Origin of the sequence: Stenotrophomonas sp. MH181796 (assembly GCF_009659995.1) — a bacterium.
Lineage (GTDB): Bacteria > Pseudomonadota > Gammaproteobacteria > Xanthomonadales > Xanthomonadaceae > Stenotrophomonas > Stenotrophomonas riyadhensis.
The window spans coordinates 111,597-167,934 of record NZ_RAHU01000007.1 but is presented as its reverse complement, the minus strand read 5'-3'; the positions used below and the strand labels follow the sequence as shown (position 1 = coordinate 167,934).

The window sequence follows — 56,338 nt, the reverse complement described above, 5'->3', positions numbered from 1 at the left end:
CCAGCTCGGCCGGGCGGCCGGCGCGGTCGTAGATGCGGCGCACCAGCGAGTAGCCGTTGGAATGCGGGCCGGACGAAGCGATGCCGATCAGCACGTCGCCGGCAGCCACGCTGGCGCCATCCTTCAGCTCGCTCTTCTCGACGGCGGCGACGGTGAAGCCGGCCAGGTCGTACTCGCCCGGGGCATACATGTCGGGCATTTCAGCGGTTTCGCCGCCGATCAGCGCGCAGCCGGCCTCGGTGCAGCCGTTGGCGATGCCGCCCACGACCGCCGCGGCGGTGTCTATGTCCAGCTTGCCGGTGGCGAAGTAGTCCAAGAAGAACAGCGGTTCGGCACCCTGCACCAGCACGTCGTTCACGCACATGGCGACCAGATCGATGCCGATCGTATCGTGGCGGTTCAGCTGGTGGGCCAGCTTCAGCTTGGTGCCCACGCCGTCGGTGCCCGACACCAGCACCGGCTCGCGGTACTTGTTGGACAGGTCGAACAGGGCGCCGAAGCCGCCCAGGCCGCCCATCACTTCCGGGCGGAAGCTGCGCTTGACCAGGGGCTTGATCCGCTCGACCAGTTCGTTGCCGGCGTCGATGTCGACACCCGCGTCACGGTAGGTGAGGGGGGAGGGGGCGGAAGACGGGGTGTTGGTCACGGGCGTCGGCGCTGGCAGGGGTTGAACGGGCGATTTTAACAGGCCGCATTGGCGCAAAGGCCGTATTCGGGCAACAATTCCCCCGGATACGTCGAGCCAATGGATGTCCTGATGCGCCGCAGCCTGATTCTGACCCTGCTCCTTGCGCTGAGCCTGCCGGTGGCCACGATGGCCCAGAGCGGCCTGCGCACCGAGGGTGATGTTGCCACCGCCACTGGCGCGTACGAGGCCGAAGTGCCCGTCAACAGCCAGGCCGAAGCCGACCGCAACGGCGCCCTGGCCCGCGCCTTGAGCGTTGTACTGGGCAAGTTGTCCGGCGATCGCAGCGTGATGTCGCGCCCTGGCGTGGCCCAGGCGCTGCGCAATGCCAAGGATTACGTGGCCAGCTACGACTACAAGCAGGACCAGAGCGTGAGCGCCAGTGGCGCCCCCAGCTTCCGTACCCTGCTGGTGGCCCGCTTCCGCGAGGACGATGTTGATTCGCTGGTGTCGGCGCTGGGCCTGCCGCTGTGGCCGCAGCCGCGACCGAAGCCGGTGCTGTGGCTGGCCGTCGATGACGGCAGCGGTCCGCGCCTGGTCAGCGTGCAGCAGGCCAACGCCGCCCGCCCGTTGCTGAACCGCGCCATCGAGCGCGGCTACAAGCTGGGCCTGCCCAGCGGTGGTGCCGCCGAACAGGCGCTGGCCGGTGCCATCTGGCGCCAGGACAGTGCCGCCGTGGCCCGTGCCTCTTCGCGCTACGCGCCGCCGATGCAGCTGATCGGCAAGCTGTACCGCGCCAACGGCGGCTGGCAGGCGGACTGGGTGTTCGTCGACAACGGCCGTGAGCTGAACAAGTGGACCAGCAAGGACGCCAACGCCATGCGCGCGATGGCCGCCGGTGCCGATGGTGCCGCCGATGCGCTGGTCAAGCGCTATGCCAAGGCCGGCGCGGCCGTCGGCCAGGCCGGCACCTATCGGGTGGTGGTCACCGGCATCAACAGTGCCGACGACTACCTGCGCCTGGCTGCCGGCCTGCGTGAGGTGCCGGTGGTGCGCAACGTCACCCCGCTGCACGCTTCGGCCGGCCAGCTGGAGCTGAGCCTGGAGATGACCACCGGCCTGGCCGGCTTCAACCGCATGCTGGGCGACAACGGCGTGCTGGTGCCGAGCGCACCGCTGCCGGCCCTGCCGACGCCGATCGACGACACCACCGGTGCCCCGGTCGCTGCGCCGGTCAGCAACGAGTACCGCCTGCGATGAACCTGACCCCGGAAGCGGAAATCGCGCAGTTCCTGCGCCGTCTGAAGTACATCCTGTTCGCCGGCCTGATCGGCTGGGTGGTGTGGTTGCTGGCGCCGATCCTGACCCCGTTCGTGCTGGCGCTGGCGCTGGCCTGGCTGGGCGATCCGCTGGTGGACCGCATCGAGGCCACCGGCCGTTCGCGCATGACTGGCGTGGTGCTGGTGTTCGCGGCGATGGTGCTGGTGATCGTGGCGCTGCTGCTGGTGCTGGTGCCGATGATCGAGCGCCAGATCACCACCCTGATTGCGGTCGCGCCGCAGGCACAGGCGTGGCTGATGGAAAAGGGCATTCCCTGGTTCGAGCAGAAGACCGGCCTGGAAGTGATGCAGTGGCTGGACCCGGACCGCCTGATCGAATGGGTGCGCAGCCACTGGCAGCAGGCCGGCGGCTTCGCCACCACGTTCATGGGCTACGTCTCGCGTTCGGGCTTTGCGATGGTGACCTGGGTGGTCAACATCCTGCTGCTGCCGATCCTGGCGTTCTACTTCCTGCGTGACTGGGACAAGCTGGTCGAGCGCGTGGCGTCGGTGATTCCGCGCAACCAGATCGGCACCATCAGCGCATTGGCGCGTGAGTCCAACGAGGTGCTGGGCGCCTTCATCCGCGGTCAGTTCCTGGTGATGCTGGCGCTGGGCGTGATCTATGCCGGCGGCCTGTCGCTGGTCGGCCTCAAGCTGGGTCTGCTGATCGGCCTGATTGCCGGCCTGATCAGCTTCATTCCCTACCTGGGCGCGACCACCGGCATCCTGATGGCGGTGGTCGCCGCACTGGTGCAGGCACAGGGCTTCGACCTGAAGCTGCTGATCCTGGTCGGCGTGGTGTTCACCGTGGGCCAGCTGCTGGAAAGCTACGTGCTGACCCCGCGCATCGTCGGCGACAAGATCGGCCTGCACCCGGTGGCAGTTATCTTCGCGGTGATGGCCGGCGGCCAGCTGTTCGGCTTCCTCGGCATGCTGCTGGCGCTGCCGGTGGCAGCGGTGACCAACGTGCTGCTGCGCTACGCGCACCAGCGTTATCGCCAGAGCGAGCTGTACGTGGGTGAGAAGCCGGCGATCGTGCTTGATGGCGTGGTCGATGCCCCCCATATCATCATTCCGAACGACAAGGGCCCCGACCTGAAGTGATGGGTGTGCCGCAACTGCCGCTGGCCCTGCATTACCCGCGGGACCAGCGCCTGGAGACCTTCATCGGCGCGCCGGACGGCGCGCTGGCGCAGCTGCGCGCGATCGCGGTGGGTGCCAGCCACGAATGGGTTTATCTGGAAGGTGCGGCGGGCACGGGCAAGACCCACCAGGCACTGGCGATGTGCTCCAGCGCCGAGCAGGCCGGGCGACTGCCGACCTACGTACCGCTGGCCAGCGCCGCCGGCCGCGTACGCGCGGCGTTGGATGGGCTGGAGGCGCGCGAGCTGGTGGCGCTGGACGGCCTGGACGAGGTGGCCGGCAACCGCGAGGACGAGATCGCGCTGTTCGATTTCCACAACCGCGCGCGCGCTGCGGGCGTGACCGTGCTGTACACGGCGCAGAAGGCGCCGGAAGAACTGGGCCTGGTACTGCCCGATCTGCGTTCGCGGCTGGGCCAGTGCGTGCGTGTGCTGCTGCAGCCGCTGGATGAGGAAGGGCGGGCAGCGGTGCTGCGTGAGCGCGCGCTGCGGCGTGGGCTGGCGATCGACGAGGCCTCCATCGAGTGGCTGCTGTCGCATACCGGGCGCGAGCTGGGTGGATTGATCACGCTGCTGGACTGGCTGGACCGGGAGTCGCTGGCGGCGAAGCGGCGGATCACCGTGCCGTTCCTGCGCCAGGTGCTGGAAGAAGGCCGGCCGCGTTACTGAGGGTGGGGTTTGCTTTGCAGGGCTGCCGCCCTGCACCCGCAGAAGCCGAAGCAACGTCAACGTCAAAAGCTGGCTATCCGTGGGATGGCGGGGTGGCTCAGGTTGCGGGGGACGGCGCAAGTACGTCCATGTAGCCTCGGTCGCGCCATCCATGGCGCTCACGCCCCCGCAACCTGAGCCACCCCGCCTTCGACAGGTTCCCGCGATCTGCCGGGACTGCGTACTGCATTGCTGTTGATGGGTGTCGACCTTGGTCGACACCAGAGCGAGCGTAGCGACGCGACCCGCTTTTGCTTTTCTTTTTTCTTTTCCGTGGCTGGACGCCCACGGAAACTGTCAGAGGCCGGTCGGGTGGGCCATGCAGGGGCGTTGGCGCCATGGATGGCGCCATCGAGCTTACATGGACGTACTTGCAGCGTCCCCTGCATGGCCCACCCGACCGGCCAAACACGCGATCCGCTCTACGCGACCAACCACGAGGGGCTCAGCCGTTCGCCGCCAACTCAGCATCCAGCGCGCGCAGGCGATCCACGGTCCCGACATCGGTCCAGCGCCCGCGATGGTGCTGCCCCGTCATCAACCCCTGTGCCATGAAGTGCTTCTGCAGCGGCACCACCGAGAACTTCGGTGGGAGCCGCTCGCTGCCCGGTGCATCACCGATCACCGTGCGCCAGTCGGCCACGATGGAAGGGCGATACATGCCGATGCCGGCATAGGTCAGGCACGGTCCTTCGCGGTCGTGGTGCAGCAGGCCCTGTGCATCCAGGCGGTAGTCGCCGTCCGGGTGCTGTACAGGATTGTCGACCAGTACCAGATGCGCCTGGCCCTGCGGTTCGCGCGGCAGCGTGGCGAAATCGAAATCAGTCCAGATGTCGCCGTTCACGACCAGGAACGGGGCGTCGCCCAGCACCGGCAACGCGTTGAGGATGCCGCCGCCGGTTTCCAGCGGGGTCTGCCCTTCGTACATGAAATGCAGGCGCAAGCCCCATTGGCTGCCATCGCCCAGCGTCGCTGGAAACTGTTCGGCCAGCCATGCGGTGTTGACCACTACCTCGCGCACGCCGAGTGCGGCCAGGCGTTCCAGGTGCCAGACGATCAGCGGTTTGCCGGCCACGTCCAGCAGCGGCTTGGGCGTGTGCAGGGTCAGCGGGCGCATGCGCTCGCCCAGGCCGGCAGCAAAGATCAGTGCCTTCATCGGGCCACGCGCATCGGTGCGGCCAGGTCGGCCAGCGCCGGCTTGATGCGGTCTTCCAGCAGCTGCTGCAGCGGTGCCAGCTCGCGGTAGCGCGGCAGCACTTCATCCAGATAGGTGATGAAGCGCGGCGCGTCGTCGAGGTAATGGCCCTTGTTGTCGCGATAGCGCAGGCGGCAGAACAGGCCGAGGATCTTCACGTGGCGCTGGATGCCCATCCAGTCGGCATCGCGCAGGAAGGTGGCACGGTCGGGCACCGGCAGGCCGGCGTTGCGGGCGCGCTCGTGATACTGCGCCAGCCACTCGTCCACACGCTGCAGCGGCCAGCTCAGGAACGCGTCCTTGAACAAGCTCATCGCATCGTAGGCGATCGGGCCGCGCACCAGGTCCTGGAAATCCAGCACTGCCGGACCATTCTCGACCGGCATCAGATTGCGCGGCATGTAGTCGCGATGGGTCATCAGCTGGGCCTGGCCCAGCGCGTTGTCCATCAAGCGGCGGTGCACCAGCTGCAGCCCTTCAATCTCGCCGCAGTCCAGTTCCAGGTTCAGGTGGCGCTGCAGGAACCATTCGTCGAACAGGCCGGCATCGCGCTGCAGCAGTGCTTCGCCGAACTGGCCGAAGTCGGCCGGCACCGGGATCGCCTGCAGGCGCAGCAGCTGTTCGATCGAGCGGCCGAACCATTCATCGGCGTTGCGCTCGTCGAGGATCTTCGCCAGGGTCGGGCCGCCGAGATCTTCCAGCAGCAGGAAGCCGGCATCCAGATCCTGTGCCAGCAGCGCGGGCACACGCAGGCCGTTGTCATCCAGCAGGCCGCGCATGCGCAGCCACGGGCGCGGATCTTCCAGCCCCGGCGGGGCATCCATCACGATGTGGCTGCCGCGCGTGCTGGTGGTGCGCCAGTAGCTGCGCATGCCGGCATCGACCGAGGCGCGTTCGACCACCGCACTGGAATCATCGAGCTGGGTACGGGCCCACTGCAGGCGCTGCGCGCTGCGCTGGGGATCGGAGGCGGGTTCGGTCATGCAGGCATATCCGGGCGCGCCGGGCGCGCCTACGTCGGGAACAGGAAGGGAAGAGGGTGCGGGATCAGCGGCGACCGCTGAACAGACGCAGGACGGCCAGCACGGCCACCGCGCCCAGCACCGCACCGAGGAAGCCGGCCGGCTCACCGGGGGCGTACCAGCCCATGTACTGGCCGAACCACCCGGCCAGCAGCGCGCCGATGATGCCCAGCACGATGGTCAGCAGGCAGCCCATGCGGTTGTTGCCGGGCATGAAGAATCGCCCGAGCAGGCCGACGAAGAAGCCGACCAGGATGATGTAGAGCCAGCTGCTGCTGCCGAACAGACCATTCATGCGCGCGATTTCCACCAAGGGTGGACGCAGCCTAGCAAGGCCAGGCTGCGTCCGTCACGGTGTGCCGGATTCAGCAGCAGCCGTGGTCGCCGTGGCGGGTGCCACTGTCGGCAGCCACCGGCGAACCGCTGGTCTCGCCGCGCAGGCTGGCGGCGTAGTGCTCGCTGATCACCTTGGACACGCAGGCGGTGACCTTCTTGCCCATCGGGATGTGCAGGAACTCATTCGGGCCGTGCGCGTTGGAGTGCGGTCCGAGCACGCCGGTGATCATGAACTGGGCGCCCGGGAACTTCTCACCCAGCATGCCCATGAACGGGATCGAGCCGCCTTCGCCCATGTACATCGCCGGCTTGCCGAAGAAGGCCTGGCTGGCGTCGTCGATGGCCTGGGTCAGCCACGGCGCCATGGCCGGGGCGTTCCAGCCGGTGGAGGCCTTTTCGAGATCCAGAGTGACCTGCGCACCGTTCGGCGGGTCGCGCAGCAGCGCTTCCTTCAGCAGCTCACCGCAGGTCTTGCCATCGGCGGTCGGCGGCAGGCGCAGCGACAGCTTCACCGAGGTCTGCGGGCGCAGCACGTTGCCGGCCGATTCCAGCGCCGGCATGCCACCGACGCCGGTGACCGACAGTGCCGGGCGCCAGGTGCGGTTGAGCACCAGCTCGGTCAGGTCCTCGTTCATCGGACGCAGACCGTCGACCATCGGGAACTTCTCGAAGATCTCGGTATCGACCACTTCGGCGGCGCGCTTGGCCTGTTCCTGGCGCTCGGCCGGGATCTCAACGTTCATGCCGTCGATCAGGATGCGGCCGGTGTCCTGGTCCTCGATGCGCGACAGCAGCTGGCGCAGCAGGCGGAAGCTGGACGGCACCACGCCGGAGGCATCGCCGGAGTGCACGCCTTCGTTGAGCACCTTCACGGTGAAGTTGCCGCCGGTCAGGCCGCGCAGCGAGGTGGTGCACCACAGCTGGTCGTAGTTGGCGCAGCCCGAATCCAGGCAGACCACCAGCGACGGCTTGCCGATGCGGTCGGCGAGGTGGTCGACGTAGGCCGGCAGGTCATAGCTGCCCGACTCTTCACAGGCTTCGATCAGCACCACGCAGCGGGCGTGCGGCAGGCCCTGGGCCTGTAGTGCCAGCACCGCGGCCAGCGAGCCGAAGATGGCGTAGCCGTCGTCCGCACCGCCGCGGCCATACAGCTTGTCGCCGCGCAGGACCGGGGTCCACGGGCCGAGGTCGTCGTCCCAGCCGGTCATTTCCGGCTGCTTGTCGAGGTGGCCGTAGAGCAGGATGGTGTCGTCGCCGGTTTCGGCGCCGGTAGCCGGAATTTCCAGGAAGATCAGCGGGGTACGGCCTTCCAGGCGCACCACTTCAACCTTCAGGCCGGGCAGCTGCTGGGCCTTGGCCCAGTTCTCCATCAGGGTGACCGCCTGTTCCATGTAGCCGTTCTGCACCCAATTGGCGTCGAACATCGGCGACTTGTTGGGAATGCGGATGTAGTCGACCAACTGCGGGACGATTTCGCTGTCCCACTTGTCATTGACGAATTGGCCGAGCTTGGCGCTGTCCATCTGAAACTCCGGTTGCATGGGCTGATCCGGCCATTCTACGCCTGTGCCGCGGGTAGGGTTTTTCCTACATCACGTCGGGTATTTGGCTGGCTTTTAGAAATCCAGGAAACCGATAGGCTGTGTGCATGTGGTGACGGACACTGTTCCTACCGACGGGATTGCCGGTCGGGACGGCCAGAATCACAAGGAGATACACGTCGTGCCTTGGAGTGTCGTGTTGAGGGCACTGGTGCTGGTCGTGTGGATCGCTGGGGCGCATGCCGCCGAACCGATCGACATCAACCGCGCCGATGCCCAGGCGCTGCAGCAGGGATTGACGATGGTCGGAGCCGCCAAGGCCGAGGCGATCGTCGAGCACCGGCGCAGACACGGCCCGTTTCATCGCGTCGAGGACCTGACGCAGGTGAAGGGGATAGGGAAAGCAATCGTCGAACGGAATCGACAGCGGATCACCGTAGGCAACAGGTTGTTGCCGGCGGATCCGGTACCCGGATCGGTACCGGTGCGAACCGTACCCAGGCGCTGACAGCAGGAATCGTCGGAACCGGCAGGAGGCTGGTTCACCGGACACGGACAGGAAGGCCGTGACCACCGACCGCCGCAGGACGCGGCACCAATCACCAGGATGGTGGCATCACAGACCTGTGGAAGGGGCTGAGATACAAACAGGACAGACGCGGCCGCGTGCAGGATGCAACGCTACCCCCACAGCGCAGGATGCGAGGGGGCGGCAGCAGGCCGACAAGGACGTAACGATTGCCCGGTACGACACATGGCTGTGTCGCCGGGCAGTTTCATTTCCGGCACCTGGTTTTGCCGCGGCCACCACGGGTCGATGGTGTACGGTGGCCGCACCGCATGGAAAGGACCCCCGCTGGATGCTTCTGCACCGCCCCACTACCCTGATGCTCGCCCTTGCACTGGCCCTGCCGCTGCTGGGCCATGCCGCTGCGCCGACGCCGGCCGCCAAGCCTGCCGCTGCCGCAGCCAGCACCGCCGAAGTGCGCGGACCGACCGACCTCAAGCCGGGCGAATACCTGTGGCATCCGGAAATTTCACCGACCGGCCCGATCGTGCTGGTGGTCAGCCTCGATGAGCAGCGCGCGTACGTGTACCGCAACGGCATTGCCATCGGCCTGACCACGATCAGCTCGGGCAAGGCTGGGCATGAGACGCCGACCGGCGTGTTCACCATCCTGCAGAAGGACAAGGACCACAAGTCCAACCTCTACAACAGCGCGCCGATGCCCTACATGCAGCGGCTGACCTGGGACGGCATCGCCCTGCATGGCGGCAGCCTGCCTGGTCATCCGGCCTCGCATGGCTGCGTGCGGCTGCCGCAGGCCTTCGCGCAGAAGCTGTTCAGTGAAACCCAGCGTGGCGACACCGTGGTCGTGGCCGATGCCAAGAGCTCGCCGATGACCCTGGCCTATCCGTCGGTACTGGCACCGGTCAACGCGCGTGGCCAGGCCTTGCCGGAGACCGAGGGTGGGGCGCCGGCGCAGGCCTGGTGGAACGACAGCGCGGCGCCGGCGGGGCAGGTCGGCATCCTGGTCAGCCTGCACGACCAGCGCCTGTACGTGCTGCGCGATGGCGTGATGATCGGCGAGTCGCCGCTGAAGGCCGACGCCCTGCCGGCGTTCCAGGGCACCACCCTGTTCGTGATGGGGCAGGGCTACAGCGATACGCCCAGCCCGCTGGACGCGAACCAGCGCCTGCACCAGTGGACGGCCTATCCGCTGCTGGGCCAGGACCGTGCCCAGGCCACGCCGGACCTGCTGGCCACGCCCTCGCTGCCGATGGCGTTGCCGGCCGATTTCGCCCGCCAGCTGTACCAGGTGCTGGTACCGGGCACTACCCTGCTGGTGACCTCGCTGCCGGCGGTCCGCCCAAGCCCGGCTGAATCCGGAATGCAGCCGGTCTTGGAATCCGAGCCGCCAGGGTCCACCCTCAAGGGCAACTGAGTCCCTTCGTTGTGCCCATGACTGCATCCCGCCTGTGCCGGCTGGCCGCGTTCGGCCTGCTGGCGACCTCGGCCAGCGCTCCAGCGCTGGCACAGACGCCCGCCCTTGCCACCAGTGCCGATGATCTGGCCGCCTTGCTGTCGCGCAGTGCGCCCAAGGCCGACCGCCACGTATTGCAGCTGGCGGCGCACGCCATGCGCTGCGCGCTGCAGCGGCCGGAGCTGGGCATCAATGGTGATCGCCTCAGCGTGATCGATTATTCGCGGCCGTCCACCGAGCCGCGCCTGTGGGTGTTCGACCTGGCCCACCAGCGCCTGCTGTTCGAGGAATGGGTGGCGCATGGCCGCAACAGCGGTGAGAACCGCACCGAACACTTCTCCAACCGCGATGGCAGCTTCATGTCCAGTCTTGGCGCGTTCACCGCGCAGGAGACCTACATGGGCGGCAATGGGTACTCGCTGCGCCTGGCCGGGCTGGAACCGGGCTTCAACGACCGCGCGCGCGAACGCGCCATCGTCATCCACGGCGCCCCCTACGTGAACCCGGCGACCGCGCAGCTGCAGGGACGGCTCGGCCGCAGCCTGGGCTGCCCTGCGGTACGCCTGTCGGTGGCCAAGCCGCTGATCGACGCATTGCGTGGCGGCACGATGGTGTTCGCCTACTACCCCGACCAGGACTGGCTGAAGCACTCGCAGCTGCTGGGCGGTGAGTGCGGTGGCCAGGGCACGCTCGCCACCCGGTGATGCACGACGGCGCGCGGCATGATGCAATGCGCCGATGAACATCGACTCCCTGCTGCACACTCCGAGCCAGGTGATCTCCCGCCTGGACTATCGCCGCGAGCGCTGGCGCAACGGCCTGGGCTGGACCCGCGAGATCCTGCGCCTGCCGGCGCAGGGTGACGACTGGGCGCTGCGCCTGTCGGTGGCCGAGATCGAACAGGACGCCGCGTTCTCTGCCTTCCCCGGTGTGGAGCGCGAACTGGTGCTGCTGCAGGGCAATGGTGTGCGTCTTCGCTTCGACGATGGCCGCGTGGCCGAGGTGCTGCCACCGCACGGACGCGTGCGCTTTGCCGGCGAGGAAGCGCTGCACGGTGAACTGGTCGATGGCACCACCCATGACTTCAACCTGATGTGGAAGCGCGAGCTGCTGCAGGCCGAGCTGCTGCACCGGCCGCTGGTGGGCACGATGTTCTTCTTCTGCGAACCGGGCGTTGCCTGGGCGCTGCATCTGCTGGCCGGTCAGGCGGAGTTTGGTGCCGACAGTGGTTTGCCGGCGCTGCAGGCGGGAGACACTGCGTGGTTGGCGGCCGGTGAACGGCAACGCCATGCGCTGCAGGGTGGGGGCGAGTTGCTGGCGATACGGGTGAGTGCGGCGACGATGGCATGACCGTGTAGAGCCGAGCCCATGCTCGGCTGCGGTGAGGTCAGCCGAGCATGGGCTCGGCTCTACAGTAGATCCACGCCGTGCGTGGATGCGGCCACCGATACCGCGTCATGGTGCGAACCAAGGTTCGCACCCACCAGAAATCGGTTCGCACCCACCAGAAGGCGATTCGCATCCGCCAGAAGGCGATTCGCATCCGCCGAAGTGGAGCAGTACATCCACGCCATGCGTGGATGCGGTGGCCTCAATACACATCGCGCCGGTAACGACCGGCCAGCAACAGCGCTTCTTTGCCCGCGGTACCCAGCACCTGCTCGATCACTGCATCCACGGCCGGCGCCATGCCCTGCAGGCTGCCGCAGACCAGGATCGTGGCGCCTTCATCCACCCACTGGTGCAGCGTTGCCGCTTCGGCCAGCAGCCGGTCCTGCACATAGGGATGCGCGCCGCCGTCGCGGCTGAACACTGCATCCAGCCGTGCCAGCGAGCCGTCCGCCAGCATCGCCTGCAGTTCTTCACCGAAATGGAAGTCGTGCGCGGCGGTGCGCTCGCCGAACAGCAGCCAGGTACGGCGCGCGCCCTGCAGGGCGCGTTCGTGCAGGTGCGCGCGCAGGCCGGCGATGCCGGTGCCATTACCGATCAGCAGCAGCGGCACATCGGCGGGCACGCCCTGGAAATTGTCGTTGCGGCGCAGGCGCAGTTGCACCGGTTCGCCGATGGCGGCGTGGTCGCACAGCCAGCAGCTGCCGATCCCTGGCGTGCCATCGGCGCGCAGCTGGCGGCGCAGCAGCAACTCCACCGCGCCGTCGGCCATCACCGAGGCGATGGAATACTCGCGATGGGGCAGTGGTTGCAGGGTCGCCAGCAGTGCGGGCAGATCACCCGGGGGAACCAATGAGGGCAGGTGCGAGCGCTCGATACGGGCCAGCAACGCCTGCCCGTCATCCAGCACCGTGTCGGCATTGAAGCCCTGTGCATCGAGCCAGGCGCGCGCGCTGTGGCGTGGGTGCTGCGGGCCGATCTCGGCGATGTCACCGGCCTGCCACTGCACATCGACGCCAGGCGGGGGCTGCAGGCGCAACCAGTACACCGGGCCGCCGGGGCTGCCCGGATTCAGATGCTCGCGTTGCAGCAGCGTCCACGGCTGATACTCGGCCGGGCTCCAGTCGGGCAGTTCAGTGGCGCCGCCGCCAAGTTGTCCCAGCAACTGCTGCCAATGTCGCAGCGCCGCCGGATCGGCATTGTCGACCTCGATCGCATCGAACAGCGGATGTGCACCGTGCTGGCGCAGCCAAGTGTCCAGCTGGTGGCCGAATCCGCAGAAGTGGCCATAGCTGCGGTCGCCCAGCGCGAGCACGCCGTAGTGCAGGTGCTGCAGCGAAGGCGGCGCGGCCATCACCCCGCGCAGGAACGGCAGGGCGTGGTCGGGCGGGTCACCCTCACCGGTGGTGCTTGCGATGAACAACGCGCGCTGGCTGGAAGCCAGCAGAGCTGCATCCACCTCATGCAGTCCGCGCACACGCACCGGCACGCCGGCACCGCGCAGGGCCTCGGCGCTGCGCTCGGCGAGTTCGCGGGCGAAGCCGGTCTGGCTGGACCAGACCAGCAGGATCGGGGGCCTGTCACCGGTTGTGGCATCGTCGCGCGGGCGCCCTCGCCACCACAGTGCAGCGCAGGCCAGCGCATACAGCGCCGTGGCGATTCCCGCGATCTGCGCGTGTCGCACCGGTGGCGCGCCCTGCCACCACGCTTCGCCGAGATGCAGGCGCAGCAGCGCCCAACCGATCAGCGCCAGCAGGAGCAGGACCAGAGTGTTGCCGAGCCACGCGCGCGATGGACGTGCGCTCATGCGTCCTGCCCGTCGAGCAGGCGCTGGAAGGCGCTGCTGAGAAATTCCTGCGGGCCTTCTGCGGTGCGTTGCAGGTAGCGTGCAGCCAGTCCTTCGCGTTCGGCCAGCGCCATGCCCTGTTCGCGACCCAGCACGGTCAGTGCGGTGGCCCAGGCATCGGCGCGCATGGCGTCGTCGGCCACCACGGTTACTGCCGCGGCAACCTGCCGCACCGGCCTGCCCGTACGCGGGTCGAGACTGTGGCTGTAGGCCTCGCCACCGGCCTGGTACTGGTGCCAGCGATCGCCGGAAGTCGCCACCGCCTTGCCGTCCAGCGCCAGCACCCGTGGCGGGGTATCGGTGTGCACGTCTTCTTCCGGTGCGGATTCCACCAGCACGCGCCACGGCTGGCCGTCCGGTTTGCGGCCGTAGCCGGCCAGCTCGCCACCGACTTCGATCAGCGCGGCAGTGATGCCCTGTGTGCGCAGCCACGCAGCGACATGGTCGACGCCAAAGCCCTTGGCGATCGCAGAGAGATCCAGTTCCAGTCCGCCCGGTTGCAGCAGCGCATCGTCCTGCCACTGCAGGCGCTGCCAACCGCAGCGATCGCGCGTGGCCTGCAGGGGAGCGTCGTCGGGCTGCCGGCGTTCAGCGGCATGTGCACCGAAGCCCCACAGCGCAACCAGCGGACCGATGGTGGGATCAAAGGCGCCGTCACTGGCGGAAGCGATGGCCTGTGCGCAGGCCACAACGTGGCGCGTTTCGGCGGGCAGCACGCACCATTGGCCGGCGTCGGCGCGGTTGTAGCGGCTCAGATCCGAACCGCGCTCCCAGGTACTCATCTGCGCGACCACCTCGTCCAGCCGCGCCTGGATGCCGGCATGCAGCGGGTGCAGGTCGCGCTGGCGCGACGCGACCAGCGACACACTCCAGGTGGTGCCCATGGTGGTGCCACCGAGGCGGGCGATGTCGAGCAGGGGATCGGTCATGGTGGTGTGCTGCAGGCGCGATGCCGGGGCCTGCCCGGCATCGCGGTCCACGTCATTACTGCGGCAGCACTTCCAGCGTGGCGACGTAGCTCAGGCGGCGCTTGGCGGCCTGCTTCACCGACGTCTTGTTGTCTTCGGTGCCGGTCTCCAGCCAGTACATGCCGGCTTCCGGCCAGGTCACCTTGATCTCGCCCTTGGCATCGCTGGTCAGCTTCAGCTCGTCCTGCGCGTTGCGGTAGCGGGTGGCGCCACGCACGATCTCGAACTCCAGGCCGGCGGTCGGCTTGCCATCGACCAGCACGCGGAAGGTGGCTTCCTCGCCGGCGAACAGATCGTTCGGGTGGCCGACGGCGACCAGCTCGATGCCACGGTTGGTCGGCTTCAGCGCAGTATCGTTCGGCGCGCCGTTGGTGACGAAGGTCTCCACGCGGCCGACCGACTGGCTCACTTCCAGCTTCTTCGCGTCTTTCGGCAGTTCGCCGAAGGTAGCCACGCTGCCGCGCCAGCGCTTGCGCTCGCCGTTCTGCTCGTAGGTGGCGAACAGGCCGTCATTGACCGACGCAATGCGGTAGGTGCCCGGCTGCTTCAGCTCGACATCGAACACGCTGCGGTACTTGCCGGTGGACGCGTTCTGCGGCTGCACGGTGCTGCCGTCCGGCGCGGTGATCACCACCGACTCCAGGCGCAGCGGCACGTGGTTGAAATAGAACAGGTCATTGGAGACCGCACCGTCGACGGTGATCCACGGCGCGTTGCCGGCGATCACGGTCTGTGAGGGCAGCAGCCAGGCCTTGTGGGCCAGGGCGGAGAAGGGAAGGGCAGCGGCCAGAGCGGCGGCGAGGACGAGCGTGCGCTTCATGCGGAAGACTCCAGTTGGAAGGGGGCGGATCCCTTTCCATCGGAAAGGGCTCTGACCCCGGGGGATAGGGCGATGGGGTCAGAGCCCTTCCTGCGGAAGGGATCCGACCCCGGGTCAGGCGGTCAGGGTTTGACGGCGAGGGTGACCTGGCCCAGTTCGGTGGCGCCCTGCGCCTTGCCGTTCTGCGCGGCGGTGGCCGGCCAGGTGAAGGGGATCTTCAGCAGCTCGCGGCCGCCGACTTCGCGCACCGCTTCCACCACCAGGGTGTAGTTGCCCGGAGCCAGCTGCTTCAGCGCCGGCTGCCTGTCGTTGAACGACAGCGCGTGCTTGCCGGCCGGGCGGGTCGGGCCGGTCACGCCGTCCACCGGCACCTGCAGGGTGCGGCCGCTCTTGCGCCACCACTGGCGCAGGTCCGGCAGCCACTTGGTGCCGTGGCCTTCGCTGTTGCTGGTCTGCTGGTACCAGACCGACAGGTTGGCCGCGACCTTCTGGTCGGCGCCTTCCAGCCACACCGCCACGTACGGGCGGTGGTACTCGGCCACGTTGAGCTTGGGCACTTCGACGTTGATGTCGAGGGTGGTGGCGTAGGCCGGCGAGGTGGCCAGCAGGCCGCTGAGGGCGATGGTCAGGGTGACGCGCATGGGGCGGCTCCGGAAACGAAGGAAAGTCAGTGGATCAGCAGCAGGGCGATCAGCAGCGGGATCATCAGGCCGAGGCCGACCAGCGGCCAGGTCATGCGCCGCTGACGTGCATGCAGGTGAAGCAGGAACAGGCCGGTGATGCAGAACACCAGGCAGGCCACGGCGAACAGGTCCAGGAACCAGCCCCACGCTGGGCCCGCGTTGCGGCCCTTGTGCAGGTCGTTGAGGTAGGACACCGCGCCGCGCGAGGTTGATTCGTACTCCACCGCGCCGGTCGCGCGATCGATGCTCAGCCAGGCGTCGCCACCCGGGCGTGGCAGTGACAGGTAGATCTCTTCAGCCGACCACTCGGCCGGGCGCCCGCCGATGGCGATGCCCAGCTGCGTGTCCAGCCATTGCCGGGCCGGGCGCGGGATCGGCGCGTTGCCATCCTCGCGCGTGCCCAGCTGGCCCAGCAGCGCGGCCGGCAGTTCCAGATGCTGGTTCTGCACCTCGGGCTTGGCCTCGATCTTCGCGGCATGGTTGAGGGTCAGGCCGGTCACCGCAAACAGCAGCATGCCGATCAGGCAGACCGCCGAGCTGATCCAGTGCCACTGGTGCAGCGTCCGCAGCCAGAAGCCACGGTTCTGTTGCTGCTGCACGGTGGAAGAGGCAGGACGGCTCACGGCACGGTTCGAGGCGGACGGGGACTCCCCATTACATCATTGATGAGAATAGCTCGCAATTGCGTGTCGTTCTGTATCCCTGGGGGATTGCCGGCCAGCGGCCGGCACTACGGACTGGCCGGCAATCCCACGGATCAGTAGATCCACGCCATGCGTGGATGGAGCGGTGCCGACCAAGGTCGGCACCCGCCAGGGCAGGGCGCAGAGATCAGAACTTCGCGTTCAACGAAATCCAGTAGCTGCGGCGCTGGTCCTTGGTCGCGTAGTCGTCCACGCAGCTGAACTCGCTGGGATTGAGCAGCAGGCACGACTGCGAAACGAAGTCCTTGTCGAACAGGTTGTTGACCCGTGCGTTGACCGTCAGCCACGGCGTGGCCTTCCAGCTGCCACCGAGATGGAAGATCGTGTAGTCCTCGTAGTAGCGCACGTGGCGGGCGCCGGCACTGTCGATGAGGGTGTCGCGATAGCGGTCGTAGCGGCCTTCGCCGATCAGCGACAGGCTGATCGCTTCGTTGATCTGCCAGTTGAGGCTGGCGTTGGCCATGTGCTTTGCCGGCGTGGTGCCAGAGATCGGGCGTCCCTTGTCGGGGCCGCTGGTCTGTTCGCTCTTGGTCCACGTGTAGTTGCCGCGCAGCTGCAGGTTGTCGAGCAGGTCGACGTGGCCGGCCAGTTCCGCACCGCGGGTCTCGGCCTTGTCGATGTTCACGCTCTGGGTGAAGGTGCTGTAGCCCAGTGCTGCCCAGCCCGGGCCGATGTCCACGCAGTAACCGCTGCCGGCGCGGGCCACTTCGCAGTTCGGGAACGTGCCGCCGCTGGCGATCTTGTCTTCGAACTTGTTGAAGAAGCCGGTGACATTGAAGCCCCAGCGCTGGCCTTCGTAGTACGCGGCCAGCTCGTAGTTGGTGCTGGTTTCAGGCTTCAGGTTCGGCGAACCCACCAGCGGCAGCACGCCCTGGCCACCGAAGCCGGTGATGCCCGGGAACAGCTGATCCGGTCGCGGGGTCTTGTAGCCGGTGCTGACGCCACCCTTGAAGGTCCAGGCGTCAGTGGCGTTCCACACCAGGTAGCCGCGCGGGCTGACATGGCTGCCGAACACGTTGTGGTCGTCGTAGCGCAGGCCGAAGGTGGCGGTGAGGGTGTCGGTCAGCGACCAGTTGTCCTCGGCGAACAGCGCCCACATGCGGTGCTTCTGCTTGGTGTTGCTGCGGTAGCCGGCGCCATCCATGCCGAACACGCCGTCGATCATGTCGGTGTCGTTGTACTGGCCGCCGACGGTCAGCTTGTGCACGCCGAAGTCGAGGTCGAGCATGGTGTCGAGCACGTAGCCTTCCAGCTCCATGGTGCGCAGCGGACGCGGCAGGAATGCCTGCAGGCGTGCCATTTCACTTGGGTTGAGGGCGGCCAGTGCATTGCCGCGGCCGGCCGCGCAGTTGTTGGCGCCGCCGGTGCGGCGGCAGACGTCGTTCCACAGGGTCTGCAGGTTGGCGCGTTCGTCCAGGGTCAGCGGCAGCGAGCGGCCCAGGTTGCTGCTCTTGCTGTGGGTCAGCGAGGTCTGCCAGGTGCCGAAGCTGTAGCGGCCCTGGTGGGTCAGCGACAACTGGTCGCGCTCGTAGCGCTGGTAGGCGGTGTAGCCCACGCGCGGCTGCACCACGCGGCGGGTGACGGTACCGCTGCCGTTCGGGTTGGGGATGACGGCATTGCCGACGCGCCACAGGCTGGCCAGGCTGTCGAGGGTGCCGGTCTGGCCCTCGCTGTTGTCGTACTTCTGCCGCGACACGTCGTAGTCCAGCCACAGTTCGTGGTCATCGTTGACGTGGAAGTTCAGCCGCACACCGGTGTTCCAGTTGGTGTTGGCCACCGACTTGCCGCCGCCACCGAAGCCGATGCTGCGTTCCCACAGACTGCCGTCGGGCAGGGTCAGTGCATCCCACTCCGGATTGGAGGCCTTGGCGTCGTAGTAGCTGCCGCGTACTGCCAGGCCGAGACGGTCCTTGACCAGCGGGCCGCTGAGGTAGACGTCGGTGGTGCGTGCATCGCCGAACTGATCGTCCTGCTGCACGGTGAAGCCCTGGGTGAGCGCGCCGTGCCAGCTGTCCTGGTTGCGACGGGTGATGATGTTGATCACGCCGCCCATTGCATCCGAGCCGTACAGCGTGGACATCGGGCCGCGCACCACTTCAATGCGCTCGATGGCATCCAGCGGCGGCAGGTAGGCGAACTGGCCACCGCCGAAGTTGTTCGGATACAGCTGGCCGACATTGCTCTGGCGGCGGCCGTCGATCAGCACCAGGGTGTACTCGGAGGGCAGGCCGCGCATCGAGATGGTGGCACGGCCGTTCTTGTCGCTGGCTTCCAGGCCGACGTCGATGCCTTCAACGTCGCGCAGCGCGTCGACCAGATTGGTGTACGGGCGCTTGCTGAGTTCTTCGCGGCTGACCACGCTGATGCTGGCGGGTGCATCGACCACCTTCTGCTCAAAGCCGGAGGCGGTGACCACCACCTTGTCCAGCGTCTGTGGCGCGCCGGAAGCGTCACCGTGGGCGAAGGCCGGGGCGGTCATGGCTGCCAGCACGGCGCTGGTCAGCAGGGTACGGGACAGGGACGAACGGACACGATGGCGCTGGGCCATGGCAGTAACCTCGAAGGATGCAGGGTGGCGCAATGCCAGGCGCGAACGGCGCGGCATGCACGGGGAGGCCCGGTCAGGGGCGGCAGGGATGAAGCAGGCAGCGGCGTGCGGGCACGACCGCGCAGGCGGTCACGCGGGGCCGTGAATCAGGCGAGCGGCGGCGCCTGGCCGCGTTGCTGGCGGCGCCCGGGCGCGTCGGCCCAGGGCGTGTCCGGAGCGGCCAGCGGCCAGTCCGGGCGCACGCCGGGCATGGCCGGCGTGGCGGGTACGAGTTCAAGCTCGTTGCGCAGCCATTGGCTGGCCAGCAGCAACGGCGGGCGCGCCTTCTCGGCCGATTTCACCGGGGCGGCAGCACAGCGGCGCAGTTTGGCCGGTGCTTCTTCCTGCGGGGACGCTTCGCCACCGCGCTCTTCCAGCGGCATCTGCACGGCCATTCCGGCCTGGCCGTGTGGCAGCAGCGGCAGGGTGCCCAGCAGCAAAGCCAGCATCGCCACCCACGCCAGCAGACTGGCCAGCGCAGGACGCTGGCCGCGCATGGCGGTGCCCATCTTTCGATGGATGAGTGGGCGAGGGCGAAGCGGGCGCAGCAAGCAGGGGTCCCCAAGGGTCTGCCGGCAGCGGCCGGCATCAACGGGGCGTGATTGTAATGAGAGCTGTTAGCTGTTGCAAATGAGAATGATTGCCAAATTGTCGCGGGTCGGCCGGATGGGGCTCAGACTTCGCTCCAGCGTCGCAGCAGGTTGTGGTACACGCCGGTCAGCTGCAGGATCGCCTCGGCGTCACCGCCGGTCTGCCGCAGGCGCTCGATCGAGCCATCCATTTCCCACAGCAGGCGGCGCTGCACATCGTCGCGGATCATGCTCTGTACCCAGAAGAACGAGGCCACGCGCGCGCCGGCCGTGACCGGGCGCACCTGATGCAGGCTGCTGGACGGGTAGACGATCAGGTCGCCAGCGGGCAGCTTCACTTCGTGCTCGCCGTAGGTATCGCTGATGATCAGCTCGCCGCCTTCGTATTCGTCCGGATCGGACAGGAACAGGGTGCAGGAGATGTCCGAGCGCAGCTGTTCGCCGTTGGCCAGGTTCATCACCGCGCCATCGACATGGAAGCCGTAGGTGCCGCCGCCGCTGTAGCGGTTGAAGCGCGGCGGCAGGATCTTCAGGGGCAGCGCGGCAGCAAAGAACAAGGGGCTGCGGCTCAGCGCGGCCAGTAGGTCCCTGCCCAGCTCCGCTTTCAGGGGAGATGCATCGGGTAGCTGCAGATTGTGCTTGACCATCGCGCCCTGTGCACCGACGGTCTCGCGACCGTCGGTCCAGTCTGCAGCGTCGAGTCGCCTGCGTGCCTGCGCCACGTCCTGGGGTGAAAGCACGTCGGGAATGTGCAGCAGCATGGCGGTTCCTTTGGGGGGCGCGGGGGAGTGGGCTCCCCCGCGTGCTGCATCAGAAGCGGATGTCCGCGCTGAGCAGGAAGGTGCGCGGGGCACCCGGGGTGTAACGGTAGCCGCTCTTGTTGATGCTGGCCACGTACTGCTTGTCGAACAGGTTGTAGCCGTTCAAGCGCAGCGAGATCGTCTCATTGATTGCCCAGGACACGACCGCGTCATACACCACGTAGGACTTGGTGAACGACGGGGTGCCCACCGCGCCGTCGGTGCCGCGGTGCATGCCGGCGGCATAGCGTACGCCGCCGCCCACGGTGATGCCGTAGGGCAGGGTGTAGCTGGTCCAGCCGGTGAATGTGTCGTCCGGGGTATAGGTCAGGTTGGTGGTGCCATCGGCGGCCACCTTCGCGCCTTCCCTTACGTCGGTGTCCAGGTGGCTGTATCCGGCGCTGACCGACCAGTTGTCGGTCAGGCGGCCGACTGCGGAGAGCTCCACGCCCTTGACCCGCTTGCTGCCGGTCTGGGTCGGGTTGCCGGCATCGTCGAGCACGGTGGTGTTGATCTCGTTGTCCACGTCCGTCTGGAACAACGCAAGGTTCACTGCCAGAGCGTCATCCAGGAAGGCCCACTTGCTGCCCACTTCGAAGGTCTTGGCCTTCTGCGGATCCAGCTTGGGATTGTCGGCACTGCTGGCCGAGCTGCTCAGCTGGAAGTTGGCGCCACCCGGGGGTTGCTGCGAGATAGCATAGTTGGCGTAGACGCTGACGGTATCGCCGACCTTGTAGAGGGCGCCGAGCTTCCAGTTCAGCAGCGTATCGGACGCGTCCAGCGTCGGGTTGCGCAGCACCGTGCCGGCAGGATTGCTGCCACACGCCGGGCCGCCGCGGCCACCACACACCGACGCGCTGGCGTACTCGGTCTTGTAGTGGTCCGCACGCACGCCGGCGGTCAGCAGGAAACTCTCGCCGAAGGACAGGGTGTCGAACAGGTACACCGAGGAGGTGGTGGTCTTGCCATGTGCATCGGCGCCGTTGTGCGCCCAGTTCAGGCCGCTGACGTTCCAGTCCGGGTTGTACAGGTTCGCAGCGGGCCAGCTGGTGCCGGCAGCGGCGGCCTGGCCGTAGCTGTCCAGTTCTTCACGGGTGAATTCCAGGCCAGCGCTCAATGCGTGCCCGACCGCGCCGGTGGCGAAGTCGGCGCGCAGGTTCAGCTGATCGGTGAGGATCGTGTTGCGCTGGTCCTTGAAGGTCGGCAGGCTGCGCGCGATGGCGTAGCTGGAAAGGTCGGCCGGGTTGGCATAGGTGATGTTGCCGGTCGGGCGGCCGCCTGCGCCGCGCACGCCGGTGCCCATGAAGGCGGTGAGCAGGTAATCCTGTTCGGTGCGACCCCAGCGGGCGGTGTTGGTCAGGCGCACGCTGTCGTTGAAGTCGTGCTCGAAACGGAACGTGGCCATCTTCGCGGTCACGTCATCGTGGTCGGCGCGGGTGCCGTAGAAGTTCTCCGGATCGACCGGGTGCCCGGCCAGCGCTTCCAGCGTCGGCTGCGGCGTCCAGCCCGGCAGGCCCAGGGTGGGCACGCCACCATCGGGCACGTTGTCCTGCTTCACGTACAGCAGGTTGAGGTAGTAGCGCGTGGCAGTGCCCAGGCCGAAGGCCAGCGACGGTGCGATGCCCCAGCGCTTGTTCTGCACGTGGTCGCGGCCGGGCTGGTCGCTGTCCTGCCACATGCCGTTGATGCGCAGCGCGCTGGTGGTGCCCAGCGACTGGTTCCAGTCGGCGGTGGCGCGGCGCTGCTGGTCGCTGCCCAGCGAAATGCTGGCCGACGTCGCGTCCTGCAGGTTGGCCTGCTTGCTGACAAGGTTGATCGCGCCGGTCGGCGCCGAACGGCCATTGTCGGTGCCGGCCGGCCCCTTGGTCACTTCCACCTGTTCGATGTTGAACACATCGCGCGAGATCGAGCCCAGGTCGCGCACACCGTCCACATACAAGCTGTTGGAGGTGTCGAAGCCGCGCATGAACAGCGCATCGCCGGTGGTCGTGTTGCCGTTCTCGCCGGCATAGAAGGTGCCCACGCCCGGGCTGTTGCGCAGCGCCTCGGTCAGCGTGGTGGCACCCTGCTGGTTGAACAGGTCGCTGGTAATCACTTGGATGGTCTGCGGCGTGTCCTGCAGGCGCTGGGTGAACTTCGGCGAGGCCACCTTGTCGGCTTTGTAGCCCCGGGTGGCGTGCACGTCGATCTTGTCCAGCGTGCGGGCGTTGTCGGTGGCTTCAGCGTGGGCCAGCGTGGGCAGGGTGGCCAGGCCGAGGCCGGCGGCAAGACTGGCGGTGGCCAGCGGCAGGGTACGAAGCGGCGAAGCGTGCTTGCGGCTCTTGATCGGGTTCATGGGCGTCTGCAGAAGGGGAACAGGGAGAGGCGGCCGGCGCGGGCCGCGCGGCAGCAGTACGTAGAACGAGGGGGGCGTGCGGATGCGGCTGCGCATGGCGCAGCAGAGCGTCAGGCCAGCAGCGCGGGCGGTGCGTGGGATGGGGGCTGGCGCCGGCCCGGTGCGAGCACCGGAGGGGTCGGTGTCACCGGCGCCGGAGCGTCTGCAGGTGCATTGTCAGGGTGCTGCAGGCAGAGTCGCCGCAGGGCACGAGGTTTGTCACCGCGACTGCCATCGGGTTCGGATTCAGCGGGGTGCATCGCCTGTTCGTGCGGCAGCACGTGTGGCGGGGACGCGGGCGACACATCATGAGCATACAGAGTCGGCGCATCGGCGGTCGCCGTGTGCCTGCCTTCATGCAACGCAGACCAGCCCAACACCAGCGTCAGCAGCACGGCCACGAGCAGCGGCCACCCTTGACGGGCAAGCTGGCACAGCGTGGCGGTGGGCGCGGGCGAAGCCATGGCGCGGGGGCGGAGTCGTTACGAAGATGTTACGTAGAATAACATCAACGATAATGATTCGCATCTGCGGGGCGTGACGGGCCGCTGGGGCTGCCCCGGAGCGGCCTGGGGGCGCCCTCATGGCCTTCCAGTAGATCCACGCCATGGGTGGATGCTCTCCCGCGGGGCGCCCTTTGGGGGGGCTCTCCGGGCCGCGCACCGCCTCAGTCCCGGTCGTCGCGGGTCCAGACAGCGTCGTGCTCGCGCTTCACCGGAAACTTGGGCACAGGGCTGTAGGCCGGGGCACACAGGGCGCGGCCGTCACGCACGTCGAAGCGCGCGCCGTGCAGCACGCACTCCACGCTGCCCTCGGTGGTGTTGAACTCGCCCGAGGACAGCTCGAACTCTTCATGTGTGCACTGGTCTTCCAGGGCGTACAGCTCGCCGTCGAGGTTGAACACCACGATCGGCGTGCCGGTCACCTCGTCGAACACGCTCTTCATTTCACCCGGCAGCAGTTCGGCGCCGGCGCAGACGAAGGTCCAGGCCTCGCTCACGCCACGGCTCCGGCCAGCGGCTTTTCCAGGATCTCGAAGCGCAGGTCGTCGCGCTTGGGAATACCGAAGCGTTCGTCGCCATAGGGGAACGGCTTCTTGATGCCGGTGCGCTGGTAGCCGCGGCGTTCATAGAAAGCGATCAGCTCGTCGCGCACGTCGATCACCGTCATCTGCATCACCGGCACGTTCCATTCGCGCGCGGCGTGCGCTTCGGCAGCCTCCATCATCTGCTTGCCGACACCGCCGCCCTGCTGGGCCGGATCGACCGAGAACATGCCGAAGTAGCCCTTGCCGTCGACATCGGCGACATGGGCGCAGGCCACCAGCTGGCCCTCGCGTTCGGCCAGCAGGATGGTGGAGCGCGGGCGGTCCAGGTCGGCCTGGATGCCTTCGGCGTCGATGCGGGCGCCGTCCAGCAGGTCGGCTTCAGTGGTCCAGCCAACGCGGCTGGCGTCACCCCGGTAGGCCGAGGTGACCAGGGCGATCAGGGCGGGGATGTCGGCCGGCGTGGCGGCACGGAAGGTCAGAGTGGTCATGGGCCCATTCTAGGTGGGGTGGGGGCGGGCGCAAATGGGGAGGTAGGGTCAGATCCCTTTCGCAGCGCGAAAGGGATCTGACCCCGGCGTCTACTGACCCAACAGCAGGCTATGGACCGACTGGCACGGGCGCGGAATCGGCAGATGCTCGGGGTCAGATCCCTTTGCGCAGCAAAGGGCTCTGACCCCTTGTTTCCAGGAGAAGCCCATGCCAAGACCACGACGGATCGATGCGCCCGGATACCCGCAGCATGTCGTCCAGCGCGGCAACAATCGCCAGCCCGTGTTCTTCACGGATGACGATCGCGTGGCCTACCTGCGTCTGCTGTGTCATCACGCAGACCAGCAGCACTGCCGGGTCCACGCCTATGTGCTCATGGACAATCACGTCCATCTTCTGGCGACGCCTGATGTCTCTGGCGGGCTGTCGCGGATGATGCAGGCCGTGAGCCGGGCCTACGTACGTCGGGTGAATGGTCAGCAGGGCCGCACCGGCACGTTATGGGAGGGGCGTTTCCACTCCACGGTGGTGGATACGGATCGCTATCTGCTGGCCTGCCAGCGCTACATCGAGCTCAACCCGGTTCGGGCGGGGAAGGTGGCTCATCCTGGTGACTATCGCTGGTCGAGCTATCGCGCGAATGCACGGGGACGGGCAAATGCACTGCTCGTACCGCATTCGGCATTCGAGTTCATTGCTGCTGATGCGGATGAGCGGCACAGACGCTATGCGGAGTTCATCGCGCAGGGCATTCCTGCCGGGGATCTGGTGGCGATGCGTGGCGCGCTGCAGTCGCAGCGGCGGCTGTCGGGGCCGTTGATGGGGTCAGAGCCCTTTCGCGTCGCGAAAGGGATCTGACCCCGCTGTGCCGGGCTCAGCCCAGCAGCTTGCGCACCTTGGTCAGCGCGGTCATGAAGCGCTCGATCTCGGCGTGCGTGTTGTAGAACGCCAGCGAGGCACGGCAGGTGGCGGCGACACCGAAGTACTGCAGCAGCGGGTGCGCGCAGTGCTGGCCCGAGCGCACGGCCACGCCTTCCAGGTCGAGCAGGGTCGCCAGGTCGTGCGCATGCGCACCGTCGATCAGGAACGAGACCACGGCGGCCTTCTCCGGCGCTTCGCCGATGATGCGCAGGCCGTCGACGCGGCGCAGTTCTTCGGTGAAATGCGCCAGCAGTTCGGCTTCGCGCGCTTCCACGTTCTCCTGGCCAAGCTGCTGCAGGTAGTCGGCAGCTACGCCCAGGCCGATGAAGCCTGCGATGTTCGGGGTGCCGGCTTCGAACTTGTGTGGGGCATCGTTGAAGACGGTGCCGTCGAAGCTGACTTCCTTGATCATCTCGCCGCCGCCGAGGAACGGCGGCATCGCGTCCAGGTGCTCGCGGCGCGCCCACAGCGCACCGGTGCCGGTCGGACCGCACATCTTGTGGCCGGTGATGGCGTAGAAGTCACAGCCGATCGCGGCGACGTCGACCTTGCGGTGCGGCACGGCCTGCGAGCCATCGACCACGGTGATGATGCCGCGCTTGCGCGCTTCGCGGCAGATCTCGCGCACCGGATTGACCGTACCCAGCACGTTGGAGACATGGGTGACCGCCAGCAGCTTGACTTCCGGGGTCATCGCCGCGCGCAGCGCATCCAGGTCCAGCGCGCCATCAGGGGTGATCTCGGCTACGCGGATGGTGGCGCCGGTACGCTGCGCGACCAGCTGCCACGGCACGATGTTGGCGTGGTGCTCCATGCGCGTGATCAGGATCACGTCACCAGCCTTCAGTCGCGGCAGCGCCCACGAGTAGGCCACCAGGTTGATGGCGAAGGTGGTGCCACTGCACAGCACCAGGTCGCTGGGACGCACGTTGAGGAAGCGCGCCAGCTTGTTGCGTGCGCCTTCATAGGCATCGGTGGCTTCGCTGCCCAGTACATGCACCGCACGGCTGACGTTGGCGTTGTAGCGGCGGTAGAACTCGTCCACCGCGCCGATCACCTGCACCGGCTTCTGGCCGGTGTTGGCGTTGTCGAAATAGACCAGTGGCTTGCCGTGCACCTCGCGCATCAGCAGCGGGAAGTCGAGACGGACGCGGTCCCAGTCGGGCGCGCCGGTGCGTTCTTCGATCGGGCGCGGCGTGGACAGGTTCATGCCACACCCGCCTCGGCCAACGCCTTGTCCAGACGGCGTGCCAGCTGCGCACGCAGTGCATCGGGCAGGATCTTCAGCGGCTCGTGACAGAACGCGGCGCTGAGCAGAGCCTGTGCCTGGGCCTGCGGCAGGCCGCGCGAGCGCAGGTAGAACAGCGCATTGGCGTCGAGCTGGCCGACGGTCGCGCCGTGCGCGGCCTTCACTTCATCGGCGTCGATCACCAGCGTCGGCTGGGTGTCGATCTCGGCATCGGCCGACAGCAGCAGGTTCTTGTTGGACAGGTTCGCGTCGGTGCCGTCGGCGCCTTCGCGGATCTGGATGCCACCATGGAACACCACGCGGCTGCGGTTGGCGGCGACGCCACGCCACAGCAGTTCGCAGGCGGTATCGCGCGCGATGTGGTCGATGCCCAGGCGGGTTTCGACGTGGCGGCGGCCATTGCCGAGCAGCACGCCGTTGGCGGTCAGCTGGGCGTTGTCGCCTTCCAGGCGCACGTTCAGTTCATGGCGGCTGAGCGCGGCGCCCAGTTCCAGGTCGACACGGTGGTACTGCGCGTCGCGGGCGAGTACGGCGTCGGTGCGCAGGAAGCTGGTCTGGCGCGCGCTGCCGGCCTGCACGCGGGCGTGCTTGAGCGCGGCATCTCGGGCGACATGGGCATGCAGCACGGTGTTGTCCAGGTGGGCGGAGTCGCCCACGCTGAAGCGGTGCTCGACCACGCCGAGGCTGGCGCCGGCCCGCAGTTCGATCAGGTGGCGATGGTGCCAGGCCAGGTCGGTATCGCCGGCGACGCTGGCGAACACCAGCTGCAGCGGTACCTCAACCTGCACGCCTTCGTCCACGCGCAGCACTACGCCTTCATCGGCCAGCGCGGCGTTGAGGCGGGCGAAGATCTCTTCGCTGCTCTCGTAGCGGCGGCCAAGGAAACGCACGGCGTCTTCGCCGGAGGCCAGTGCGGCCGACAGCGGCTGCAACTGCACGCCGGCCGGCAGGCCCTGCACGTCGCTCAGCGCGGCATCCAGGCGGCCGTTGACGAACACCAGGCGCGGCGCCGGAATGTCCTCCAGCAGCGCGGTGTCCAGCGCCGGGCCCTGCAGCGGTGCCGCGGCGAACGCACGACGCTCCAGCTGGCGCAGCGAGGTGTACTTCCAGGCTTCGTTGCGGGCGGCCGGCAGGCCGTCACGCAGGGCCGCGTCCAGCACTTCGCGGCGCGCATCGCTGCCGCAGAAGGCCTGGGCCATCGAATCGAGCAGCGCGCTCATCAGACGGCCGCCTCGCGCACCACGCGATCCTTGAGGAAATCGTAACCGTGCGCTTCCAGTTCCAGTGCCAGTTCCGGGCCACCGGTCTTGACGATGCGGCCATCGGCCAGCACGTGCACCACGTCCGGCTTGATGTAGTCCAGCAGGCGCTGGTAATGGGTAATGACCAGGAACGAACGGTCGGCGGCGCGCAGTGCGTTGACGCCATCGGCCACGCTCTTCAGCGCATCGATGTCCAGGCCCGAATCGGTTTCGTCCAGGATCGCCAGCTTCGGTTCCAGCACGGCCAGCTGGAAGATCTCGTTGCGCTTCTTCTCGCCACCGGAGAAGCCTTCGTTGACGCCACGGTGCAGCAGTTCATCCTTCAGGTGCAGCACGGCCAGCTTCTGGCGCACCAGCTTGAGGAACTGCATGGAATCGAGTTCGTCCTCACCGCGCGCCTTGCGCTGGGCGTTCAGTGCCGCGCGCAGGAAGTAGGTGTTGTTCACGCCCGGGATTTCCACCGGGTACTGGAACGCCAGGAACAGGCCGGCGGCGGCGCGCGCTTCCGGGTCCTGCTCGAGCAGGTCGGTGCCTTCAAACTGCACGCTGCCTTCGGTCACTTCGTAGCCGTCGCGGCCGGCCAGGACATTGCCCAGGGTGGACTTGCCGGCGCCGTTCGGGCCCATGATGGCGTGCACCTGGCCGGGCTTCACATCCAGCGACAGGCCCTTGAGGATTTCCTTGTCGCCGATGCGGGCGTGGAGGTTTTCGATCTTCAGCATGGTGGGGGTTTCCGTGGGGCGGGCCGCGGCCCGCCGGTAAAGAGAATGCGTTTGCGAGGGGCAGGGGCGGGCGGTCAGCCCACCGAACCTTCCAACGAGACTTCCAGCAGCTTCTTGGCTTCCACCGCGAACTCCATCGGCAGTTCGCGGAACACCTGCTTGCAGAAGCCGTCGACGATCATCGACACCGCGTCTTCCTGGCTGATGCCACGGGCGCGGCAGTAGAACAGCTGGTCGTCGGAGATCTTGGAGGTGGTGGCCTCGTGCTCGACGGTGGCGCCCGGGTTCTTCACCTCGATGTAGGGGAAGGTGTGGGCGCCGCACTGCTTGCCGATCAGCAGCGAATCGCACTGGGTGTAGTTGCGCGCGCCGTCGGCGTTGCGGTCCACCCGCACCAGGCCGCGGTAGGTGTTCTGGCCACGGCCGGCACTGATGCCCTTGCTGACGATCTTGCTCTTGGTGCGCTTGCCGATGTGGATCATCTTGGTGCCGGTGTCGGCCTGCTGGCGGTGATGGGTCAGCGCCACGGAGTGGAATTCACCCACCGAGTCGTCGCCCAGCAGCACGCAGGACGGGTACTTCCAGGTGATCGCCGAGCCGGTCTCGACCTGGGTCCAGGTGACCTTGCTGCGCGCGCCACGGCATTCGGCACGCTTGGTGACGAAGTTGTAGATGCCGCCGACGCCGTTCTCGTCGCCCGGATACCAGTTCTGCACCGTGGAGTACTTGATCTCCGCATCTTCCAGCGCGACCAGCTCGACCACCGCGGCGTGCAGCTGGTTCTCGTCGCGCATCGGCGCGGTGCAGCCTTCCAGGTAGGAGACGTAGGCCTTGTCCTCGCACACGATCAGGGTGCGCTCGAACTGGCCGGTGTGGCCGGCGTTGATGCGGAAATAGGTGCTCAGTTCCATCGGGCAGCGCACGCCCTTGGGAATGAACACGAAGCTGCCATCGGAAAACACCGCCGAGTTGAGCGCGGCGAAATAGTTGTCGCCCACCGGCACCACGGTACCCAGGTACTGGCGGACCAGCTCCGGGTGTTCCTTGATGGCCTCGGACATCGAGCAGAAGATGATGCCCTTCTCGGCCAGTTCCTTGCGGAAGGTGGTACCGACGGACACCGAGTCGAACACCGCGTCCACCGCCACGCCGGCCAGCTTGGCGCGCTCGTGCAGCGGCACGCCCAGCTTGTCGTAGGTGTCGAGCAGCTCCTTCGGCACGTCATCCAGCGAGGCGTACTTCGGGCCCTTCGGCGCGGAGTAGTAGCTGAGCGCCTGCAGGTCGATCGGCGCGATCTCCAGCTTGGCCCAGTCCGGCATCGGCATGGTCAGGAAGTGGCGGTAGGCGTCCAGGCGCCACTGCGTCATCCACTCCGGCTCTTCCTTCTTGGCCGACAGGGCACGGATGGTGTCCTCGTCCAGGCCCGGCGGCAGGGAGTCCGATTCGATCTCGGTGATGAAGCCGGCCGAATACTTGCGGCCGAGCTGCTCGTGGATCTCGCGGTTGGGGGTGTCGTCGTGGGCGACGTTTTCGATGGTTTCGGTGGCCATGGGGGGCTGCCTACGGATCAGGAGACGACGTCGACAGCGATGGTGCGGCGCTGTTCGTCATCGACAAGGGGGAGAGGGGGCAGGATCTGCGCGAGGCTGACATCGCGCAGGGCCTCGGAGACCACGTCGTTGATCAACCGCCAGCTGCTGCGCGCGCCGCACTTGGGGGCCATGCCGCACTGGTGGTGGTCGTGGCTGCATTCGGTCAGGGCCAACGGCCCTTCCATCGCTTCGACCACTTCGAACAGCGAGATCTCGATGGCCGCGCGGGTCAGCCGGTAACCGCCACGGACGCCGCGCAGGCCTTCAACCAGGCCGGCCTGGGCCAGCGGCTTGAGCACCTTGCTGACGGTGGGCGGCTCCAGACCGGTGAATTCGGCCAGCTCGGTGGCACTGAGCACCTCGCCCGGACGGGCGGCGAGCACGGTCAGTACGACGGTGGCGTAATCGGTGAGTTTGGTGACGCGCAACATGGGGATGCGAGTGGTTCTTAAAGCGGACTGAAATTGTACGCTTTTATTCGCCGCCATCCAACCCGGGCATTCAGCCGGTGCTGGGGCCGGGCCGGGAGGACACACCGGGGCCGTTGCCAGGGCGCAATGCTGCGCCAACGGGGTGATTTTCGCAATCACCCGGAATGGGCGAGAATCCCGGTTCCATTCGCTGCAAACAGCCCGTGCCGATGCCGAAGAAGATCCAAGCCCGCAAGTCCGCCATCCATGGCAACGGCGTGTTCGCCGTGGCCCCGATCAAGCAGGGCGAGCGCGTGATCCAGTACAAGGGCCTGCTGCGCAGCCACGGCGACGTCGATGCCGATGACAGCGGCGACGTCGAAAGTGGCCATACCTTCCTGTTCACCCTCAACGACGACTGGGTGATCGATGCCAACTACAAGGGCAATGACGCGCGCTGGATCAACCACAGCTGCGACCCGAACTGTGAGGCGGTGATCGAGGAAGACGAGGACGGCGACAGCCGGGGCGACAAGGTGTTCATCGAGGCAGTGCGTGATATCAAGGCCGGCGAAGAGCTGACCTACAACTACGGCATCACCCTGGCCGAGCGTCACACCGCCAAGCTGAAGAAGATCTGGGAGTGCCGCTGCGGCTCGCCCAAGTGCACCGGCACCATGCTGCAGCCCAAGCGCTGACCCGCAGCGGGTAGTGCCGGCCGCTGGCCGGCACACATGTGAAAAGCGTGCCGGCCAGCGGCCGGCACTGCCTTATTTACCCAGTACGCCTGCCGGCACCAGATTGCCCAGGTTCTGGTTGAAGGTGACCACCAGCTTGCCGTTCTTCACCTGTGCCGACTGTACCTGCAGGGCGCCGAGCAGGCCGGCCACGGCCGGGTCCAGCTTGTAGATCGGTTCGCGCTGGGCGTAGTCGCTCAGCCAGGCATTGAGCAGGCCGCGGGTGCGCGAATCGAGGCGACCGCCCTGGTTGGCCGGGGTGAAGTCATCCACGCTGGGCTGCTGCAGGTGGAAGCCCTGGGTCTGCGCGTCATAGCGCAGGCCGCTGCTGAGCTTCACCGTTCCCAGCTTGGACGGGTTGCCACCGGCGGTGGCCAGAGCAACATCCATGCCCAGGTTCAGCCGCTCGCCGGCCGGAAGGCTCAGCTGTGGATGGCTCATGGTCAGCGCGATCAGGCCGCCGAGGGCGTCCTGGGTGCGTGGGAAGCTGCCATCGAGGTACTGCTGCACGTCACTGGCACCGACCGACAGTTCGCGGCCGGAGATGGAAGGGGCGGCCTGCGCGCCGATCGCAGCGGCGATCAGCACGGTGGAGGCGGCAAGGCGGGTCATCAGGGAACGCAGGCGCATGGCGGTGACCGGTGGATATGAATGGACGAATCAAAGAGTAGCCGTGCCGGCTGAATCGCGCGTGCATGCCGCTGCAACGGTTCAGTCCAGCGACGGGCGCAGTTGCGCCGACTGGATCTGCCAGGCGCGACCGTCGCGGCTGGGTTGCACGCGGTACCAGCCGCCAAAGCGGAAGGTGCCTTGTGTGGTGACTGCGCGGATCCGCACCGGTACCTCCAGCAGCCGGGGGGGCTGCTGGTCGTCGCGTGCGATCGGGGGCTCGCTGTCCAGGCGCAGCGTGCGCAGGTCCTGCAGCTGGCGCAGGACGGTATCGTCTGCGTGCCGCGGATCGGCGGGCGGGAATGCCCAGGCGGCGTCGCTGGTGCCGCGGTCGCGGTTGAGCAGCGCGATCACGTAGCGGTTGAGCATCACCGAAGGGGGGGCGGCGTCGGTGTCCACTGCAGCAAACAGCGGATCGACCGTCGGTGATTGCAGGGCGGATGTGGCGGTTTCCGCGTTGGCCTGTACCTCCGCGCTGGCGGCTGCGGGGGGCGGGGCCGGTGTTGGATCCGATTGCGCTGCTGGCCGGGAACAGCCCAGCAACACCAGTGGCGAAATCAGCAACAGGAACCTGCGCATGCCTGCCTCCTCCCCGAGGCGACGTGAAGGAGCGCAGTGTATCGGCTGCGCCGGTATCAGCGGGAGGAGGGCAGCTGTTCCAGCGCGTCCAGGGCCGGCAGTACCTGTGCTGCGATGGCGGCCAGCGCGTGGCCGTCGGATTCGGCATGGCGCTGCACGATGTCGCGCAGCAGCTGGGTGGCGATCACCAGGGTGGCGCGCTCGTCGCCGCTGAGACCTGCCGTGCGCGGCGCTCCTTCCAGCAGGCGCATCAGGTCACGGCTGGCACGGTGTTCCAGTTCGATGGTGCAGCGCCCGGTGCACTGCAACCCGTCCTTTTCGATCGGGGTCACCGAGATCCGGTAGCGGGTGGAGGGGCTGGCCATGAGGGGGTGCTCGCCGTAGCTGTGGAGGATGTGCCCACCATAGGCAAGGCCGCGGCCGACAGCGACGGCCGGCGCTGCACGCAGTGTTCCACCCGGTACGTTCCGGTACTGCGGCAGGTCGGGCGCAGCCAATGCTGGCGGGCCTGTACGGGCATTCCCGGGATTGCGGCAACGCTGTGTTGCGGACCGTGGTTGGGACAAAAAAAACGGGACGGCCAGAGCCGTCCCGTTGGAATCCGCGTTGGGGCGCGCGCTTACAGCGCGGCGTCCTTCAGCTTCTTCAGCGGACGCACCTTCAGCTTGGTGGTGGCCGGCTTGGCGGCGAACCACTGCTCTTCCTTGGTGAACGGGTTGATGCCCTTGCGCTTCGGCTTGGCCGGCACATTGACGGTGGTGATCTTCAGCAGGCCCGGCAGGGTGAACGAGCCAGCGCCCTTCTTGTGCACCGAGGAGGCGACGGCGCTTTCCAGCGAGGCCAGCACAGCGCGGACGTCCTTGGCGATGACGCCGGAGGCTTCAGCGATGTGTGCAACCAGGCCGGACTTGGTCAGCACTTCCTTGATCGGCTTCGGAGCGGCCGGCTTGGCGGCTGCCTTCGTCGCGACTTTCTTCACTGCCTTCTTCGGGGCAGCCTTCTTAGCGGTCTTTGCCATGGTTTCCTGTTCCGTGAACGGTTGGTTGTTTGGTCGGCGCCGAACCCCGTCGGCAAGCGCAATGTAGGGCAACTCTCGGGCGCCGCCAATAGCCTGAAGCGCGGAAAGTGCATGTTTTTTCATATCCAGGCCGATTCAGTACATGGCCGGCCGTGGGGGATGGGGGCGCGGCAGCATGCGCGATGGCTGGTGCCCGTCCATCGGTGGAATGCGCGAAACCACTGAAAACAAGGGGGAAATGCGCAGATGGCTGGTGAAGAAGTGTCCATCTGCCCGGTTCCCGGCGGACGTTCGGCATGCGGCGGAGCGACGCAGGGCTAACGCGTGCCGTGCGAGGGTGACCGTTCATCACCGCCACGCAGGAGCAGCATATGGGAATCTCGCGACACGCCACCGCGCACTGGGAAGGCGATCTGAAGTCGGGCAAGGGACAGTTGAGCACGCCGCAGAGTGGGCTGCTGGACAAGACCCGCTACGGCTTCAACAGCCGCTTCGGTGACGAGAAGGGCACCAATCCGGAAGAACTGATCGCTGCCGCGCACGCCGGCTGTTTCACCATGGCGCTGTCGGCCAAGCTCGGCGAGGCCGGCTTTACCCCGACCTCGCTGGATACCGAAGCCAAGGTCGATCTGTCATTGGAGGGCGGCCCGCAGCTGTCGCAGATCCGGCTGAAGGTGAAGGCGGTGGTGCCGGGCATCGACGCGACGCAGTTCCGTGCGATTGCCGATGACGCCAAGCAGAACTGCCCGGTATCCAAGGCGCTGAGCGCAGTGCCGATCAGCCTGGAAGCCGAGCTGGGCTGAGCGGCCGTTACCTGTAGAGCCGAGCCCACGCTCGGCTCTACCGCTTGCGGATCACCAATCGATGGTGCCGCTGATCACCGTCTGCACCTGGCCGCCCGACCAGACCTCGCCGTCCTCGTCGACCAGCAGCGTCAGGCGTGCATCGTGGCCGACTTCGCGGCCCTGGCTGACTTCGAACGGTGCACGACCACGGGGCAGGGCATCGCGCAGGTCCAGCCATGCGGCCAGCACGGCGTTGGCGGCACCGGAGGCGGCGTCCTCGAAGCGGCGTCCATTGCCGACGAAGGCACGTACCGCCAGATCGAAGCCCTCACCACCATCGCTGAAGGCATAGGCGAACACGCCCATGCTGTCGGTGGACTCGGCCAGTGCGGCTACGGCATCCCAGTCCGGACGCAGGGCACGCAACGCGGCTTCATCGGCCACCTGCACCACCCACCAGCTGCGCCCGCCCTGCATCCGCGCCGGCGGCAGGGAGCCCAGCGGCCAGTCCTTCAGCGCCGCCTGCAGACGAGGATCGGTCGCCTCGGCAGTCTCGGCCAGCTGCGCGCGCGGCGTGCGGATGGCGATGCGCTGCTGCGCACCCTCACCGCTGACGCGCAGCGGCAGGGCACCGGCAATGCCGTCCTGCACCAGCACACCATCGACCGCTGCGGCCAGGCCGGCCTGCAGCACCGCATGCGCGGTGCCGACGCTGGGGTGGCCGGCAAACGGAACTTCCTTCTGCGGGCTGAACATGCGCAGCCGGTAACTGGCACCGGCGACCTGCGGCGGGAACACGAAGGTGGTCTCGGGCAGGCGCGTCCAGCGTGCGATGGCCTGCATGCTGGCATCGTCCAGGCCCTCGGCATCGAGCACCACGGCCAGCGGATTGCCGGCGCCGGCGCGCGGGGAGAACACATCCAGCTGCAGGAAACGGCGTGCGGGCATCGGGGAAACTCCAGAATCAGGTAGCGCGCAGCTTAGCGCGCCGTTGTAGAGCCGAGCCCATGCTCGGCTGTGTTGGGGTGTGAGAAGAAGCAGCCGAGCGTGGGCTCGGCTCTACATCCAGCTGATCTGGCCGTCGATGACCGGCTGCACCTGGCCGCCGATCCAGACCGTGCCCTGTGCATCGACCTCGACCTGTACGCGGCCATCGCGGCCCACTTCGCGGCCCTGGCTGGCCACGTAGCGGCCCTCGCGGCCGGGCAGGGCGTTGCGCTGCCGCAGCCAGGCGCCGATCAGCGCATTGGCGCTGCCGGTCACCGGGTCCTCGGGTACGGCGGCCGCATCAGCGGGGCAGAATGCGCGCACCACCCGGGTATGGTCGGTGCCGGCTTCGTCGGCGAACACGGCCAGGCCGGTGGCATCGGTGGCAAGGCTCCAGTCGGCCAGCGCTGCCATGTCCGGCGCCAGGTTGCGTACGGCGGAGGCGTCGCGCAGCGGCAGCAGCCACCAGCGTGCGCCGTTGTCCCAGAGTTCGGGTACGTGCCCGCTGGCAGCCAGCGCCAGCAGCGCTTCCGGCGCTCTGTCCGCCGCTGTGTCCAGTTGCTGCGCCGGTGGGCTGGCCAGCTGGATCTGCAGTGCCTCGGCCGGGCCGCTCACCCGTACCGGCAGCAACCCCGCCGCGCACTGCTGCAGCAGGGCACCGTCGCGCGGTTGCGCCAGGCCGCAGCTCACCGCCGCCCAGGCCGCGCCGACGCTGGGGTGGCCGGCGAAGGCCAGCTCACGGGTCGGGGTGAAGATGCGGATGTGGTAATCGGCGCCGGGCGCACTAGGGCGCAGGAAGAACACCGTCTCGGACAGGTTCAGCCAGGCGGCCAGGGCCTGCATCTGCTCGCCGGAGAGCCCATCGGCGTCCAGGATGGCGCCCAGTGGGTTGCCGGTGCCGGGGCGGGGGGCGAAGACATCGAGCTGCAGGTAACGGAGGACGGCCATCTACGGGGATATTGCGCTTAGAATCAAAGGTTCCGCCCCTGGGGGCGGCTTCCCCACATTCTACATAGCCAATCCATGTCAGCTTCCCCCCTTGTCGATCGTTGGATCGTACTGAAGTTCGGCGGCACCTCGGTGTCGCGTCGTCATCGCTGGGACACGATCGGGAAGCTGGCGAAAAAACGTGCGGAAGAGACCGGCTCGCGCGTGCTGGTGGTGGTGTCGGCGCTGTCCGGGGTCACCAACGAACTGACCGCGATCGCCGATGGCGCGCCGGACAGCCGTGATCGCGTGGCGGCGCTGGTCGAACGCCACGAGGCCTTCCTGGTTGAACTCGGCCTGGGCCGCGAGGTGCTGGCCGAGCGCCTGGCGGCGCTGCAGGGGCTGCTCGACGACGCGCGCGCGGCCACCCGGCCGCTGCAGTGGCAGGCCGAAGTGCTGGGCCAGGGCGAACTGCTGTCCTCCACCCTGGGCGCGGCCTATCTGCGCGCTTCGGGCCTGGACATGGGCTGGATGGATGCCCGCCAGTGGCTGGACGCGATGCCGCCGCAGCCGAACCAGAGCGACTGGTCGCAGCGGCTGTCGGTGAACTGCCAGTGGCGTGCCGATGCGGAGTGGATGCAGCGCTTCCGCGCGCAGCCGACCCGCCTGCTGATCACCCAGGGCTTCATTTCGCGGCATGCCGATGGTGGTACCGCCATCCTCGGCCGCGGTGGCTCGGATACCTCGGCGGCGTACTTCGGTGCGCTGCTCGGTGCCAGCCGCGTGGAGATCTGGACCGATGTGCCGGGCATGTTCAGTGCCAACCCGAAGGACGTGCCGGACGCGCGCCTGCTGACCCGCCTGGACTATTACGAGGCGCAGGAAATCGCCACCACCGGCGCCAAGGTGTTGCACCCGCGCTCGATCAAGCCGTGCCGCGATGCCGGCGTGCCGATGGCCATCCTCGATACCGAGCGCCCGGAACTGCCGGGTACCAGCATCGATGGCAGCGCTGCACCGGTGCCGGGCGTGAAGGCGATCAGCCGCCGCAACGGCATCGTGCTGGTGTCGATGGAAGGCATCGGCATGTGGCAGCAGGTCGGCTTCCTGGCCGATGTATTCAACTTGTTCAAGAAGCATGGCCTGTCGGTGGACCTGATCGGTTCGGCCGAGACCAACGTCACCGTGTCGCTGGACCCGTCCGAGAACCTGGTCAACACCGATGTGCTGGCTGCGCTGTCGGCTGACCTGTCGCAGATCTGCAAGGTGAAGGTGATCGTGCCGTGCGCGGCGATCACCCTGGTTGGCCGCGGCATGCGTTCGCTGCTGCACAAGCTGTCAGACGTGTGGGCGACCTTCGGCCGCGAGCGCGTGCACATGATCTCGCAGTCGTCCAACGACCTGAACCTGACCTTCGTCATCGACGAAGCCGATGCCGATGGCCTGTTGCCGATCCTGCACGCCGAGCTGATCGACAGCGGTGCGATGCCGGTGGAAGAGACCGAAGTGTTCGGCCCGCGCTGGCGCGAGATCGCCGGCACCGTGCGCCCGCGTGGCACGCCGTGGTGGCGGGGCCAGCGTGCGCACCTGCTGCAGCTGGCCGATGCTGGCACGCCACGCTACGTCTACCACCTGCCGACGGTGCGCGCCCGCGCCCGCGCGCTGGCCGCGATCAAGCCGATCGACCAGCGCTACTACGCGATCAAGGCCAACAGCCACCCGGCCATCCTGCAGCTGCTGGAAGCCGAAGGCTTCGGCCTGGAGTGCGTATCGCACGGCGAACTGAAGCACGTGTTCCAGCACCTGCCGGAACTGTCGCCCAAGCGCGTGCTGTTCACCCCCAGCTTCTGCCCGCGCAGCGAGTACGAAGCCGCGTTCGCGCTGGGCGTGACCGTTACCGTCGACAACGTCGAAGCACTGCAGCGCTGGCCGGACCTGTTCCGCAACCGCGAGCTGTGGCTGCGCGTGGATCTGGGCCGTGGCGAAGGCCACCATGCCAAGGTCCGTACCGGCGGCAAGGATTCCAAGTTTGGCCTCCCGATCGCCCGCGTCGATGAGTTCGTGCGCGCGGCCACCGATCTGGGCAGCCGCGTGGTCGGCCTGCATGCGCACCTGGGCAGCGGCGTGGAAACCGCGCAGCACTGGCGCCTGATGTGCGATGAGCTGGCAGGTTTCGCCCGCCGCATCGGCAGCGTGCACACCATCGACATCGGCGGTGGCCTGCCGATTCCGTACAGCGACGAAGACGAGCCGTTCGACCTGGACGCCTGGGCCGAGGGCCTGGCCGAGGTCAAGGCGCTGCATCCTGCATTCCGCCTGGCGATCGAGCCGGGCCGCTACCTGGTTGCCGAATCCGGCGTGCTGCTGACCCATGTCACCCAGGTGGTGGAGAAGGACGGCGTGCGCCGCGTCGGTCTGGATGCTGGCATGAACGCACTGATGCGTCCGGCCCTGTACGACGCCTGGCACGACATCGAGAACCTCAGCCGCCAGGGCGGCTATGCCGAAGCGGCGTTCGATGTGGTCGGCCCGATCTGCGAATCCAGCGATGTGTTCGGCAAGCGCCGCAAGCTGCCGGTGTCGACCGCGCCGGACGACGTGATGCTGATCGCCGACGCCGGCGCGTACGGCTATTCGATGGCCAACACCTACAACCAGCGGATGCTGCCGCGCGAAGACGTGATCGAATGACCACCGCGCGCGCCCTGCACCCGCCCACCGACACGCCCCGCGCAGCTGCGCGGGCCCGTGCCTGACCGGATACACCATGACTGCTTTCGATAAACACCAGGTTTCCCGCTTCCGCTTCGTCCGCTGCGAATTCGCTGCGGAGACCGGCGTGGCCAGGCTGGTCTACGCCTTCGATGACGGCCCGGAGATGGTGGAAACCATCACCGTGCCGGGCGCCCCGTTCGTGCTGGACGAAGCGCGTAGCGCCGCCGTGCAGCGCGCGCTGCAGCTGCTGCACCTGATCGCCGGTGTCAGCTATTACAAGGCGGGTGTGCCGGAGACGGTCAGCATCGACAGCTACACCATCGATGCCGATACCGCTGCGCTGGTGGAGACGGTCTACCTCAATGGCCTGGGTGAATTCGCGTACCGCAATGGCCTGAACCTGCGCGGACGCTTCCGCCTGCCGGTGCAGGGTGACGCCGTGCAGGCGCCGGCGCTGGGCCTGCAGCCGCACGCGCTGGTGGCGATCGGTGGCGGCAAGGATTCGCTGGTCAGCATCGAAGCGCTGCGCCGTGCCGGCGTGGACGAGACGGTGACCTGGATCGGTGGCTCGCAGCTGATCCGCGCCTGTGCCGAGCGTACCGGCCTGCCCACGTTGAACCTGGGCCGCGCGCTGGCGCCGGAACTGTTCGAGCTCAACCGCCAGGGCGCCTGGAACGGCCATATCCCGGTCACCGCGGTGAACTCGGCGATCATGGTGCTGGCCGCGCTGCTGCAGGGCGTGGACCAGGTGGTGTTCTCCAACGAGCGTTCGGCCAGCTACGGCAGCCAGATTCCGGGCACCGGCGAAGTGAACCACCAGTGGTCCAAGGGCTGGGCGTTCGAGCAGGCGTTTGGCCGCCATGTGCAGGCGCACGTGGCGGCGGACCTGCAGTACTACTCGCTGCTGCGTCCGATGTCCGAGCTGGCGGTGGCCCGCCAGTTCGCCAAGACCGATTTCTACGACGCGCACTTCTCCAGCTGCAACCGCAACTTCCACATCCTCGGCGAGCGCCCGGTGAACCGCTGGTGCGGCGTCTGCCCGAAGTGCCATTTCGTGTTCCTGGCGCTGGCCCCATTCATGCCGAAGACGCGCCTGGTGCGCATCTTCGGCCGCAACCTGCTGGACGATGCCGAGCAGGCCGGCGGTTTCGACGCGCTGCTGGAATTCCAGGACCACAAGCCGTTCGAGTGCGTGGGCGAAGGCCGCGAATCGCGCGCGGCGATGGCGACCCTGGCGCAGCGCCCGGAGTGGAAGGAAGACGTGCTGGTGAAGCGCTTCTGCAATGAGATCCAGCCGCAGCTGGATGCCGCCGAACTGGAACTGGCACCGCTGCTGCAGCTGCAGGGCGAGCACCGCGTTCCGGCTGCGCTGTGGGAACGGGTGCATGAAGATTTCGACGCTTGAAGGAAAGCGCGTTGCGCTGTGGGGCTGGGGCCGTGAGGGCCGCGCCGCGTTTGCGGTACTGCGTGCGCGCCTGCCCGCGCTGCCGCTGAGCCTGTTCTGCCCGGCGGCCGAAGTGGAGGCCGCGCGTGCGGAAACACAGGGCGTGCTGGACGTGCGTGGCGAGCCTTCTGCTGAAGCGCTGGCCGCGTTCGACGTGGTGATCAAGTCGCCCGGCATCAGTCCCTACCAGCCGATCGCGATGGCGGCGGCAGCGCAGGGCACCACCTTCATCGGTGGCACTGCGCTGTGGTTCGCCGAACATGCGGGTGCCGATGGCATCGTGCACGACACCGTATGCGTGACCGGTACCAAGGGCAAGAGCACCACCACCGCGCTGGTCGCGCACCTGCTGCGTGCGGCTGGCCACCGCACCGGCCTGGTCGGCAACATCGGCCTGCCGCTGCTGGAAGTGCTGGATCCGCAGCCCGCCCCCGAATACTGGGCGGTGGAACTGTCCAGCTACCAGACCGGCGAGGTGGCGCGCAGTGGCGCCCATCCGCAGGTGGCGGTGGTGCTGAACCTGTTCCCGGAGCACCTGGACTGGCACGGCAGCGAGCAGCGTTACATCGAGGATAAGCTGCGGCTGGTGACTGAAGCCGCGCCGCGCATTGCCGTGCTCAATGCCGCCGATCCGCACCTGGCCGTGCTGTCACTGCCCGATAGCGAGGTGGTCTGGTTCAACCAGCCGCAGGGCTGGCACATGCGTGGCGATGTCGTGCACCGTGGTGAACAGCCGGTGTTCGATACCCGCAACACGCCGCTGCCGGGCCGCCACAACCGCGGCAATCTGTGCGCGGTGCTGGCCGCGCTGGAAGCGCTGGGACTGGATGCGGTGGCGTTGGCGCCGGCGGTGCAGGATTTCCGCCCGTTGCCCAACCGCCTGCAGCGCATCGGCGTGGCCGATGGCCTGACCTACGTGAACGATTCGATCAGCACCACGCCGCATGCCAGCCTGGCCGCCCTGGAGTGCTTCGCTGGCCAGCGCATCGCGCTGCTGGTGGGCGGGCATGACCGTGGCCTGGACTGGACCGATTTCATGCAGCACATGGCGCACGACGTGCCGCCGGTGGAGATCGTGACCATGGGCAGCAACGGCCCGCGCATCCACGCCATGCTGCAGCCGCTGGCCGATGCTGGTCGCTTCGGCCTGCATGCCGCCGGCGATCTGCCGGAGGCAATCGCTTTGGCGCGTTCTGCGCTGGGTTCTGAGGGCGGGGTGGTATTGCTGTCGCCTGGCGCACCCAGTTTCGGCGCCTACCGTGACTACGTGGCGCGTGGCCGCCACTTCGCCGAGCTGGCCGGTTTCGATCCGGACAGCATCAGTGCGATTCCGGGGTTGGGCATCGCCTGATCCGCGGGATCGGGGTCGGATCCCTTTCCGCAGGAACGGGCTCTGACCCCAGCGGGATCCTGTACACCCATCCACGCATGGCGTGGATCTACTGTGGAGCCGTGCCCATGCTCGGCTGGGTTCAATCCTCGTCCTGGTCGATGAACGCGTAATCGCGATCAATCATCTGCTGCAGGTACGCATCGAAGCTGGGTGCGATCACCGCATAGCTGTCGGGATCGTGCAGGTAGCGCACCACCTGGCCGAGCGTGCCGCCCGGTGCCGGGTCGAAATCCAGGTACAGCATCGACGTGCCGCCGTTGTTCATGCAGTGCGAGAAGCACAGGCGGCGGTTCATCGGCAGATCGGCGTCGATGCCTTCACCCAGGATCTCCGGCTCGTCATCCAGCCACTCTTCGTAGATCGAACGGATGCTGTCGTCCCACTGCTGCTGGTCTTCGAAGATCTGTGCGACCGAGCGCAGGTAGTAGGGATAGCCGCCGTCCTCCACGTCCGAGCCGAGCACCAGCACGCAGACCTCGCCGCCTGGATACTCGCGGAAATGGGTGCCATCCACGCGCGACAACAGTTCCATCAGGCTGTCAGGGACCTGTGGCCACTGCGCACGCAGGCGCTGCAGGTCTTCGCCGCTGGCGCCCTGCACGTGGGCCCACTGCGGGGCATCCTCGGCAGGCAGGCGGGGGATCAGGCCAGACAGAAAGCGATCAACAAGGTTCATGCAGAAAAAGGGGGACGGAGGGGATTAAGTCGTATCCAACCACACCTGCGTCACGTCGCCAATGCAGAATGCGACGCGGGAGGGGCGAATACGGCTTAATCCCCTCCGTCCCCTTTTTCTTGCGGAGCAGGCGCATGAATCGTTGGCGATGCGGTGTGGCGGTGATGCTGGGGCTGGCGGCGATGCCGGCGTGGGCGGCGATGAAGACGCAGCCGGTGGAGTGGAAACACCAGGGCACGACTTTCAGTGGCGTGCTGGTCTATGACGATGGCGAGCACGAGAAGCGTCCGGGGCTGGTGATGGTGCCGAACTGGAAGGGTGTGAACGAGTCGGCCATCGAGAAGGCCAAGCAGCTGGCGGGCGATGATTACGTGGTGCTGGTGGCCGATGTCTACGGCAAGGGCGTGCGGCCGAAGACCGATGCCGAGGCCGGGCCGGTGGCGACCAAGCTGCGCAACGACCGGCCGTTGCTGCGGGCACGTGCGCTCGAGGCGGTGAACGTGCTCAAGGCGCAGGCCGGCAGCGTGCCGCTCGATGCCAGCCGGATCGGTGCGGTGGGCTTCTGCTTTGGCGGCACCACGGTGCTGGAGCTGGCCCGTGCCGGCGCGCCGCTGGCCGGTGTGGTCAGCCTGCACGGCGGGCTGGGCTCGCCGCTGCCGGCGCAGGCCGGTGGCACGCACCCGTCGGTGCTGGTGCTCAATGGCGCCGACGACACCAGCGTGACCGCCGAGGACATCGCCGGTTTCCAGAAGGAAATGAACGCGGCCAAGGTCGACTGGGAATTCACCAACTACAGCGGCGCGGTGCACTGCTTCGCCGAGCGCGATGCCAACAGTCCGCCAGGCTGCCAGTACAACGAACGGGCAGCCAAGCGCGCCTGGAAAGCGCTGGATGAGTTCTTTGAGGAGCGTTTCGAGAAACGTTGATCCGTGCAGCGGTAGTGCCGGCCGCTGGCCGGCAACCTCATGATGCTGCGGATGTCATCGGGAATGCCGGCCAGCGGCCGGCACTACCGAAGGCGGTCAATGCGAACGCTGCACCGCGTAGCGGGCCAGGCCGCGCAGGGCGGCGACGGCGTCATTGTCGGCCAGACCATCGAGCGCACGTTCGGCGGCTTCGGCGTATTCCTCGGCGCGACGGCGGCTGTACTCGAGGCCGCCGGTGGCACGGATCGCGGCCAGCACTTCCGGCATCGCCGAGGCGTCGCCGTCCTGCACGATGGTGCGCAGGCGCTCGCGGGTGGCGGCGTCCGAATGGGCCATGGCGTGGATCAGCGGCAGCGTGGCCTTGCCCTCGGCGAGGTCGTCACCCAGGTTCTTGCCCAGCTCCTCGGCATTGGCCGAGTAGTCCAGCACGTCGTCGGCGATCTGGAACGCGTAGCCCAGGTGCATGCCGTAGTCGAACAGGGCCTGCTGGGTGGCTTCGTCCACACCGCTGGCCAGCGCGCCGAGGCGGGTGCCGGCGGCGAACAGCACCGCGGTCTTGCGCTCGATCACGCGCAGGTACGCGGCTTCGTCGGTGTCCGGGTTGTGCACGTGCAGCAGCTGCAGCACTTCACCCTCGGCGATGCGGTTGGTGGCGTCGGCCAGGATCTGCATCACCGACATGCGTTCCAGCTCGACCATCAGCTGGAAGCTGCGCGAGTACAGGAAGTCGCCGACCAGCACGCTGGGCGCGTTGCCCCACAGCGCATTGGCGGTGCTGCGGCCACGGCGCAGGCTGGATTCGTCCACCACGTCGTCGTGCAGCAGGGTGGAGGTGTGGATGAATTCGATGATCGCCGCCAGCTGGTGGTGATCCGGGCCGGCGTGGCCGACCGCGTGGCCGGCCAGCATCACCAGCATCGGGCGCAGGCGTTTGCCGCCGGCGGAAATGATGTGGTCGGCGATCTGGTTGATCAGCACGACGTCCGAGGACAGCCGGCGCCGGATCAGGGCGTCGACGGCGGCCATGTCGGCTGCGGCAAGCGACTGGATCTGGGGCAGGCCCAGGGCGGGACGGGTGTCTTCGGTGATGGTCATGCGATCAGGCTTTCAGGCTCATCGCTGATTATAGGCGTTGCCTGTGAATTCGGGCGCAAACCGGGCTGGCCGACGTCCCCGGCCCGGCCACGGCTGCCGCCCGCGTGAATACGTATGCAGGTTGCGCCATGCCCGGGAGGGCGCCGCTAAGCTTGCCGGAACAGGATTTAGGCCCGCTTCCGGCGGGCCCTGCATGCCCGGAGGGGGGCTGTCGATGTCGCACTATCCATGGTGGCGCGGAGCCGTCATCTACCAGATCTACCCGCGCAGCTACCTCGACGCCAACGGCGATGGCGTGGGCGACCTGCCAGGCATCATCCAGCGCTTGGACCACATTGCCGCGCTGGGCGTGGATGCGATCTGGATTTCGCCGTTCTTCAAGTCGCCGATGGCCGACTTCGGCTACGACATCGCCGACTACCGCGACGTCGACCCGCTGTTTGGCAGCCTGGACGACTTCGACCGCCTGCTGGCCAAGGCCCACGGCCTGGGCCTGAAGGTGATGATCGACCAGGTACTGAGCCACACCTCGATCGAGCACGCCTGGTTCCGCGAGAGCCGCCAGGATCGTAGCAACCCGAAGGCGGACTGGTACGTCTGGGCCGACCCGCGCGAGGACGGCACGCCGCCCAACAACTGGCTGTCGCTGTTCGGCGGCTGCGCCTGGCAGTGGGAGCCGCGCCGCGAGCAGTACTACCTGCACAACTTCCTGGTCGACCAGCCGGACCTGAACTTCCATCACCCGGACGTGCAGCAGGCGACCCTGGACAACGTGCGCTTCTGGCTGGACCGCGGCGTGGATGGCTTCCGCCTGGATGCGATCAACTTCTGCTTCCATGACGCGCAGCTGCGCGACAACCCGGCCAAGCCGGCGGAGAAGCGCTTCGGTCGCGGCTTCAGCCCGGACAACCCGTACGCCTACCAGTACCACTATTACAACAACACCCAGCCGGAGAACCTGCCGTTCCTGGAGCGGCTGCGCGCGCTGCTGGACGAGTACCCGGGGGCGGTCAGCCTGGGCGAGATCTCCTCGGAGGACTCGCTGGCGACCACGGCTGAGTACACCCGCGATGGCCGCCTGCACATGGGCTACAGCTTCGAACTGCTGGTGGACGACTACAGCGCGGCCTATATCCGCGACACGGTCTCGCGGCTGGAAGCGGCAATGACCGAAGGCTGGCCGTGCTGGGCGGTTTCGAATCACGACGTGGAACGGGCGGTCAGCCGCTGGGGGGGGCGCCCGGCCGATCCGCGGCTGGCGCGGATGCTGGTGGCGATGCTGTGCTCGCTGCGCGGCTCCGTCTGCCTGTACCAGGGCGAGGAACTGGGCCTGGCCGAGGCCGAGGTGCCGTTCGAGGCCCTGCAGGACCCCTATGGCATCACCTTCTGGCCCAACTTCAAGGGCCGCGATGGCTGCCGGACCCCACTGCCGTGGACCGACGCGCCGCTGGCCGGTTTCACCGCCGGCCAGCCGTGGCTGCCGATCCCACCCGAGCACCGCGCCGCGGCCGTGGCGGTGCAGGAGCGCGACCCGGACTCGGTCCTGGCTGCGTTCCGCGGGTTCCTGGCCTGGCGGCATAGCCAGCCGGCACTCCTGCATGGCAGCATCCGATTCATCGAAAGCGCCGAGCCAGTGCTGCTGTTCGAGCGTATGCTTGCAGATGAAACCCTCCTGCTGGCCTTCAACCTGTCGGCCGAAGCAGTGAGCCATCCGCTGCCGCCGGGCAACTGGCAGCAGGTGGCGGTGCCGGGCCCGGATGCGGGCACGGTGCAGGGCAATGAACTCCAGCTGCCGCCGCGCGCGGTGTATTGCGCCCGACGCAGCTGACCGTTTTCTCCGGTGGCGGTACTTGCGGGGACGGGGCCGAAGCGCCCCGTCCCTTTTTTGTGGGTGGGATTGTGGATGGGCCTTGCCGACCGACGGCCGGCATTCGCGCAAAAGAAAACCCGCTGCCTGCGCAGCGGGTTTCCGGTCCTGCTCCCCTTGTGTTGCCGGCCAGCGGCCGGCACTACCCGGTCGTGGTCAGAACTTGTAGTTCACGCCCAGCATGTAGGTGCGGCCCCACTCGATGTATTCCAGCGGGCGGTCCTTGCTGCCGGCGTAGGTGCGGTACGGCTCGTTGGTCAGGTTGCTGCCCTGCAGCAGCAGGGTCAGCCCGCGCAGGCTGCTGCTGTCGCTGAAGGTGTAGCTGACCTGCGCATCGGTCACGTTCTCGCCCACCACGTAGCGCAGCGTGCGGTTGCCGTTGAAGTTGCCGATCTCACCGATGAAGTCCGAACGGCGGCGCTGGCTCACGCGTGCTTCAAAGCCACTGCGCTCGTAGTAGGCGGTGAAGTTGTACACGCGCTTGGACAGGCCCGGCAGGCTGATCGGGTCGGTGCCCACACTGGAGGCACTCTCCGGATCCAGGATGGTGATGTCGCTCTTGTTGAAGGTCGCGCTGGCCTGCACGCCGAAGCCGCGCAGGCTGTCGGTCAGCATCTCCAGCGGGAACGACCCGGTCAGCTCCAGCCCCTTCAACGTGCCGCCCTTGCCGTTCTGCGGCGTGGAGAAGGTGCCGGTGGTCAGCGCCGGTTCGGTCATGCCCGGTGGTGGCACGTAGTTGCCCAGCAGGCCGCTGAAGTCGTAGTTGTCCACCGACTGCGTGTAGACGTAGCTCTTCAGGTCCTTGTAGAAGATCGCCGCAGCCACGTAGGCCTTCTCGCCGAAGTATTTCTCATAGGACAGGTCCAGCGCGGTGGCGCGCCACGGATCCAGCAGCGGGTTGCCGCCACTGCCGCCGGGGCGGCCGTTGTTGGTATCCACGCCGAATTCCAGGCCGGCACGCATCTGGTCCACGCGCGGGCGTGCCACCTGCTTGGCGGCGGCGAAGCGCAGCGTCTGCTGGTGCGGGAACATGAACACCAGATTCAAGCTCGGCAGCCAGTCCTTGTAGGTCCTGCCGGCAGAGAAGGGCTGGATGTTGCTGCCTGCCGGCTGCGAGCTGTCCCAGTAGCGCGAATCCGAGCTCTGGTCGGTGTGCTGCATCTGCACGCCGATGTTGCCGCGCACGCCGACCACGCCGATGTCGGTGTTGATGTTCAGGCGTGCCCACGCGGTGGTGATCTTCTCCTCGACCGTCCACGACTTGGGAATCAGATAGTCCAGGTTGTCGACCGGGTTGAAGGTCATGTAACGACCGACGGCTGCCGGCACATTCCACGACGGGATGTAGCCGATGCCGGCGAAACCGAGGTTGACCGGGCGGTACTGCAGGTCAGGAGCGATGGTGGATTCGCCTTGGGCGCCGAGCAGGATGTTGCCTTCGGCCTGGGCCTTCTGCTTGCGGCGGTCGGCATAGTTCACGCCCACGTCCACATCCGAGAACCAGCTGGACATGGCTTCGGGAACCGGCAGCGTCGCCGCCAGCTTGGCGCCCTTCAAGCGGTCTTCGACCTCCGGCACCTTGCCGTAGCCGGAACCATAGATCGTGTTGGTCAGGAACAGGCTGTCCGGATTGGAATAGTCGCGCCCCGGCGTGATCTGCGAGAAGCTGTTGTTGTTCACCATCAGGCCGATCGTGTCGAACTGCGGGCGCGGCACCAGCTGCAGGTTGTTCTCCAGGTTGATCTCGCGACGGGTTGCCTTCGAATAGTTCAGGTCGGCGACCAGCTTCACGCTACCGACGTTGAACTCGTTGTTCCAGCCGAACGCATCGATCTTGTCCTTGCGCTTGTTGTACATGCCGCGCACCAGCGGGTACGCATTGTTGATCGTGCCACCGGTGAAGCTGCCATCGGCATTGCGGCCGACATTGCTGAACACCGGCAGGATCGCGTTGGGATTGTTGCTGTCCTCACCGTTGCCGCTGAGGCTCAGCTCGAACTGGTTGGCGGTGTCGATCTGCTCGGCTTCGGTGTGGAACGCATCGAAGGTGCTGGTCCAGCTGTTGCTGGGGCGGAACTGGATCGTTGCCATCACACCGTCGCGCTTGTTGTTGCCGGTACGGCGCAGCGCCTTGATGCCATCGGTGAAGTAGGTGCCAGGTGCGATTCCGCGACGCTCGCCCTTGTCGGTGTGTTCGGTGGTCCACGGCTCGTACAGGCCGACCTGGTTCTCCTGGATCGGCATGTCGCTGTGCGCGTAGCCAATGGCGATGCCCAGGGTGTTGTCGAAGAACTGGTCGATGTAACTGGCGCTGAAACGGTTGCCATACGGATCGATGTTGGCGGCGCGGCCCAGGGAGCTCTTCTGGTAGCGGCCGCTGACTGCGATCACGCGCTCGCCGAAGCTGAGCGGGCGCGCGGTCTGCATGTCGATGGTGCCTGACAGGCCCTGGCCGACCAGGGCGGCATCCGGGGTCTTGTAGACGGTTACGCCATTGACCAGCTCGGACGGGTACTGGTCGAACTCGACGCCGCGGTTGTCACCGGTGCTGACCACTTCACGGCCATTGAGCAGGGTGGTGGCGAAGTCCGGCGACAGGCCACGCACGCTGATCACCTGTGCACGGCCAGCCACGCGCTGGGCAGCCAGGCCGGGCAGGCGCGAGATGGATTCGGCGATGCTGACGTCGGGCAGCTTGCCGATGTCTTCGGCGGAAATCGCTTCGACCACCGAGGTGGCGTCCTGCTTGATCGCGATTGCGTTCTCGATGCCGCGGCGGATGCCGGTGACCTGCACCGTATCCAGGTTGGTGGCGGCGGTGGCGGCGGTGGCGGCCGGCGCGGTGGTGTTCTGCGTGGACTGTGCCGACGCCAGCGTCGGCGCCAGGACAACGGCCAGCGCGATGCTCAGCGCGCTGCGCTTGTGGTTCAACATTTTCCCCTCCCAGGCAATGTTGCAGATCGATTCGTGAACGTCCCGGCGTGACCGTGGACGTGCGACGCGGTGGCCGCTGTCGTCGCCGCTATGGTAGGCAGCGCGTTCTTCGCGGGAATCACCCTGCATACGTATTCAATGGCATTTGCAGGGGTGTAATCGCTTTCAGGTGCCTCGTGCGGTAGTGCCGGCCACTGGCCTGCAATCACGATCACCGGGTTGCCGGCCAGCGGCCGGCACTGCCGGGGCATTCAAAGCGGCGTGAAACGAATGGCCTGCCCGCCACCCGGCGCAAGCACCAGCGTCAGTGCGTCGGCGCTGGTCACCTCACGGGTTTCGCGCGCGAACGCGAATGGATTGCTGCGGAAATCAGCACCCGCGCCATCGCGGTAGATTTCGGCGCGGTAGCGCACGCCCGGTTCCAGGAAGCCCAGCGATACCGGCAGCACACGGCCGTGCTCGTCGGTGATGCTGCCGAGGAACCAGTCGCGGCTGTTGCGGTCGCGGCGCACGATCGTCACGTAGTCGCCCACTTCGCCATCGAGCACGCGGCTCTGCTCCCAGTCCACCGCGACGTCTTCGATGAAACGGAATGCCTCGCGATGCTGCAGGTAGTGCTCGGGCAGGTCGGCGGCCATCTGGATCGGGCTGTACAGCACCACGTACAGCGCCAGCTGGCGTGCCAACGTGCTGGGAATGGCCTGGCCGTGGCGGCCCTTCAGGCTGAGGATGCCGGGGGTGTAATCCATCGGCCCGGCCAGCATGCGGGTGAACACCAGGTTGACCTCATGTTCCGGCGGGTTCGGCGGCTGGCCCCAGGCGTTGTACTCCATGCCACGTGCGCCTTCGCGCGAGATCCAGTTGGGATAGGTGCGGCGCAGGCCGGTGTCCTTGATCGGCTCATGCGGGTTCACCGACAGGTGCCGCCGCGCCGCTTCCTGGACCACCTTCAGGTGGTGGCGCGCCATGAACTGCCCGTCATGCCACTCACGCCACAGCGGGCCGCCCGAGGGATTGCGGCGGTCGACCTGGCCGTCGTCACAGACGTAGCCGGTCTTGAACTGGTCCACGCCCAGCCGCGCATACAGGTCCAGTGCGGTACCCAGCTGGTCCTCGTAATGCTCGATGGCACAGCCGGTTTCGTGGTGGCCGATCAGATGCACGTCCTTCTTCAGGCCATACGCTGACAGCGCTTCAATGTCGAAATCGGGTGTGGCACGGGTGAAATCGAAGTCGTAGCCATTGCCCACCCACATGCCGTCCCAGCCCGGATTCCAGCCTTCCACCAGCACGCCACGGAAGCCGTGCGCGGCGGCGAAGTCGATCACCTTCCTCGTCTTGGCGGTGGTGGCCGCATGCTTCGGCCCGGTCGCCCAGCTCTCGTTGTCCAGGTGCATCGACCACCACACGCCCAGGTACTTGGCCGGTTTCACCCAGCTCACATCGCCCAGTGCATTGGGCTCGTTGAGGTTGAGGATGAGGTCTGATTCGACCAGGCCACCTGCACGGTCGGCAATCTGCAGCGTGCGCCACGGCGTGGCGAAGGGCAGGGCGCGGCGCACCTTCCAGCCTTCTGCCGAGGGCGACAGCTGCGCGCGCAGGCGCTGGCCCTCGGTTCGCCGCAGCCACATGCCGGCATAGTCCACCAGCGCGGCCTCGTGGATCGCCACGTGCAGCCCATCGCGGCTGCGCAGGGTCATTGGCGTATGCACCAACGGCACCTCATTCAACGGCGTGCGCTGGTACAGGTACTCGTAGTGGATCGGTTCCCCGGCAGGGATCCACCACGCGGTGGAATCCTGTGCGATGGCGAACTCGGTCAGCTCGTCATCGATGATGGCTTCGCGCAGGTTCGGCTGCTCGGGGAACACATAGCGGAAGCCAACGCCATCGTCGTAGACGCGGAACACCACCTCCAGCCGGCGCTTGCTGCCGGTGGTTTCGGCCAGCTGCACGGTCAGCTCATTGAAACGGTTGCGGGTAATCCGGCGCTCGCCCCAGGGCTGTTCCCAGCTGTCATCGACGCTGCGTTGCTGTTGGCCGAGCAGGGCGAAATCGCGGTCCAGGCGGCCATCGCGCAAGGCAAAGCCCAGCTTCGAATCTTCCACGACGGTCTCGCCGAAACGCTCGACGCGATAGCGCGCCGTGCCGCCGTCCAGCACCATGCTGGCCTTGAGCATCCTGCCAGGCGATTCGACAGTGACGACCTGCGGCGCGGCCTGCGCCAGCGTGGCCAATGCCAGCAGAGCCAGTCCGAGCATATGCGCGAACACCGCGCGTACAGCAGTAGGTGACATCGGCAGTTCCCCTCCCAAGGCGCCGTTGGCAGACCCGGACCATAAGCCAGCGCGGCAGGCCCGCTACCGCGCAACGCCATGAATACGTATGCAGCTGGACGCAGCCGACAGCCCCGCGTCTACCATGGGGCCAAGGCACCTTGAGGGAGGGGCCGCGCCCGCCCGCCGACAACGACGGTGCGGACCTACAACGCGTGCAGAGAGGGAGGGAGGCCGACGGGCGCAAGCCGGTCCGCCGCTTCGATGCTGAAGATCATTTGCCTGACCGCTGCCCTGGGGGCAGCGCTGGGATCGACCGCGCAGGCGGCCGACCTGCAATTCGACGGCCGCCATGCGCGTGCCGAAGCCGCTGCCAACGGCAGCTTCGTGCTGCATGCGCCGAAGGGAGAGGTACGTATCGCGCCCATGCTGATGCGCAGCCAGACCGGCAGCGTGATGTTCGATGCCCTGTTCGCGCTGGCCCAGCAGGAGATGGACCAGGACCGCGTGGATGCGATCCGTGATCCCGCCTTCGACGAAGGCCGGCCGGTGCCGTGCGAGTGCTTCCAGACCGGCGCGCGCTGGCCCTACGTGTGGACGCGTGATGTCAGCTTCGCCGCCGACCTGGCGCTGGCGCGGCTGGATCCGCAGCGCACCCGGCAGTCGCTGCAGTTCAAGCTGTCGGCAGCGCGCGATGGCCATACACCCGGCCTGTTCGTCGCGCAGGACACCGGTTCCGGCGGCAGCTGGCCGATCAGCAGCGACCGCGTGGTGTGGTTCCTGGCGGCACGCCACCTGCTGGACGATCGCGCGTTTGCCGACCAGGTCTGGCAGGCGCTGCAGGGCACGCTGGCGCAGGACCGCGCGATGGTGTTCGACGCGCAGGTGGGCCTGTACCGTGGCGAGACCTCGTTCCTGGACTGGCGCGAGCAGACCTATCCGGACTGGACCCGCGAGGACGTGCGCTTCATCGGTGATTCCTACGCACTGTCCACCAACGTGCTGCACTACCAGGCACTGCGCCTGGCCGAACGCCTGGCCGGCCAGCACGGCGACGCCCGCGCAGCCGACTACAAGGCCTGGGCCGATGCGCTGGCGCAGCAGATCGATGCACGCTTCTGGCGCGAGGATATCGGCCAGTACATGAGCTACATCGGCGAAGCCGCGCACCCTGTGCCGTACGCCAAGGTCGATCTGCTCGGGCTGTCGCTGGGCATCCTCGCCGAGGTGCTGCCGCCGGAGCGCGCGCGCCGTGCACTGGCTGCCTACCCGATGGGGCCAGCCGGCAGCCCGGTGGTCTGGCCGCAGGAATCGCAGCAGCCGATCTACCACAACCGCGCGATCTGGCCGTTTGTCAGCGCGTACTCGCTGCGTGCGGCGCGGCAGCTGGACGATGCGCCGCGCATCGCCGCTGAGATCCGTTCGCTGATGCAGGGCGCGGCGCTGGCCGGTTCCAACATGGAAAACTACGAACTGGTCAGCCAGGCGGTGCATGTTGACGAGGGCGCGTTGAGCGGCCCGGTGGTCAACTCCGAACGCCAGCTGTGGTCGGTGGCCGGCTATCTGTCGATGGTGGTCGAGGGCGTGTTCGGCGTGCAGGACGATGGCCGCGTGCAGCCCAAGTTGCCGGCCGTGCTGGTGCCAGAACTGTTCGGCACGCGCCCTCGCATCACGCTGGAAGCCAACGGCAAGCGCTATGTGCTGGAGCGCCCGCAGAACGTGGGCGATGGCCTGCTGGTGGCCGGCAGCACCACCACGCGTGGCACGACCACCACGGTGGAGCTGGTTGCCGCCCCGGCAGCAACCGGTTTTTCTGCCACGACTGCGGATGCCAACGCGCGTGCGCCAGCTACACCGACTGCGCCGCAGGCCACCCGCAAAGGCACTGGCTGGAGCGTCCCGGTTGCGGCTGACCAGACGCTATGGAAGGACGGCAGGCATGTCGCCGCCAGCAATGGCCAGGTGCACATCAGCGACGATGGCCTGCAGCACTGCCTCAGCCTGACCCGGCGCGTGGGTGCATTGGAATCACTGCACAGCCCGACGCTCTGCGTCGGTCCGCAGCAGGTGCTGAAGGGCGATGATCGCTGGCAGTTCACCTCGGCCAGGGCCGGGCAGGTGCGCCTGCGCCTGCAGTACCGCAACCCGAACGGGCCGATCAACACTGGCGTCACCGCTGCGGTCAAGCAGCTGGTGCTGCAGTGCCCGGGCCAGCCGTTGCAGCAGCATACGGTCACCCTGCCGCACAGCGTGGCGGTGCAGGACTCGACCTCGGCGACATTCACGGTGCCAGAGGGGCAATGCACGGTCGCGCTTGAAGAGGGCTTCAACATGAGCGCGCTGCAGCACTTCGCGCACTACACCGGCGGCAAGGGTGGACGCGATGGTGTGCTCAACCAGGCCCAGGTGCAGGCGCTGAAGGTGGCGCCGGTGGCGATGGAAGAGGGCGCACGATGAGTCGTCCCGCCAAACCGCAGTTGTCGTTCTGGCAGATCTGGAACATGTGTTTCGGCTTCCTCGGCATCCAGTTCGGGTTCGCCCTGCAGAACGCCAACGCCAGCCGCATCTTCGAGACACTGGGCGCGGACATGGACGCGGTACCCGGGCTGTGGATCGCGGCGCCACTGACTGGCCTGCTGGTGCAGCCGGTGATCGGTTACCTGTCCGATCGCACCTGGACGCGCTGGGGCCGTCGCCGCCCGTTCTTCATGATCGGTGCGGTACTGACTACGCTGGCGCTGCTGGTGATGCCGAATTCGCCGACGCTGTGGATCGCCGCCGGTACCTTGTGGGTGCTGGACGCCTCGATCAACGTGTCGATGGAACCGTTCCGCGCCTTCGTCGGTGATCAGCTGGCACCACGCCAGCGGCCGGCCGGCTACGCGATGCAGAGCTTCTTCATCGGCGTGGGCGCCATCGTCGCCAGCTTCCTGCCCTTCATCCTCGCCCGCTTCGGGGTCGCCAATACGGCCGCCGCAGGCGAAGTGCCCGATACCGTGCGCTATGCGTTCTACTTCGGCGCGGTGGTGCTGCTGGCGGCGATCACCTGGACAGTGGTCAGCACCCGCGAGTACTCGCCGGCAGAGCTGGCCGGATTCGATGACGCCGAGCCGCCGGCGCACCACGCAGGGGCTGCGATCAGTGGCCCGGCACCGTGGGCACAGGTGGCCGTATGGCTGGGGCTGGGCGTGCTGCTGGCGCTGCTGATCGCCTGGCGGCAGGGCGACAGGATGCTGTACGTGCTGGCCGGCCTGTGTGCCGGCTATGGCCTGCTGCTGGCGGCCGCGCGTGCGCTGCCGGCCACGCATATGCTGGCCGCCATCGTCGGTGACCTGCGCGCGATGCCGGTGACCATGCGTCGTTTGGCGTGGGGGCAGTTCTTCTCGTGGTTCGCGCTGTTTGCGATGTGGATCTACACCACCGCCGCGGTGGCGGGTACCCACTTCGGCTCGACCGATCCGCAGTCAGCGGCCTACAACGAGGGCGCCAACTGGGTGGGCGTGCTGTTCGGTGCCTACAACGGCTTCGCCGCGCTGGCCGCAGTACTGATCCCGCCGATGGTGCGTGCGATCGGCCTGCGCTGGAGCCACCTGGTCAACCTGTGGCTGGGCGGCGCCGGCCTGGTCTCGCTGATGTTCATCCGCGACCCGCACTGGCTGCTGCTGTCGATGGTCGGTGTCGGCTTCGCCTGGGCGTCCATTCTTTCGCTGCCCTATGCGCTGTTGTCCGACAGCGTGCCGGCCTCGAAGATGGGCGTGTACATGGGCATCTTCAATTTCTTCATCGTGATCCCGCAGCTGGTTGCGGCCAGCGCGCTCGGCTTTGCCCTGCGCGCCTGGCTGGGTGGCCAGCCGATGCATGTGCTGGTGCTGGGCGGCTGCAGCCTGTTCGTTGCCGGCCTGTGCGTGCTGCGGGTTCCGTCCCCTCCGGAGGTGGTGTGATGCGTGGTGCGCTGTCTGTTGCTGTTTCCCTGGTACTGCTGGCCGGCCATGCGGCGGCCGCGCCACGCCCGGACTATGTGGGCACCACCGAACCGTTCGCCAGCGATGCGGTGTACTTCGTGGTCACCGACCGCTTCGTCAACGGCGACCCGTCCAACGATCATCGCGACCAGGGCGGCACGCATCGCACCTTCGATATCCCGGTGCCGTGCACGGACAAGGTGGACGGCAACATCGGCTATCTCGGCGGTGACTTCCGCGGCGTGCTCGACAATGCGCAGTACATCCGCAACCTCGGCTTCGGCGCGGTATGGATCACGCCGATCGTTGACAACCCGGACGAGGCGTTCACCGGCAGCAAGCCGATCAGCTGCACCAGTACGCTGACCGATCGCGGCAAGACCGGCTACCACGGCTACTGGGGCATCAACTTCTACAAGCTCGATGAGCACCTGCCCAGCAAGGACCTCGACTTCGCGGGGTTGACCAAGGGCCTGCATGGCGCGGGCCTGAAGGTGGTGCTGGACATCGTCGGCAACCACGGCTCGCCAGCCTGGACCATGCCGACGCGGCAGCCGCAGTTCGGCCAGATCTTCGACAAGGACGGAGCGCTGATCGCTGATCACCAGAACCTGCCGCCGCAGAAACTGGACCCGAAGCACAACCCGCTGCACGCGTTCTACAACAACGTCGGTCCGGTCGACAGCAAGGAGGGATCGATCTTCGACGGCAACCTCGCCGAACTGTCCGACTTCAACCAGGACAATCCGGCGGTGATGGACTACCTGGTCGGCGCTTACCTGCAGTGGACCGCGCAGGGCGTGGACGCGTTGCGCATCGACACCATCGGCTGGTTGCCGCACCCGTGGTGGCATGCCTTCGTCAAACGCATTCGCGCCGAGCACCCAGGCATGTTCATGTTCGGCGAAGCGTTCGATTACGATGCCGCGCGCATTGCCGAGCACACCTGGCCGGCCAACGCCAACGTCAGCGTGCTCGATTTCCCGTTGCGCGGCGCACTGGAACAGACCTTCGGCAC

The 56,338-nt window shown here is 67.3% G+C and carries 49 protein-coding genes (2 of these 49 only partly in view); 18 read left to right on the top strand and 31 right to left on the bottom strand.

The features are described 5' to 3' along the window. Positions 1 to 646, bottom strand: partial view of a phosphoribosylformylglycinamidine cyclo-ligase gene (gene purM / locus D5301_RS17890; protein ID WP_049421530.1) — the 5' portion only. The gene continues 413 nt to the left of window position 1, outside the view; the window shows 646 of its 1,059 coding nt (coding positions 1-646); it begins with the start codon at positions 644 to 646; the stop codon falls past the left edge of the window. Positions 647 to 745: 99 nt separating this feature from the next. Here purM and D5301_RS17885 point away from each other — a divergent pair, with 99 nt between their 5' ends. The 3 genes from D5301_RS17885 to hda are packed head-to-tail and all read left to right on the top strand — an operon-like array spanning position 746 to position 3,758. Then, a complete protein-coding gene (locus D5301_RS17885; protein ID WP_153856460.1) occupies positions 746 to 1,885 on the top strand; it encodes a DUF2066 domain-containing protein in 1,140 nt (379 codons plus the stop codon). Beyond that, positions 1,882 to 3,051, top strand: coding sequence for an AI-2E family transporter (locus D5301_RS17880; protein WP_032130360.1), 1,170 nt, complete (start codon positions 1,882 to 1,884; stop codon positions 3,049 to 3,051). The genes D5301_RS17885 and D5301_RS17880 overlap by 4 nt, the downstream gene beginning before the upstream one ends. Then, on the top strand, positions 3,051 to 3,758 hold the full coding sequence (gene hda / locus D5301_RS17875; RefSeq protein WP_153856459.1) for a DnaA regulatory inactivator Hda: 708 nt from the start codon (positions 3,051 to 3,053) through the stop codon (positions 3,756 to 3,758). Before D5301_RS17880 ends, hda begins: the two co-directional genes overlap by 1 nt. A gap of 484 nt (positions 3,759 to 4,242) precedes the next feature. On the opposite strand, the gene murU is transcribed toward hda, so the two are convergent. From murU to D5301_RS17855, 4 genes are all read right to left on the bottom strand, one after another. Next, complete coding sequence (murU, locus tag D5301_RS17870) at positions 4,243 to 4,953, bottom strand: N-acetylmuramate alpha-1-phosphate uridylyltransferase MurU (RefSeq protein ID WP_153856458.1); 711 nt, start codon at positions 4,951 to 4,953, stop codon at positions 4,243 to 4,245. After that, positions 4,950 to 5,975: a phosphotransferase gene (locus D5301_RS17865; RefSeq protein ID WP_153856457.1), complete on the bottom strand. Its 1,026-nt coding sequence runs from the start codon at positions 5,973 to 5,975 to the stop codon at positions 4,950 to 4,952. Before D5301_RS17865 ends, murU begins: the two co-directional genes overlap by 4 nt. 64 nt (positions 5,976 to 6,039) lie before the next feature. After that, the gene (locus D5301_RS17860) at positions 6,040 to 6,309 is read right to left on the bottom strand and encodes a GlsB/YeaQ/YmgE family stress response membrane protein (RefSeq protein ID WP_049398791.1); all 270 of its coding nucleotides are present in this window, start codon (positions 6,307 to 6,309) and stop codon (positions 6,040 to 6,042) included. 70 nt (positions 6,310 to 6,379) lie between these two features. Further along, on the bottom strand, positions 6,380 to 7,873 hold the full coding sequence (locus tag D5301_RS17855; RefSeq protein WP_010483606.1) for a M20 family metallopeptidase: 1,494 nt from the start codon (positions 7,871 to 7,873) through the stop codon (positions 6,380 to 6,382). Positions 7,874 to 8,072: 199 nt separating this feature from the next. On the opposite strand from D5301_RS17855, the gene D5301_RS17850 reads away from it, so the two are divergent. The 4 genes from D5301_RS17850 (at position 8,073) to D5301_RS17835 (ending at position 11,226) form a co-directional block, all read left to right on the top strand. Next, positions 8,073 to 8,399 carry a helix-hairpin-helix domain-containing protein gene (locus D5301_RS17850; RefSeq protein WP_012510302.1) on the top strand — a complete coding sequence of 109 codons (327 nt, stop codon included), beginning with the start codon at positions 8,073 to 8,075 and terminating at the stop codon, positions 8,397 to 8,399. 352 nt (positions 8,400 to 8,751) lie between these two features. Then, on the top strand, positions 8,752 to 9,837 hold the full coding sequence (locus D5301_RS17845) for a L,D-transpeptidase (protein WP_032129253.1): 1,086 nt from the start codon (positions 8,752 to 8,754) through the stop codon (positions 9,835 to 9,837). 17 nt (positions 9,838 to 9,854) lie between these two features. Further along, complete coding sequence (locus D5301_RS17840; RefSeq protein ID WP_004147404.1) at positions 9,855 to 10,580, top strand: murein L,D-transpeptidase catalytic domain family protein; 726 nt, start codon at positions 9,855 to 9,857, stop codon at positions 10,578 to 10,580. A gap of 34 nt (positions 10,581 to 10,614) precedes the next feature. Then, positions 10,615 to 11,226: a HutD family protein gene (locus D5301_RS17835; RefSeq protein ID WP_153856455.1), complete on the top strand. Its 612-nt coding sequence runs from the start codon at positions 10,615 to 10,617 to the stop codon at positions 11,224 to 11,226. A 241-nt stretch (positions 11,227 to 11,467) separates the two neighbouring features. On the opposite strand, the gene D5301_RS17830 is transcribed toward D5301_RS17835, so the two are convergent. The 11 genes from D5301_RS17830 to D5301_RS17775 form a co-directional block, all read right to left on the bottom strand. Next, positions 11,468 to 13,072 (bottom strand): sulfite reductase subunit alpha, encoded by a 1,605-nt coding sequence (locus tag D5301_RS17830; protein ID WP_153856454.1) that lies wholly within the window; start codon positions 13,070 to 13,072, stop codon positions 11,468 to 11,470. Next, entirely contained in the window at positions 13,069 to 14,040 is a 972-nt protein-coding gene (locus D5301_RS17825) for an FAD:protein FMN transferase (protein WP_110714272.1), read from the bottom strand. The genes D5301_RS17830 and D5301_RS17825 overlap by 4 nt, the downstream gene beginning before the upstream one ends. A gap of 55 nt (positions 14,041 to 14,095) precedes the next feature. After that, positions 14,096 to 14,899 carry a DUF4198 domain-containing protein gene (locus D5301_RS17820; RefSeq protein WP_032129250.1) on the bottom strand — a complete coding sequence of 268 codons (804 nt, stop codon included), beginning with the start codon at positions 14,897 to 14,899 and terminating at the stop codon, positions 14,096 to 14,098. Between the two features lie 122 nt (positions 14,900 to 15,021). Further along, positions 15,022 to 15,540: a DUF2271 domain-containing protein gene (locus D5301_RS17815; protein ID WP_005408420.1), complete on the bottom strand. Its 519-nt coding sequence runs from the start codon at positions 15,538 to 15,540 to the stop codon at positions 15,022 to 15,024. 26 nt (positions 15,541 to 15,566) lie between these two features. Continuing rightward, complete coding sequence (locus tag D5301_RS17810; RefSeq protein ID WP_071228079.1) at positions 15,567 to 16,205, bottom strand: PepSY-associated TM helix domain-containing protein; 639 nt, start codon at positions 16,203 to 16,205, stop codon at positions 15,567 to 15,569. A 208-nt stretch (positions 16,206 to 16,413) separates the two neighbouring features. Then, the gene (locus tag D5301_RS17805) at positions 16,414 to 18,834 is read right to left on the bottom strand and encodes a TonB-dependent receptor (protein WP_153856453.1); all 2,421 of its coding nucleotides are present in this window, start codon (positions 18,832 to 18,834) and stop codon (positions 16,414 to 16,416) included. A gap of 146 nt (positions 18,835 to 18,980) precedes the next feature. Further along, entirely contained in the window at positions 18,981 to 19,382 is a 402-nt protein-coding gene (locus tag D5301_RS17800) for a hypothetical protein (protein WP_032129248.1), read from the bottom strand. Positions 19,383 to 19,546: 164 nt separating this feature from the next. Further along, complete coding sequence (locus D5301_RS17795; RefSeq protein ID WP_121503992.1) at positions 19,547 to 20,224, bottom strand: Fe2+-dependent dioxygenase; 678 nt, start codon at positions 20,222 to 20,224, stop codon at positions 19,547 to 19,549. Positions 20,225 to 20,273: 49 nt separating this feature from the next. After that, entirely contained in the window at positions 20,274 to 22,598 is a 2,325-nt protein-coding gene (locus D5301_RS17790) for a catecholate siderophore receptor Fiu (protein ID WP_153856452.1), read from the bottom strand. A gap of 706 nt (positions 22,599 to 23,304) precedes the next feature. Continuing rightward, the gene (locus D5301_RS17780; protein ID WP_043398428.1) at positions 23,305 to 23,637 is read right to left on the bottom strand and encodes a non-heme iron oxygenase ferredoxin subunit; all 333 of its coding nucleotides are present in this window, start codon (positions 23,635 to 23,637) and stop codon (positions 23,305 to 23,307) included. Beyond that, a complete protein-coding gene (locus D5301_RS17775; protein WP_153856451.1) occupies positions 23,634 to 24,173 on the bottom strand; it encodes a GNAT family N-acetyltransferase in 540 nt (179 codons plus the stop codon). Before D5301_RS17775 ends, D5301_RS17780 begins: the two co-directional genes overlap by 4 nt. 208 nt (positions 24,174 to 24,381) lie before the next feature. Between D5301_RS17775 and D5301_RS17770 the strand changes: the two genes are divergently transcribed. Beyond that, a complete protein-coding gene (locus D5301_RS17770) occupies positions 24,382 to 25,032 on the top strand; it encodes a transposase (RefSeq protein WP_153856450.1) in 651 nt (216 codons plus the stop codon). Between the two features lie 16 nt (positions 25,033 to 25,048). Here the strand turns inward: D5301_RS17770 and D5301_RS17765 are convergent, their stop codons facing one another. From D5301_RS17765 to D5301_RS17745, 5 genes are all read right to left on the bottom strand, one after another. Continuing rightward, a complete protein-coding gene (locus D5301_RS17765; RefSeq protein ID WP_153856449.1) occupies positions 25,049 to 26,305 on the bottom strand; it encodes a cysteine desulfurase in 1,257 nt (418 codons plus the stop codon). Further along, positions 26,302 to 27,564, bottom strand: coding sequence for a Fe-S cluster assembly protein SufD (gene sufD, locus D5301_RS17760; protein WP_153856448.1), 1,263 nt, complete (start codon positions 27,562 to 27,564; stop codon positions 26,302 to 26,304). Before sufD ends, D5301_RS17765 begins: the two co-directional genes overlap by 4 nt. After that, positions 27,564 to 28,328: a Fe-S cluster assembly ATPase SufC gene (sufC, locus tag D5301_RS17755; protein WP_110711472.1), complete on the bottom strand. Its 765-nt coding sequence runs from the start codon at positions 28,326 to 28,328 to the stop codon at positions 27,564 to 27,566. The genes sufD and sufC overlap by 1 nt, the downstream gene beginning before the upstream one ends. Positions 28,329 to 28,402: 74 nt before the next feature. Then, positions 28,403 to 29,878, bottom strand: coding sequence for a Fe-S cluster assembly protein SufB (sufB, locus tag D5301_RS17750; RefSeq protein ID WP_010483551.1), 1,476 nt, complete (start codon positions 29,876 to 29,878; stop codon positions 28,403 to 28,405). A 17-nt stretch (positions 29,879 to 29,895) separates the two neighbouring features. Continuing rightward, on the bottom strand, positions 29,896 to 30,351 hold the full coding sequence (locus D5301_RS17745) for an SUF system Fe-S cluster assembly regulator (protein ID WP_110711474.1): 456 nt from the start codon (positions 30,349 to 30,351) through the stop codon (positions 29,896 to 29,898). Positions 30,352 to 30,560: 209 nt separating this feature from the next. Between D5301_RS17745 and D5301_RS17740 the strand changes: the two genes are divergently transcribed. Beyond that, positions 30,561 to 31,028, top strand: coding sequence for an SET domain-containing protein-lysine N-methyltransferase (locus tag D5301_RS17740; RefSeq protein WP_110714274.1), 468 nt, complete (start codon positions 30,561 to 30,563; stop codon positions 31,026 to 31,028). A gap of 72 nt (positions 31,029 to 31,100) precedes the next feature. Here D5301_RS17740 and D5301_RS17735 read toward each other — a convergent pair whose 3' ends face one another. From D5301_RS17735 to D5301_RS17720, 4 genes are all read right to left on the bottom strand, one after another. Then, on the bottom strand, positions 31,101 to 31,697 hold the full coding sequence (locus tag D5301_RS17735; RefSeq protein ID WP_049413438.1) for a DUF1439 domain-containing protein: 597 nt from the start codon (positions 31,695 to 31,697) through the stop codon (positions 31,101 to 31,103). An 81-nt stretch (positions 31,698 to 31,778) separates the two neighbouring features. Then, positions 31,779 to 32,315: a hypothetical protein gene (locus D5301_RS17730; protein WP_153856447.1), complete on the bottom strand. Its 537-nt coding sequence runs from the start codon at positions 32,313 to 32,315 to the stop codon at positions 31,779 to 31,781. Between the two features lie 56 nt (positions 32,316 to 32,371). Next, the gene (locus D5301_RS17725) at positions 32,372 to 32,680 is read right to left on the bottom strand and encodes a DUF3861 family protein (protein WP_110714275.1); all 309 of its coding nucleotides are present in this window, start codon (positions 32,678 to 32,680) and stop codon (positions 32,372 to 32,374) included. Between the two features lie 254 nt (positions 32,681 to 32,934). Beyond that, positions 32,935 to 33,333: an HU family DNA-binding protein gene (locus D5301_RS17720; RefSeq protein ID WP_010483539.1), complete on the bottom strand. Its 399-nt coding sequence runs from the start codon at positions 33,331 to 33,333 to the stop codon at positions 32,935 to 32,937. 371 nt (positions 33,334 to 33,704) lie between these two features. Here D5301_RS17720 and D5301_RS17715 point away from each other — a divergent pair, with 371 nt between their 5' ends. Then, complete coding sequence (locus D5301_RS17715; RefSeq protein WP_005408443.1) at positions 33,705 to 34,136, top strand: OsmC family protein; 432 nt, start codon at positions 33,705 to 33,707, stop codon at positions 34,134 to 34,136. 51 nt (positions 34,137 to 34,187) lie between these two features. Here the strand turns inward: D5301_RS17715 and D5301_RS17710 are convergent, their stop codons facing one another. Together D5301_RS17710 and D5301_RS17705 are read right to left on the bottom strand one after the other, a co-directional pair. Further along, positions 34,188 to 35,066, bottom strand: a complete 879-nt coding sequence (locus D5301_RS17710; protein ID WP_110711477.1) for a PhzF family phenazine biosynthesis protein — start codon at positions 35,064 to 35,066, stop codon at positions 34,188 to 34,190. A gap of 111 nt (positions 35,067 to 35,177) precedes the next feature. After that, positions 35,178 to 36,053, bottom strand: coding sequence for a PhzF family phenazine biosynthesis protein (locus D5301_RS17705; RefSeq protein WP_110711479.1), 876 nt, complete (start codon positions 36,051 to 36,053; stop codon positions 35,178 to 35,180). 75 nt (positions 36,054 to 36,128) lie between these two features. Here D5301_RS17705 and D5301_RS17700 point away from each other — a divergent pair, with 75 nt between their 5' ends. From D5301_RS17700 to murD, 3 genes are all read left to right on the top strand, one after another. Further along, positions 36,129 to 38,723: a bifunctional aspartate kinase/diaminopimelate decarboxylase gene (locus D5301_RS17700; protein ID WP_110711481.1), complete on the top strand. Its 2,595-nt coding sequence runs from the start codon at positions 36,129 to 36,131 to the stop codon at positions 38,721 to 38,723. A 76-nt stretch (positions 38,724 to 38,799) separates the two neighbouring features. After that, positions 38,800 to 40,152 carry a UDP-N-acetyl-alpha-D-muramoyl-L-alanyl-L-glutamate epimerase gene (gene murL / locus D5301_RS17695; RefSeq protein WP_153856446.1) on the top strand — a complete coding sequence of 451 codons (1,353 nt, stop codon included), beginning with the start codon at positions 38,800 to 38,802 and terminating at the stop codon, positions 40,150 to 40,152. After that, complete coding sequence (gene murD, locus D5301_RS17690; protein ID WP_153856445.1) at positions 40,133 to 41,542, top strand: UDP-N-acetylmuramoyl-L-alanine--D-glutamate ligase; 1,410 nt, start codon at positions 40,133 to 40,135, stop codon at positions 41,540 to 41,542. The genes murL and murD overlap by 20 nt, the downstream gene beginning before the upstream one ends. Before the next feature lie 121 nt (positions 41,543 to 41,663). On the opposite strand, the gene D5301_RS17685 is transcribed toward murD, so the two are convergent. Then, a complete protein-coding gene (locus D5301_RS17685) occupies positions 41,664 to 42,260 on the bottom strand; it encodes an SMI1/KNR4 family protein (protein ID WP_153856444.1) in 597 nt (198 codons plus the stop codon). 134 nt (positions 42,261 to 42,394) lie between these two features. Between D5301_RS17685 and D5301_RS17680 the strand changes: the two genes are divergently transcribed. Further along, a complete protein-coding gene (locus D5301_RS17680) occupies positions 42,395 to 43,186 on the top strand; it encodes a dienelactone hydrolase family protein (protein ID WP_153856443.1) in 792 nt (263 codons plus the stop codon). A gap of 96 nt (positions 43,187 to 43,282) precedes the next feature. On the opposite strand, the gene D5301_RS17675 is transcribed toward D5301_RS17680, so the two are convergent. After that, a complete protein-coding gene (locus tag D5301_RS17675; protein ID WP_110711491.1) occupies positions 43,283 to 44,281 on the bottom strand; it encodes a polyprenyl synthetase family protein in 999 nt (332 codons plus the stop codon). 214 nt (positions 44,282 to 44,495) lie between these two features. Between D5301_RS17675 and D5301_RS17670 the strand changes: the two genes are divergently transcribed. Further along, positions 44,496 to 46,109, top strand: coding sequence for an alpha-glucosidase family protein (locus D5301_RS17670; RefSeq protein WP_153856442.1), 1,614 nt, complete (start codon positions 44,496 to 44,498; stop codon positions 46,107 to 46,109). A gap of 195 nt (positions 46,110 to 46,304) precedes the next feature. Here D5301_RS17670 and D5301_RS17665 read toward each other — a convergent pair whose 3' ends face one another. After that, positions 46,305 to 49,082, bottom strand: a complete 2,778-nt coding sequence (locus tag D5301_RS17665; RefSeq protein WP_153856441.1) for a TonB-dependent receptor — start codon at positions 49,080 to 49,082, stop codon at positions 46,305 to 46,307. Positions 49,083 to 49,333: 251 nt separating this feature from the next. Continuing rightward, positions 49,334 to 51,385 (bottom strand): glycoside hydrolase family 97 protein, encoded by a 2,052-nt coding sequence (locus tag D5301_RS17660; RefSeq protein WP_153856583.1) that lies wholly within the window; start codon positions 51,383 to 51,385, stop codon positions 49,334 to 49,336. A gap of 237 nt (positions 51,386 to 51,622) precedes the next feature. On the opposite strand from D5301_RS17660, the gene D5301_RS17655 reads away from it, so the two are divergent. The 3 genes in view from D5301_RS17655 to D5301_RS17645 are tightly spaced (each overlapping or abutting the next) and all read left to right on the top strand, a layout consistent with a single transcriptional unit that may run on beyond the window. Further along, entirely contained in the window at positions 51,623 to 53,815 is a 2,193-nt protein-coding gene (locus D5301_RS17655) for a Six-hairpin glycosidase-like protein (protein WP_153856440.1), read from the top strand. Continuing rightward, positions 53,812 to 55,299, top strand: coding sequence for an MFS transporter (locus D5301_RS17650; RefSeq protein WP_153856439.1), 1,488 nt, complete (start codon positions 53,812 to 53,814; stop codon positions 55,297 to 55,299). The genes D5301_RS17655 and D5301_RS17650 overlap by 4 nt, the downstream gene beginning before the upstream one ends. Continuing rightward, positions 55,299 to 56,338, top strand: partial view of an alpha-amylase family glycosyl hydrolase gene (locus D5301_RS17645; protein ID WP_153856438.1) — the 5' portion only. It continues 670 nt past the right edge of the window; only the first 1,040 of its 1,710 coding nucleotides appear in the window; its start codon is at positions 55,299 to 55,301; the stop codon falls past the right edge of the window. The genes D5301_RS17650 and D5301_RS17645 overlap by 1 nt, the downstream gene beginning before the upstream one ends.

What these genes read in the sequence shown, in the direction of transcription:
- D5301_RS17730 (WP_153856447.1), bottom strand. Translation starts at nt 32,315, where the DNA reads ATGCGCAGGTTCCTGTTGCTGATTTCGCCACTGGTGTTGCTGGGCTGT.
- D5301_RS17800 (WP_032129248.1), bottom strand. Translation starts at nt 19,382, where the DNA reads ATGGGCACCGCCATGCGCGGCCAGCGTCCTGCGCTGGCCAGTCTGCTG.
- hda (WP_153856459.1), top strand. Translation starts at nt 3,051, where the DNA reads ATGGGTGTGCCGCAACTGCCGCTGGCCCTGCATTACCCGCGGGACCAG.
- D5301_RS17830 (WP_153856454.1), bottom strand. Translation starts at nt 13,072, where the DNA reads ATGAGCGCACGTCCATCGCGCGCGTGGCTCGGCAACACTCTGGTCCTG.
- D5301_RS17855 (WP_010483606.1), bottom strand. Translation starts at nt 7,873, where the DNA reads ATGGACAGCGCCAAGCTCGGCCAATTCGTCAATGACAAGTGGGACAGC.
- murD (WP_153856445.1), top strand. Translation starts at nt 40,133, where the DNA reads ATGAAGATTTCGACGCTTGAAGGAAAGCGCGTTGCGCTGTGGGGCTGG.
- sufD (WP_153856448.1), bottom strand. Translation starts at nt 27,564, where the DNA reads ATGAGCGCGCTGCTCGATTCGATGGCCCAGGCCTTCTGCGGCAGCGAT.
- D5301_RS17675 (WP_110711491.1), bottom strand. Translation starts at nt 44,281, where the DNA reads ATGACCATCACCGAAGACACCCGTCCCGCCCTGGGCCTGCCCCAGATC.
- D5301_RS17880 (WP_032130360.1), top strand. Translation starts at nt 1,882, where the DNA reads ATGAACCTGACCCCGGAAGCGGAAATCGCGCAGTTCCTGCGCCGTCTG.
- D5301_RS17835 (WP_153856455.1), top strand. Translation starts at nt 10,615, where the DNA reads ATGAACATCGACTCCCTGCTGCACACTCCGAGCCAGGTGATCTCCCGC.
- D5301_RS17775 (WP_153856451.1), bottom strand. Translation starts at nt 24,173, where the DNA reads ATGACCACTCTGACCTTCCGTGCCGCCACGCCGGCCGACATCCCCGCC.
- D5301_RS17805 (WP_153856453.1), bottom strand. Translation starts at nt 18,834, where the DNA reads ATGGCCCAGCGCCATCGTGTCCGTTCGTCCCTGTCCCGTACCCTGCTG.
- D5301_RS17700 (WP_110711481.1), top strand. Translation starts at nt 36,129, where the DNA reads ATGTCAGCTTCCCCCCTTGTCGATCGTTGGATCGTACTGAAGTTCGGC.
- D5301_RS17765 (WP_153856449.1), bottom strand. Translation starts at nt 26,305, where the DNA reads ATGAACCTGTCCACGCCGCGCCCGATCGAAGAACGCACCGGCGCGCCC.
- D5301_RS17725 (WP_110714275.1), bottom strand. Translation starts at nt 32,680, where the DNA reads ATGGCCAGCCCCTCCACCCGCTACCGGATCTCGGTGACCCCGATCGAA.
- D5301_RS17720 (WP_010483539.1), bottom strand. Translation starts at nt 33,333, where the DNA reads ATGGCAAAGACCGCTAAGAAGGCTGCCCCGAAGAAGGCAGTGAAGAAA.
- D5301_RS17650 (WP_153856439.1), top strand. Translation starts at nt 53,812, where the DNA reads ATGAGTCGTCCCGCCAAACCGCAGTTGTCGTTCTGGCAGATCTGGAAC.
- D5301_RS17795 (WP_121503992.1), bottom strand. Translation starts at nt 20,224, where the DNA reads ATGCTGCTGCACATTCCCGACGTGCTTTCACCCCAGGACGTGGCGCAG.
- D5301_RS17705 (WP_110711479.1), bottom strand. Translation starts at nt 36,053, where the DNA reads ATGGCCGTCCTCCGTTACCTGCAGCTCGATGTCTTCGCCCCCCGCCCC.
- D5301_RS17745 (WP_110711474.1), bottom strand. Translation starts at nt 30,351, where the DNA reads ATGTTGCGCGTCACCAAACTCACCGATTACGCCACCGTCGTACTGACC.
- D5301_RS17885 (WP_153856460.1), top strand. Translation starts at nt 746, where the DNA reads ATGGATGTCCTGATGCGCCGCAGCCTGATTCTGACCCTGCTCCTTGCG.
- murU (WP_153856458.1), bottom strand. Translation starts at nt 4,953, where the DNA reads ATGAAGGCACTGATCTTTGCTGCCGGCCTGGGCGAGCGCATGCGCCCG.
- D5301_RS17770 (WP_153856450.1), top strand. Translation starts at nt 24,382, where the DNA reads ATGCCAAGACCACGACGGATCGATGCGCCCGGATACCCGCAGCATGTC.
- D5301_RS17710 (WP_110711477.1), bottom strand. Translation starts at nt 35,066, where the DNA reads ATGCCCGCACGCCGTTTCCTGCAGCTGGATGTGTTCTCCCCGCGCGCC.
- D5301_RS17665 (WP_153856441.1), bottom strand. Translation starts at nt 49,082, where the DNA reads ATGTTGAACCACAAGCGCAGCGCGCTGAGCATCGCGCTGGCCGTTGTC.
- D5301_RS17820 (WP_032129250.1), bottom strand. Translation starts at nt 14,899, where the DNA reads ATGAAGCGCACGCTCGTCCTCGCCGCCGCTCTGGCCGCTGCCCTTCCC.
- D5301_RS17865 (WP_153856457.1), bottom strand. Translation starts at nt 5,975, where the DNA reads ATGACCGAACCCGCCTCCGATCCCCAGCGCAGCGCGCAGCGCCTGCAG.
- D5301_RS17685 (WP_153856444.1), bottom strand. Translation starts at nt 42,260, where the DNA reads ATGAACCTTGTTGATCGCTTTCTGTCTGGCCTGATCCCCCGCCTGCCT.
- murL (WP_153856446.1), top strand. Translation starts at nt 38,800, where the DNA reads ATGACTGCTTTCGATAAACACCAGGTTTCCCGCTTCCGCTTCGTCCGC.
- D5301_RS17815 (WP_005408420.1), bottom strand. Translation starts at nt 15,540, where the DNA reads ATGCGCGTCACCCTGACCATCGCCCTCAGCGGCCTGCTGGCCACCTCG.
- D5301_RS17740 (WP_110714274.1), top strand. Translation starts at nt 30,561, where the DNA reads ATGCCGAAGAAGATCCAAGCCCGCAAGTCCGCCATCCATGGCAACGGC.
- D5301_RS17790 (WP_153856452.1), bottom strand. Translation starts at nt 22,598, where the DNA reads ATGAACCCGATCAAGAGCCGCAAGCACGCTTCGCCGCTTCGTACCCTG.
- D5301_RS17655 (WP_153856440.1), top strand. Translation starts at nt 51,623, where the DNA reads ATGCTGAAGATCATTTGCCTGACCGCTGCCCTGGGGGCAGCGCTGGGA.
- D5301_RS17715 (WP_005408443.1), top strand. Translation starts at nt 33,705, where the DNA reads ATGGGAATCTCGCGACACGCCACCGCGCACTGGGAAGGCGATCTGAAG.
- D5301_RS17840 (WP_004147404.1), top strand. Translation starts at nt 9,855, where the DNA reads ATGACTGCATCCCGCCTGTGCCGGCTGGCCGCGTTCGGCCTGCTGGCG.
- sufB (WP_010483551.1), bottom strand. Translation starts at nt 29,878, where the DNA reads ATGGCCACCGAAACCATCGAAAACGTCGCCCACGACGACACCCCCAAC.
- D5301_RS17825 (WP_110714272.1), bottom strand. Translation starts at nt 14,040, where the DNA reads ATGACCGATCCCCTGCTCGACATCGCCCGCCTCGGTGGCACCACCATG.
- D5301_RS17680 (WP_153856443.1), top strand. Translation starts at nt 42,395, where the DNA reads ATGAATCGTTGGCGATGCGGTGTGGCGGTGATGCTGGGGCTGGCGGCG.
- D5301_RS17860 (WP_049398791.1), bottom strand. Translation starts at nt 6,309, where the DNA reads ATGAATGGTCTGTTCGGCAGCAGCAGCTGGCTCTACATCATCCTGGTC.
- sufC (WP_110711472.1), bottom strand. Translation starts at nt 28,328, where the DNA reads ATGCTGAAGATCGAAAACCTCCACGCCCGCATCGGCGACAAGGAAATC.
- D5301_RS17735 (WP_049413438.1), bottom strand. Translation starts at nt 31,697, where the DNA reads ATGCGCCTGCGTTCCCTGATGACCCGCCTTGCCGCCTCCACCGTGCTG.
- D5301_RS17670 (WP_153856442.1), top strand. Translation starts at nt 44,496, where the DNA reads ATGTCGCACTATCCATGGTGGCGCGGAGCCGTCATCTACCAGATCTAC.
- D5301_RS17845 (WP_032129253.1), top strand. Translation starts at nt 8,752, where the DNA reads ATGCTTCTGCACCGCCCCACTACCCTGATGCTCGCCCTTGCACTGGCC.